We start from the raw sequence: 57,671 nt of genomic DNA, 5'->3' as shown, positions 1-57,671 counted from the left end.
AATCAGTATAGATAATCATAAAATCCGTCTGGATAATGCTAAGGTGATTGTTATAAAGCCTCGCTGCATAAGTAGTATAGACATTAACAGAAAAGCAAAGGGGAAAATAATTTGTTTCACAGAAGATTTTTTTTCGCTGCGCTACAACAACAATATTTTAGATCAATTTTCATTTCTTCATGATACTGCCGATTATGGGATTGAAAATTTACAGACAAAAAGTTGCTTATCAAAATGGTATCTATTGGTAATGCTTTGGTATCTGGTTTCGCTCGTTTAAGTTTTAATTTTGTCTGATAGAAATTTTTAAATTTAAAGTAAAATGAATACCGCATTATTGTTAATTGATATACAGAAAGAATATTTTGAAAATGGGGCGCTAGAACTTGTAAATCCTATTGCTGCAAGTGAAAACGCCAAGAAACTATTGAAAAATTTTAGAAAAGAAAATGGAACCATAATTCACATTCAGCATATATCCCCAGAAGGTGTTCCCTTTTTTGTTCCAGGTACAAAAGGTGTAGAAATTCATGAAAATGTAAAACCGCTGGCAGGAGAGAAGGTGATCATCAAACAATTTCCTAATAGTTTTAGAGGAACTGATTTATTGGAATATCTTCAGTCAAACGATATAACGCATTTAGTAATCGCGGGAATGATGACGCACATGTGCATTGATGCAGGGATCAGGGCTGCTTTTGACTTTGGATTTGAATGTACAGTAATTGGTGATGCCTGCGCCACAATGAATCTTCAAATAAATGGTCAGGATGTCAAGGCTGCAGATGTTCATAATGCATTTTTGGCTGCATTGGAATTCTTTTACGCAAAAATTACAACAACAGAAGCGTATTTGCTATCATAAGATAAAGAACAGTTAAAGAATTTCTTTTATAAATGAGCTGTAAATTATTACTGCTCATTTTTTTTGGTTTGAAGTAATTTGTAAATGAAGTTGTAAATTTGCCATAATTATAACATTCCATCACATCTTAAAGAAGTAAATGAAACGGACTTCAATACGCTAATGAATTAAAGAAAAATGAAAACAGTTAAATTTCATAAATCAGAATGTGGTGTTGAAGTACTTCTCAATGTATTACACGGTGGTATGCTGAGTGAGAAATATTTGGAACGTGATACGTACAATACTGATTTTTTTGAAATATTGCTTTTTAAGACTGCCAAAGGAACACTGATTTTAAATCAGCAGAAAATTAATATAACTGACAATACAATTATTTTTATTTCTCCTTTTCAAAAAAGGCAATGGGCTTTAGAGAAAGAGGGATTGGATTTTACTGTTCTGGTTTTTCAGGAAAATTTTCTTAATGACTTTTTCTCAGACAAATTCTTTACGTATCGCCTTCTTTATTTTTATCAGTTGAATTATCCTTTGCATATTGCTATCGAAAGGGAAGAACTTCAAAAAGCACTTGACCAGCTTATGGAGATCAAATACGAACTTGTTAATAGCAGAACAGATAGTATTCATATCATACGATCACTCACTTATTACCTGCTTTTGAAGTTTAACAGAATATATGCTGATGCAAATAATCTTTCAATTGAAAGGGCAGAAAACAACTTTGCCTACCAGTTTAAGCAGTTACTGGAAATACACATCAGGAAGAAGCAGCGGATTGACTACTATGCAGATCTGTTAAATGTGAGCAGGATTACAATTAACACTTGTGTGAAAAAGCAGTTTAATGTTACCGCGACAGAACTATTAAAACAGAGATTGCTTTTTGAGATAAAGAATGACCTGATACATTCCGGAAAGACCATTGCTGAGATTGCCTATGATCTTGATTTTTCAGAACCCGTACATTTGATGCGATTTTTTAAAACCCAGACAGGAATAACCAGCGGACAGTTCCTTTCAGACTACCAGAATGGTATATTTTCATAACATTTTAAAGGCTGTTACTTAATAAGATAAATTTACAAACAAAGGAATTACTATCCTTTAATTGAAAGTTTATGGAATTGCAGTTTCAAATCACTTAAATTTGCCTTACAGCAAACAATTTTTATATGATCAAAAAATACAAATCCAATAAGATATATTACCAAAGTACAGTAGCACTTGCAGGGCCTGTTGTAATCTCTCAGCTTGGGCATACAATGGTTCAGACTCTTGATACAGTTATCATAGGGCATTATGCAGGAACTATATCATTGGCAGCAGTCTCGCTTGTTCATTCTGTTTTCATGGTAGTTTTGGTCGTTGGATTGGGGGTTGCCTATGGATTAACACCTTTGATAGCACAAGAAAACGGAAAATCAAATTTTAAGGAATGCGCCGAGCTGCTGTCAAATAGCTTATGGCTTAATGTTGTAGCAGCAATTTTTCTTTTTTTAGTAGTATATTATGGTTCTATGTTTGCCATACAGCATGCAGATCAGGATCCTCTGGTAGTAGAAACATCAAAACCTTATTTACTTATTTTAAGCTTATCTATTCTGCCTTTAATGATATTTCAAACTTTTAAACAGTTTGCAGAAGGACTGGGTTTCACAAAACAAGCAATGTCTATAACAATATGGGGAAATGTGCTCAACGTAATTATAGCAGTGATTCTCGTAAAAGGAATGTTTGGAATTGAGCCAATGGGAGTTCGTGGAGTAGGAATTGCAACATTGATAGATCGGATTTTAATGATGCTGGTTATGATAGGGTATGTGCTTCGATCAGATAGTTTTGGATCTTACATACAGCATTTCTCTGTTAAATTTATTGATTTTTCAAAAATTATAAAAGTGGTAAAAATTGGATTGCCTGTGGCTATGCAGTATGTATTTGAAATTGGTGCGTTTGCAGCAGCTGCTTTAATGGCCGGTCATATTGGTGCAATGGAACAGGCAGCTCATCAGACAGCAATAACCCTTGCTGCAATGACTTACATGATGGCAGGAGGAATTGCATCAGCGGCAACTATTAAAGTTGGAAATAGTTTTGGAAATCAGAACTACAAAAGACTTAAGAGTTTTGCTTATGCATCCTATCATTTAGTTATCATTTTCATGCTTTTCTTTGCAGCAATTTTCACACTCTTTAATCAATATTTACCTTACTTAATAACAAATGATACAAGTGTTGTAGCGCTGGCTGCACAACTATTGATTATTGCAGCGCTTTTCCAGCTCTTTGATGGTACACAGGTGGTTGGACTAGGAACACTAAGAGGAATGGGTGATGTAAACATTCCCACTTTCATAACCTTTGTTGCTTATTGGCTTATTGGTCTGCCGGCAGCCTATGTTTTAGGAATTTATTTCAATGCAGGAGTACAGGGAATCTGGTATGGTCTGACCTTAGGGTTGTTAACATCTTCGGTCTTACTGTATTTAAGATTTCGATATGTAATGAATAAAGCCTTGAAAAATAATTAATAAAGAGGTATTCATATAAATACAGCTAATAATTTTAGAGTTTAAGGAAAATAAAAAAGCAGTAAAAATAATTTACCTTTTTTTACTGCTTTTTTTACAACTTAATTAATGAAAAATCCTTTATGTATTTTAACCCATTCTTCGATAGGTGTCATCTTTACAGGCAATTTTTCAAGAACCTCATGCAAGTTAGGATTAAATTTTGTTGGATATACCGGAAGACTGGCTAGCATTTCATAATACCCTTGCACACCTCTGGCGCTTTCTTCTCCAACAAGGATGCTTAATTTATCTCCAAATTCTTGTGGAGGCATTGCGTAGAAATCAATTTTTTCTCCCAAACCAGTAGAAAATTTTTGGGCAAGACCATTTCCTTTAAGATCATCCGGACCGCTCACAAGAAATGATTGTCCGGACAATTCTGGTTTATATAATGCTTCTACAACAAAGGCACTAACATCTCTTGATGCAATATAGCCAATAGGCATATTTTCCGGAGTTGGATACGCTACTTTTCTTTCGCTTTTTACATAATCAGTTGTGTAAGGAGCCAACAGATTTTCGGCATAAATAGACGGTTCAATAATTACATAAGGTATTCCGCAGCTTTTAAGATATTCCTTTGTGTCCAGCTTTACGTCTTCCATAGGAATTCCTAATTTTTGTGGTGCCAAAAATCCGCTGGTATTCCAAACGATCATTTTTACACTATTTTCCTTAGCTGCATCTATTACATTCCTGGCAAGTTGAAATCCATCTGCCGGATTAGGAAGGGAAACAGGAATCAATAATGAGATAGCGTCTATTCCTTTAGTGATTTCTTTCATTTTTGCTGCATCATACATATCAGCTAATACAGGAATTGCACCTGCGTCTTCCAGTTTTGAAAAGTTTTTTTCAGAACTTGTTACAGCATAAACTTCTGCACCTTTATTTTTTGCTTCTCCAATTACGTAAAATTGCTGTGAACCTGTGGCTCCAAATACTAATACTTTCATTTTATTTTTTATTTAGTTAATCAAAATTTCTGTAAAACTAAATAATAACTTACTTTTGTACAAGTACTTACGTTTTGGTTGGGTACTTACTAAATAGTTAGAAATATTGAAAATCAATGGAAAAAAATATAAAAATAATTAATGCCTGTGATGAAAACTGCCCGGTAAAAAAATCATTAGGCTTATTGGGAGGAAAGTGGACAATGATGATTCTGTATCAGCTCAATACAAGAACCATTAGATATGGGGAACTTAAAAGAGCTGTTGTGGGTATTAGTGAAAAAATGCTGATTCAGGAATTGAATGCTCTGGTAGAAAACAAACTGGTCAATAAAAAAGCTTATCCCGAAATCCCGCCAAGAGTCGAATATTCTTTAACAGAACTGGGTTTAAAGACTTTACCAATTATTGATCAAATAGCTGCTTTTGGATTAGAAAACTTGGTTTAGTTTAATTAGATATTAGTTTATTTATTCATAAATTAAGCATTTTAAGTGTAATTTATTCTTTGAATCTTCTTAGTCGTATTACAGACTCTTTTTTCTCATTTAATAATTGGTTAAAATACTCATTATTACCAAGTATTTTGTAAAACGATTTCTCCAACTGATTCGTTTTTATTTACAACTGTTTTTATGATGCTGTACCTCGTATAATTTACAACTGTAACTTCAATAAGATAAGTTTCTGAGTTAAGGTTTTTTATTAAAAATTCTCCATTATTATCTCTGACTTTAAAATTTTGGATTATTTTTTTTTGATTTGTAAAAGTATTAAGCTCAAAAACCTTAATCGAAAATGATTCAATAGGACTAAATTCATTATCTACAATCCTTCCCCAGACGGTAAAAGTTCCATTCAGTGATTGAGCAGCAAAAAGGAGAATAGAAAGCAACATAATTAGAAGTATTCTTTTCATAATAATAGTATACTTTGATTATTATTAATTCAATATTTATATTCAGTTTTTTTACAGAGGAAGACTCTATCGACAACGATTTAGTAGTGTTTTTATTTTTTATAATTTATCTTAATGATTTTAAAGTCTCCTCCACTGCTATCTCCTGTAAATAACCCTATCTTTCCAGATGTTCGATTGTTGAGTTTTTCGACTATAAGTGAAGGCAGGATTGTATCGTTTATGTACACTTTAATATTTGTGCTTTCAATTACTAATTTCATTGTGAACCAATCATTATGGTTTGGTGGATTGATGATTTCTTTCTCGAAAACCGAATTCCTTTCATTTCTCAATTTTCCCCACGTAAAATCAGGATGTGAAATGTATTGCACAGCATGAATTCTTCTAACAGAATCTTTAGCGAAAAAATTGAAAGGACGACAATAAACAGCATCATAATTAATATCATCAACACCGTGAAAGGCAATCCCAATAAAACTTCGTTGAAAAACGTCCTTTCCCCGCATTTCAATTTCTATTGTACCGTTTTTAAAGTCATTAACAGGCAGCCATATAATGCCTTCTTTTTTATTTTCCAATATTTTCAGATAAGCTCCACTATCACCAGAAACGATTTTGATCTCTCTGTTTACTAATTTGAGCTTTCCTTTTTTGTACAGATTAGCGAGATCAATGGCTTGTTGTCGTTGTCCGAATATAAAGCAGGGGAGCAATATCAAAGTAAACATATATGTAAATTTAGTTTGCTTTTTCATTTAAATTCTGTTTTAATCGATTGATAGTTAATTTATTGCTGCTTAGAGTAGATTACTTTTCTCTAGTGATTTCAATAAGGAATGCCTCTGTTTTTCGAAGAAAATATTCTCAAGTACAAAAATAGCATACATGTAAAAAGAATAATTACCAGTTAGATAACAGAACTACCATTTTGATAAGCGTTTCTGAATTCTTTTGGAGAAATCCCTGTTTGCGACTTGAAGAAACGCGTTAAATGATTCGCCTGGGAGAATTGTAATAGGTCCGAAATTTCATTTACATTAAGCTTAGTATAAGATAGCAGAGACTTTATTTCAAAGAGTATAAATTCATTTACCATTTCAGAAACGGTAACTCCGAACTGCTTTTTGATGCATTTATTTAATGTTACTCTGCTGATACCTAACTGTTGCGCGTAATAGTCGATGTTTCTTATTTTACAGACTTCATTTTGTAAAATCTCTTTAAACATATAGGCGATGTTATTATTTTCAGTTTCTGAAGACAGAAGGTAATGTTGTGCATAGGCTCGATTGAGTTTGATCAATATAAAGTACAAAAGTGCTCTTATAATATGTTCGCTATCTGATTTGAATGTTTTTATTTCACTGAGCAGCTCCTGAATTATATTCACCAACTGTGAAAAAAAGACGTCATCCACCTTTAAATAGAGCGGTTTGGTTTTGTTGTAAAAAAACTGTAGTCTGAAGGAAAATAATTTATCTGAGAAGAAGTTAGACAGAAAGCTGTCCTGGAAAAACAAGAAATAACATTCAACTTTAGTATTGTCCAAAAACCATCTTCGTTTTTGAAATGGAGAAATAAAAATGACTGTATTATCTGAAACTTCAATTCTTTGCTGATCAAGTTCTAAATAGCCATTTCCTTTAGAGAAAAATATAAGTTCGTAAAAATCTGTATGATGAAGCTCACTTTCAAAAAAATAATAGGGTATGTCTTTATAAGTGCCTATATCAATTAGTAGCTCAACATCATACTTGTTTTTTAAGAATTTAAATGTCTTCATTATTAACTGATTTTTCGCATTATTTAGATGCGGATATATAAAATCGAAGAAGATTAACCAAATCATTTTTGCAGGCGAACCATCAATACAAATCCAATAGAAGTTGGTAAAAATAGTTATTTAAAGCCAGATTATGCGTAAGAAATTGACATTAAGAAATTAATCAATAGATGATTGGATATGCAAACAAAAACGTGAGAAAAAGTTAAGATAGTATTCTCTTTTACTACAATAAGAATAGGTTAATTTTTATTTCCTAAACCTTTTCAAAAAGTTTTTGCCCTCATCTTTCTTAAAAAAGATGAGGGCCTTTTTATGTCTTCTATTTTTAGTTTAATTTCAAAACGATTATTTACATTTTAGAACGAATTCATGTTGTTAAACCAATTAATCCTTATTTAAAGCAGTCTCTTGAAACTTTATTAGGTTTGATATGATCATTAAGAATCAAGTTGTCGAAATCAAAAAGGAAATCATTTCATACTCTTTTTTCTGAAAGAGAATTCTATCTTTTTCTTTCTTACAGTTTAATAATAAAATGTTAATAAACGCCTTATTTCATGAGTATTTGGCCTAAAACATTTTCTTTTTTTGTATCTTAAAAATCTAACAAATAAAAGATGATGACAAAATTACGAATTTCACTAATCAATGTTCACGGACTTTTAAAAGGTTCTGGTCTGGAGATTGGTAGAGATGCCGATAATGGTGGACAAACAAAGTATGTGTATGAACTTGCAGAATTTTTATCAAAACATAAAGATGTAGAACATGTTCATTTATTTACAAGACTAATTGATGACTCAAATATTTCGCCTGAATATGCAGTGCCTATTGAAATTATCAATGATAAATTAGATATTAGGCGAATTCCTTTTTTAGGAAAAAAATACAAGGCAAAAGAACAATTGTGGAAAGGTTTAGACACTTTTGTAAACGGAATTGTACAGCATATTAAACTTCACAATATATTCCCAAACTGGATTCATTCCCATTATGGCGATGCAGGATATGTAGCAAGTGAATTATCGACAATGCTAAATGTTCCTTTTGCTCACACAGGACATTCATTAGGTTTTTACAAAAGGAAAAAGTTGCTCGAAAGTGGTTTGAGTGAAGAAGAAATTGAAAAAAAATTTAAGTTTAAACAAAGAATTAGTGCTGAAGAAAGAACTTTAGAATTGTCTGAATTTATTGTTACTTCTACAGAACAGGAGATTGAAACCTATAAACCTTATAAAAATTTTGATTTAGCAAAATACCACGCCATTTCTCCGGGAATTGACACTCGTAAATTTGTTCCTTACTATCATCGGGAACGGGATTCTGATAAGCAAATGGAAGAGGAACAAAGAAAATACTGGGTAGCAGAAACTATTTCCAAGTTTTTAATAAATCCTCATAAACCATTTATTTTGGCACTTTCCAGACCTGATCGTCATAAAAATTTACACACTCTTATTGAAGTTTACGGCAAAGATAAGGAACTGCAAAGTATAGCCAATCTGGTCATTTTTGCCGGAATCAGAAAAGATATTTTGCAAATGCCGGAATCAGAAAAAGACGTTTTGACCGATCTTTTGCTTTTAATGGATAAATACGATTTGTACGGAAAAATGGCAATCCCTAAAAAGCATGATGTAGAAAATGAAGTTTCGATTATTTACCGATATGCAGCCGAAAAAAGAGGTGTTTTTGTAAATTTAGCTTTGCATGAAAATTTCGGCTTAACCGTTATTGAATCTGCAAGTTCTGGTCTTCCAGTTGTGGTTACAAAAAATGGTGGTCCTTCTGAAATCATTCCGACTTGCCAAAACGGAGAATTGGTAAATCCATTAGATGAAAATGAAATCAAAAAGGCATTGCGAAAGATTTTAACAAATGAAAGTCAATGGAAATATTATTCAAATAATGGAGCAATTAATATTCAAAAACATTATAGCTGGCTGAGTCACGTTAATCAATATATTGATTATGTAAACGAAAATCTTTCCTTATCGTCTGGTTCAGGAATCAAAAAACAACATTACCCAAATATAAACATAGACCGATTAAAAAGGAAGGTAGAAAATTTACTGGTAACTGATATTGACGGAACTCTCATTGAGCCAAAGTTAAATAATCCCGGACTGAAAGAATTAAAAGAGCATTTGATTAATCGCAATGAAAAAATGGCATTTGCCCTGGCATCAGGAAGAAATTTAGACTTAGTGAAAAAAGTTATTGTTGAGGAAAACTTTCCGCAGCCAGATTTTATTATTTGCTCGGTGGGAACTGAAATTTATTACACCAATGGTAAAGATTATATTTTAGACAAAGGCTGGGCTACATTTTTGGCAGGACGATGGAAGAGGGAAGATATTGCCAATCGTTTAAAAAATATTCCCTGGATGCGATTGCAGGAAGCCGAAGCACAAAACCCCTTTAAAATTTCTTATTATTATGATCAGGAAAAATACAATCATGACGAGTTGATCACAGTTTTAGGAAGTGGATGGTACAAAGTAAATATTATTCCAAGCCATAATGAGTTTCTTGACTTTATCCCTAAAAGAGCATCAAAAGGAAACGCAATTAAATTTTTATGCCGTAAATGGAATATTCCTTTATCGAGTGTAATTGCGGCGGGCGATTCTGGAAATGATATCGATATGTTCAGAGGCGCCATCAAAGGAATCATAGTAGGAAATCGCAGTGTAGAACTTGCCAATTATGAAACGACAAAAACTATTTATGTAGCCAAAGACTCTGCTTCTTCCGGTATTTTAGAAGGATTAAAATATTATAAAATAATTAAATAGGTTAAATATGTATTCAGGTTCAGGTTTTAGTAATTGGGAAATTGGTGATGTTGATGTCTTTATAGACGAAAATGGAGTCCATCATTTATTTCATTTGATTATTCCCAATCACGATTACATTGCACATGCCATATCAAAAGACGGTCTTTCATGGAAAAGAGTAAAAAATGCTTTGTTTGTAGGGGATCCTGGGGAGTGGGATGATGACATGTTGTGGACGATGCATGTTAGTAAAAACTCTGATGGGCGAGGATATGAAATGTACTACACAGGTTTAAAACGGAAGGACAAAGGAATCATGCAAAAAATTGGTAGGGCAGTTTCTCCTGACTTAATTCAGTGGACAAAAGATAATCAATATGGTTTACCATTAAAAAGTAATGCTCCCTATTATGAAAGCAGAGATAACAACCCGCGAGAATGGCTTAGTTTTAGGGATCCTTTTAAATATCAGTTTGAAGGGAATGATTATTTACTGATATGTGCCCGCAGTGCAGTTGGACCTACGTATAGAAGAGGCTGTATTGGTGTGGCAAAAAGGGAAGAGAAGGGTTTTGTACTTCAAAAGCCATTGCATGTAGCTTATGTTTATGATGATATTGAATGTCCTTGCGTTGTAGAAATAAAAGGTATGCATTATTTATTGGGGTCCATTCGCGAAGATATAAAGGTTCGCTATTGGTTCTCACCCGATTTTAAAGGAGAATATCATGCTTTTCATAATAATGTGCTGCTTCCACAAGGTAATTATGCAGCAAGAATTGTAAAGGATGGAGACAATTATTTAATCTACAATTTTTATTTTGTGGGTGGAAATGTCAACACCCTTCGTGTAATTCCACCTCCAAAACGACTCGATGTTGATAGTAACGGAAGATTATTATTAAAAACGTATCATCATTGGAAAACGCTGTACCAAAGAACAATTCTTCAAAAAAACTTACATGTTCCGATTCCTGTTTTAGGAAATCCCTCGGCAAATTTTGAATTAGAAAATGAAAGTAAATGGCGATTTGGCTGCAGAAGTGGATACGAAGTTTTTTGTTTTGAAAAACCTTCTGAGAATTTTGTTTGGGAAGGAAAATTAGCTGTTGAAGGAATGGGGAAAACTGGTTTTGTTATTGAATGTGATGAAGAGGGGACAGCCTATTACATATCAATTGATTTTGTAAATGGTTTTGTTCAATTCAGGGCTTGGGGATTTAATGAAAAGGATGTAAAGAACAATTTTGTTTTTGAAAATATTCAAACCAATCAATTTGAAATAGTAGAAAGCAAAGAAATTTATTTTAAGATTATCCGTTACGGAAATTATTATGAGCTTTCTATAAATGAAGTTGTGAAATTAACGTTGTTGGACTTTAAATATAATGATGGCAAGATTGGGGTATATGTTTGTTCAGCTATAGTATCGCTGAGTGATTCAAAAATTCATGTAATTCCTGAGCCGGAAAATGAATATGCTACAGCAGATCCTAACAAAGCACTTGATGAATATAATAAAATAACGCAAGCATAACAATTATTTTTTTTTAAAATATCTGATTCTTTGAATTCCAATGCAATTTTTCCTGAATGTAATAGTTGCAGGGACAATTTTGAAAAGCTAAATTTGTATTTATGGCAAAACTTATAAATCTTAAAGTATTCTCTCATTTTTTTCGTTCATCTTCTTCAGGTGGAATCATATTATTAATCTTTGTAATAATATCACTCTTTATTGCTAATTCTGGGTGGTCAGATAGCTTTAAGGAAATTCTTAATTTGAACCTGGGCTTTAATACTGATAGTGTTCACCTTCGTTACCCTGTTTTATTATGGATAAACGATGGATTGATGGCTATTTTCTTTCTCCTTGTAGGATTGGAAATAAAAAGGGAAATAATTGAAGGTGAGTTGTCGTCATTTTCTCAGGCGGCTTTACCTGTACTTGCAGCAGTTGGAGGAGTAATCGTTCCTGCGCTGATTTATGCATTTTTTAACGGCGGGAATTCGATGACTGCAAAAGGCTGGGGAATTCCTATGGCCACTGATATTGCTTTTGCACTCGGAATTTTATCACTTTTGGGAAGTAAAGTTCCTCCAGGGCTTAAAATATTTCTGGCTGCGCTGGCTATAGTAGATGATCTTATTGCGATTTTAGTGATTGCGATATTTTATTCTTCAGAATTGAATTTTCTCTATTTAGGATATGCCGGAGCGTTATTTATAATGTTGATTATCTTTAATCGATTTGGTATTAAAAACCTGTTTTTTTATCTGATACCGGGTTTTGTTATCTGGTATTTTATCCATCACTCAGGGATCCATGCCACAATAGCCGGTGTACTGGTAGCCATGACAATTCCGACAAACGAAGATGATACAGAATCTACGCTTGAAAAATTGGAACATGCCCTGACTCGTCCGGTTAATTTTATAATCATGCCTATTTTTGCGCTTGTCAATACGAATATAACTTTTGAATCTACTATGATAGAAGGACTTTCCAGTAATCTGGGATTAGGTATAGTTCTTGGATTATTTCTAGGGAAACCCATTGGAATCTTTGTGATGTCATGGTTATCGGTAAAATTAAGAATTGCTGAACTTCCTGAATCAACTACATGGATGCATGTCTTAGGACTTGGATTATTGGGAGGAATTGGTTTTACAATGTCCATCTTTATTGCTTTATTATCTTTTGGTGATGTAATGCATCAGAATGAAGCCAAATTTGCGATACTAATCGCCTCTACAATAGCCGGTATTTCAGGATTTTGTATTTTGAGTTTGTACAATAAAAAGCAAAAAAAGACTTTTCAGGACCACTAAGGTTTCCTGAAAAGTTCTACATCTTTAACGGATAATCTTTCATTAAGCCATTTTTGTAATTTTTCATTTTCAGCTTTATTAAGATTTTTGGATGCATCATAGATAACAGCCGTTATGGTAGTGGTACTGTCCTTTTGATTGATTAAAGTACTCTTAGTGATGGAAAGTGAGCTAATTATTGGAAATAAAACTCTTGTCTCTTTTAAAATCTGACGGTTGTCAAATTTATTTTTAGTCAGTTCCTTCTCCAGTTGCATGATCTTAATATCTTTAACATTCATTTCGTTTTCACTACTTTTAATCTGATTAAGGATATCTCCTTTTAGTGCATTGTAACGATCAGTGCTGTCTTGTCGAATCTGCAGTTGTGTGTCGTTCAGGTATTTATTATGGTTTAACCTGTTGGTAAGATCTTTTATTTCTAATGAAGAAAAACGCCTTGATAGGAAAGCGAGTTCTAGTTTTTTGGTTTTAGCATTAAAGTTGGTCTTTTTGTACACAATGGTGTATCCTTTATCTACGAATTCATTTTCAATGAAAAGATCTATGTTTTTTTTAAACTGCTGTTCCCTGTAGAGCGAGTAAGCAAGATAACTGCTGGGTAAAAGCATTATGGTAATTAAAAAAGCTATGGTATATTTTACGCGTTTTTGATGTTTTTCATCAACCTGTTTAACTGCTGGATAATTAAGGTATTTAATAATTAAAAATGTTGCAATTCCTATAAATACGCAATTGATGCAATAGAGATAAAAGGCCCCTAAGAAGAACGTCCATTGCGCTGTAGCCAAGCCATACCCTGCAGTACATAATGGTGGCATAAGTGCAGTTGCAATAGCAACTCCTGGAATAGGATTTCCTTTTTCTGATCTTGTCACTGCAATAACCCCGACAACACCTCCAAAAAAAGCAATCAGAATATCATAAATATTAGGGGATGTTCTGGCTAGCAATTCAGACTGGACATCCTTGAAGGGACTGAGGTAAAAATATAAGGTTGACACTGCCAGACTTACCACAGTGGCGATAAGCAGGTTGTTAAGTGATTTTTTAAGTAATGAAAAATCATAAATGCCAAGTGCAAAACCAGCTCCTACAATTGGTCCCATAAGTGGGGATATCAGCATTGCTCCAATAATAACTGCAGTTGAGTTTACATTTAGCCCAACGGAGGCAACAATTATGGCGCAGGCCAAGATCCAAAGATTAGCACCTTTGAAGGTTATGTTCTTCTTTATGGCCTCTAATGTTTTCGCCCTGTCATCTTCTCCATCCCGAAGGTTTAGTAAATCTGTAACTTTTCTCATAATTTATAAAATTAGTTGCTATTTTTTGATGCCTTATTATAGCCTTGTATTGCTAAGATAAGACTAATTTTATTTAGTGTTAAGTGAAACCAGGTAAATGAAAATTTGAATTTAATTATTTGCTATAAAAATATTTTATTCAAAAATCATCGATTTCAGCCTATTCCTATAAGACTCCAACACATCTGACTTGGAGATAAAACCGTAATATTTCCCGTTTTTCAGCACTGGCAGGAAAACTTTATTACTTTTTTCAAACTTATTCATCACGGTTTCCATGCTCAAAAATCACTTCCCGAATATCATTGAAATATACCAGTCCTTCCAATTCATTATCATCACTGACAACACCAAAAATCACTTGGTCTGAGTGGGCTAAAAGTTCGGCTACATTCTCGAGATCCTGATTGGCTTCTACAGTGAGGTAATCTTTTTTTACAAGATCCTCAATTTCAAGTTTGCAGAGAATATTAGTGTCCTTGTTACTGGTAAAAACATTTCCTTTACGGGCCAGATTCTTGACATCAAGTGAGTGTTTTTCAAAACGTTTTGAAACAGCAAAACTAACAGAAGCAACAATCATTAATGGAATCATTAAATCATATCCTCCAGTTATTTCCGCAATAAGGAAAATAGCGGTCAGTGGAGCGTGAAATAATCCGCTTAGGATTCCGGCCATACCAACAAGTGTAAAATTGCTGACAGGCAGATCAGTAGTTGATGTCGCATCTGGGAATAACTTTTATCTTTAGAATTTTAAACCGATCAAAAGATGAATACTAAAGGTCATTGTTATCCAAAATACATAATTCTTCAGACAGTATATTTCAAGCTAAGATTTACACTTAGTTACCGGGATGTTTAAGAACTAATGAAGATTAGAGGAGTCATTGTGGATCATGCCACGATTCAGCGTTGGGTTTATAAGTTTGCAGCTTTGCTTGAGGCAGAGATGAGGCAGAGAAAAGGCAGAGTGGGGGCGAGTTGGAGATTGGATGAGACCTACATCAAAGTAAAAGGCATTTGGTGTTATTTATATCGAGCAGTAGATAAATTAGGCAATACGGTTGACTTTCTTTTGACCAGAAAAAGACAAAGAATGAGTGCTCAGTCATTTCTAATTAAAGCAATTGCTAATAATTACCGGCCAAGAGTAATAAACATTGATAAAAGCGGTTCTAATACCGCAGCGATCAAAGTATATAATAAACGTTCATTCTCAAAGATTAAAATCCGACAGTGTAAATATGGCAACAATATTATCGAACAGGACCATCGTTTCATCAAGTGGCACATAAAAAACGGATTAGGTTTTAAAAATTTTGAATCGGCCAAACGAACGTTAAGCGGAATTGAAGTTGTGCATATGCTGAGAAAGAATCAAATGGTTGGACCAGGGATCTCTATGTTTAAATCATTCTGTAAATTGGCGGGCTAACTTTAAGATTACTTAAATTCTTATATTTGATTCTGACAGATGCGACAGAACCAAATTTTGTTTTCTGTGTCCAATTTAAGGTGTTAAGTCCATTATTTTGCTGTTAAATTTAATACATCAATTTTATTTTTACATTTCTGAGTAACTTCTTTATAATGAGTGTTGTTGTTTGTGTTATCAAAATGACTTCATAACATCTCAGAGAGGAAATGTTAATACAATGTTTTATAAACGGACCTTTTTATTAATGTAACCGTAACCTTATCGACCTACCCTGATTTATAATTTTGAAGACATATTATAAAACAAACTATTGTAGTATATGTCATTTTTAAAAAGAAGAATACTTCGCAAAATAACGGTTTTGTTACCAACCCTTTTTGGGGCAAATAATATAAAAGCGAAGTATTATGCATAAAGGTTTTACAGATGAAGAACTTGTTGAATTATTGAAACAAGGAAAAGATAAAGCATTTGATGAACTGTATTTTAGGTACAGGGATTTACTCGTTCGCTTTGTTTATATCAGAATGAAATCAATTCCAATTTCTGAGGAAATCGTTCAGGAAGTATTTACCACCATTTGGGAACGCCGTAAAACCATTTTAATTCAAAAGAGTTTTGCTGCTTATATCTACACTTCCGTTCGCTACATGACATTAGATTATATAAAATCACATTCGGTTACAGACCAATATATACAAGAGGTTTTAGACCGAAATACGGTTGAATATACCAGTCATAACGCAACAGAAGATTCTATTTTTTATGATGAATTGCAGCAAGCCGTCGATAAAGCAACAGCATTACTTCCCAAGAAATCAAAAGAGGTTTTTATTCTGAGTCGGATTAAACATTACTCCAATAAAGAAATCGCAGAAGAACTTAATGTTTCAATCGAAACCGTGAAGTATCATATTACATACTCGCTAAAATTCATGCGAACTTATTTAGGAGAGTTTAATTAGAATATTTTCTAATTGATAAGCGCATCGTTTTTTCTTAACACAAGCGTAACCTAAACAACCTACCTGAAATTTCAATTTCAAAGACATACTATTAAAGAGATAAAGAAATTATAATGCCTGAAAAATTACAACAAGAAATAAAACATTTTTTAGATGGAGGATATTCTCCAAAAGGACAAGAAATGTGGAATAAGTGGTATGATGATACCAATGAAGTTTTTGAAAATATGCAAGAAGTTCAATCAGATCGTTCGACACTAAAAAAAGAATTAAGAAAAATAAAGAACACGAACAAAGTTATTTTTCTTCAATATAAAAACTGGGCTGTTGCAGCATCATTACTATTTGTGATGGGATTATCATGGTTTGTGTATCAAATAACGATACCTGTTATAGAAACAAAACAATATGCGACAAAAGCCGGCGAACATGCTAAAGTAATTTTAAGCGACGGAACACAAATTTGGTTAAACGCAGGAAGCCTTTTAAAATATCCAAAAGAATTTAAAGGAGATACAAGAGAAGTGTACTTAACCGGAGAAGCTTTTTTTGATGTACACAAAGACAAAAAACATCCTTTTATAATTCATACCGATAAAATGGACACAAAAGTTCTCGGAACCAGTTTTAATGTTCAGGCTTATCCCGATCAAACTACTCAGGAAGTTTCTGTTTTAACGGGAAGAGTAAATGTAAAATCGACCGTAACAGAAGAAAATGTGTATGTAACTCCAGGCCAGAAAGTGGTTTTTAAATCACATGATAATAAGCTTCAGGCCTTTAAGGATGTTCCTGTAAATTCTATTTCGTTATGGCGAAAAAATATCATTGTTTTTGAAGAAACGCCTTTAACAGAAGTTATCGCAACGATCAACCGCAATTATAATGTAGAGGTTGAAATCAAAAACAAGAATTTAAATAATCTGAAAATAAGCGCCTATTTCAAAGAACTTCCGGTGAGTCAGGTTGTTGCTTTGGTGTGTAATATAATTAATGCTGATTATAAACTGGAATCAGGAGTTTATAAGATTCAATAATTGTGAATTGTTAATTGTGAGAAGTTAAAAGTAAAAAGTGAGAAGTTAAAAATGAGACATCTAAAAATCTAAAAATCAACTATCCAAAAATCTAAAATCTAAAACCCTTCCCCCATGAATGAAAAACAAATGCGGTTTGTCGTAAAAAGTCAAAGCATTACAAAAGCCCTTCTGGCCAAAGTTGTTATGTTCATTGCCTTATTTTTTACAGGAATAACGGCAAATGCCGGAAATGTTGACCTGAATAACAGAGTCACTTTAAAAGTAGAAAATGAAAGCATCAAAAGTATTTTTCAAAAAATAGAAAAGCAAGTTGATGTACATTTTATGTATGAAAGCAATCAAATCAATGGCAATCAGAAAATTAGTTTAAAACTAAGTAATGTTCCGTTAGAACAAGCGCTGGATAAAATTTGCAGTAATTTTTCGCTTCGATATGAAATTGTAAGTAATAATATCGTCATTAAAAAAAATCAGAGAATTGGTGCTGTAGATCAGAACAAACTTATTATTTCAGGAACCGTTTTCGGCGGCGATGATAATATGCCTTTGCCTGGAGTTGGCATTAAAGACAAAACTTCGGATGCAGCATCGTCTACAGATTTTGACGGAACTTTTAAAATGGAAGTTACCGGAGCTGAAGCAACACTTGTATTTTCTTATGTTGGTTATGTTACGCAAGAAGTAAAAGTAACGCAATCTCAAAATATTACCGTAAAACTGGTTGCAGACATGAAACAACTTCAGGAAGTTGTGGTTATGGGATACGGAAGTGTAAAAAAGAATGAAGTTTTGGGAGCTGTAGGAGCAGTTTCTATGAAAGAATCTTCAAGCAGAACCTATAACAGTGCATCTGAATTATTGCAGGGAACTGTTGCAGGTGTTACCGTAATAAATAATGGTGGTGACCCAACGGCAGAACCAACTATCAACATTCGTGGTATTGGATCTTTGAATGCCGAAACGCCGTTAATTGTTTTAGACGGAATTATTTACAGCGGTTCACTAAATACTTTAAACCCAAATGATATTGCTTCGATAAGTGTTTTGAAAGATGCGGCTTCAGCAGCGATTTATGGTGCGAGAGCTTCTGGTGGAGTAATTTTAATTACTTCTAAAAAAGGCGTTTCGGATCGTATCAATGTAAATGTAAATTATCAGGGAGGATTTCAAAATGTAGCCAAAAAATTAGGCGTTCTAAATGCTGCCGAATATTCAGATGCTATGAATACAGCCAGAGATAACGCAGGATTACCAAGAATACCCGCTTTTGATCCTGCTTTTGAACCAACAGCAAGAACTACAAAAACAAACTGGATGGATGAAATTTTTCAAACAGGTGGAATTCAGGATTTATCGATTTCTATAAACGGAAAAACAGAAAAATCTAATTTCTTTTTGTCTGGAAGTTATAGAAAAAATGAAGGTATTTTATTGAATACATTCGGTGAGCGTTATACAGCAAGAGCGAATTCGTCTTTTAAACTGGCGCCAAATTTCACAATTGGAGAAAATCTATCGTATTCGTTAACGAACGGACAAAGTGCCAATACATCCAACGGTTATACCGGAGCAATTTTAGCAGCAATTTTATATCCGCCAAATGCAACAGTATATAGAGAAGACGGTTCAGGACAATTTGGCGGAGTTCCGGAAAAATACATTGGTTCTTACGGAGACGTTATAAATCCGGTTGCTTATTTAAAAAGATTAGATAACAGAAATCCTATTTCGACTGTTTTGATCAATCCGTATGCTGAATGGGAAATTATTCCAGGTTTGAAAGTAAAATCAAACTGGGGCTACACCAGAATTCAGGATAATGCAAAAGAATTTGCAGTGAAAATTACAGAGCCAGGAAAAATATTCGACTTTAACCGATTAACACAAAAGTCGATTACAACTACTGATTTATTGGGCGAACAAACGATTTCTTACGAAAAATCATTCGGAAAACACAATTTCAAAGCTTTGGCCGGATATACATATCAGGAAACAAAAAGAGAATTTTATACCGTTGAAGGAACTGGTTTTGATAACGAAGATGCATCACAACGTTATTTACTGAATGCAAAATTAATTCAGCAAACTGGCGCAGGATTATCTGATGAGGTTATTTCATCGTATGTTGGCAGATTAAATTACGATTTCAATCAAAAATATTTATTCTCAGGAATTGTTCGTCGTGACGGAACTTCAAAACTTTTATCAGCAAACCGTTGGAAAGTATATCCTTCTGTTTCTGCGGGTTGGTTAATTTCTGAAGAAGAATTCATGAAAGGTATAAGTCCAATTGTAAGCAATTTAAAACTGCGTGCAAGCTGGGGACAAATAGGGAATTTAGGGAATCTTGGACCATATCAATTTAGTGTGCCTTTAGTACAGACTTCAGCTTTGATTGGTTCAGTGCCAACAATCAATTACGGTTATGCCGAAAGTGAATTATCAAATCCGAACTTAAAATGGGAAAGCTCTGAGCAGACCAATATTGGTTTAGATTTCACTATGTTCAACAGCGCTTTAACAGTATCTGTAGATGCTTACGTGAAAAAGAATAAAGACATGTTGGTTCGTGATCAGCTTCCGGGCGTTTCAGGAACTCCAAAAGGTCGAATTGTAAACTCGGGAGATGTTGAAAATAAAGGTATTGAAGCTAGTTTGACCTACCAAAAAACACGCGGGGAATTTAAGTTTGATGTAACCGCAAACGCTGCATTTTTAAGCAACAAAATTGTTTCTATTAAAGATGATTTAACGTCTCTTGAACCTTTAAATATAAGCAGAGTTCGTAGTTTGCCTTTAGCGAATATTTATCAGGTTGGAAGCCCGGTTGGTGCTTATTACGGATATTCTACAGACGGATTATTTCAAAGTACTGCCGAAGCAAAAGCGTATGTAAATACTTCAGGCGTAGCGTATCAGCCGAATGCAGTTGCCGGAGATATGAAATTTAAAGATGTAAACGGAGATGGCGTAATCAATAATAGCGATAGAGTTGTACTTGGAAATCCGTTTCCTAAAACAACGTACAGCTTAAACATGAACTTTAGATATAAAGGTTTTGATATGAATGTGTTTTTCAACGCAGTATCTGGAAACAAGGTTTTTAATGCCGTAAAATATACAGGTCTAAACGCTTCTTTTCCAGGATATAACTTATTGGCAGATTCTAAAGATGCCTGGTCGCCAACGAATACTAACACAGATATTCCGGTACTTTCATCAACAGACAATAATAATAACTTCGGAAGAATCTCGGATTTTTATATTGAAGATGCTTCTTTCATCCGATTAAAAAACCTTTCGATTGGTTATACCGTTAAAGATAATTGGTTAAACGGAAAAGCAAAACTTAGATTCTTTATTTCAGGACAAAACTTGTTTACCATCACAAAATATTCAGGAATGGACCCTGAAGTTGGGCTTAGCAACTTTGGTCTTGACTTAGGTAAATATCCACTTTCTCGTATTTATATGACGGGTGTAAATGCTACTTTTTAAAAAAATATAAAACTAACAAAATGAAAAAATTAAGTCTTTTATTATTGAGTTTTGTGCTGTTAATAAGCACTTCAGCTTGCGAAAGCGAACTTGATGTTGTTCCGCAGGGAGCACCGTCAAGCGGAAATTTCTGGAAAACTCCGGCCGATGCAAAAGCAGGAGTAAATGCCATTTATGCTTTATATTCAGATGACAATATGTACGGTCGTGGCTTTTTCTGGCTTAATAATGCCAGCGACGATATCGGAACAAAACCAAGACAAAACGCAGAACGTATCAAAAATTTTATTGTAGACGGATCTGAATCTGATACTAAAGATATCTGGAGACTTCATTACGAAATCATGAAACGTTGTAATGACGTTATTCGTAATATTCCGAACATTCCTTTAGATGAAAAAACAAAAAATGCAATGTTAGGAGAAGCTTATTTCAATCATGCTGTAATGCATTTAGAATTAGCCTATCATTATGGAGATGATCGTGCCGGAATTCCGATTCAGGATAGAAACGACCCAACAAATGTGTATGTTCCAAGAACTAAAAATGTTGGAGAAAACTATGCTTATATCGCAGCAGATTTAATTAAAGCCGCCGATTTATTACCGTATTTTAATGAACTTACACCAGACAATTACGGACGTGCACACAAAACAGCAGCGTGGGGATATTTAGTTCGTACCTACTTGTATGCAAAAGATTGGGACAACGCCATAAAATATGCAAATCTTATTGTTGGAAGCGGAAAACACAAGTTGCTTGATAATTTTGAAGATGTTTTTAAAATTAAAAATAATTGGTCTTCAGAATACATTTGGTCTGTAACTTCAAGTTCAGAAAACACGGGATTGGGTTCTATTTTTCCGGGAGTGTGTCTGGAAGATAAAGGCTGGGGAGTTTACAACGGTTGGGGAAATTTTTATCCTACCAAAGAATTATTCGATACTTATGATCCAACAGATAAAAGACGCAGTGCTACAATTTTACAAAAAGGAGATACCTTTATGTATTTTGGTGAATTAGTAACTTTTAACGAGGGAAAACACATTGTAAGTTCCAGTAACAGAACGGGATATCAGTTCAAAAAGTATATGGAGCCGTTCGGTTATCCAAAAACAACTTCGGGTGGAATTGATATTCGTTATGTAAATGCAAACGGTGACAAGCCTTCAACAGCACTGAATGTACCTCTTTTACGTTATGCTGACGTGATTTTGATGTTGGCAGAAGCCAAATTGATGAAAGGTTTAAGTGCCGATACCGAAATTAACCTTATTAGAAACCGTGCCGGTTTAACGAGTATTTCAGGAGCAACATTAACAGATTTAAAAAGAGAAAGGCGCTGCGAATTAGCGGGAGAATGGACAGATCGCCATTTTGATTTAGTACGTTGGGGAGATGCTCAGGCTACCTATGCAAAACCTTTGCATCATTATAATGGAGCTGTTATTTATCCTGCCCGTAATTTTAATCCTGCCATCCATCACGTTTGGCCAATACCGCCAGATGAAATTGCGGTGAGTAAAGGTGTTCTTACTCAAAATAAAGGTTGGTAAGTTGTAGTTTCAGTTAGTTTGTTTTGTTTTTTTACGCTGCAAGCCTTTTGTGGTGCTTGCAGTTGTAAAAAAAAACGGCAAATGACTTTATATAAAATAAACCAGTCTTTTTTAGAAAAGGCTGGTTTGTATTTAATAATACAACCTTATTGCATTCATAAAAATAATGTAACCACAACAAGTTACTTTCGTTATAAAGTTACCTATGGTTTTAAAGATCTATAAAATCAATTTTCAATGAAAAAAATAATAACCGTTTTTTGCCTCCATTTCTTCCTGTTTGCACAAGCACAGCAATACAGTTCTGCCAATATTCATTCCCATAATGATTATGCAGGTAAACTACCTTTTTACGAAGCTTATTCTAATGAAGCCGGTGTTATCGAGGCTGATGTTTTTTTAGTAAACGACGACTTAGCAGTTGCCCATACTTCAAAAGAGATTACAGCTTATAATACACTTAGAAGTTTGTATTTGTATCCTTTATCAAATAAACTAAAAAATTTAGAAGGAAAGGCATATCAAAGTAGTAAGCCTTTAATTTTAATGATTGACATTAAAACAGAAGCAGAACCGACTTTAAAATTAATCGTTCAGCAGCTTAAGTTATATCCGGATTTGATTTCGAATAAAAATCTAAAAGTAGTTATTTCAGGTAACAGGCCTTCTCTTGCAAATTGGAAAGAGTATCCTGAATTTATTTATTTTGATGGAAGACTGAACGAAAATTATTCTCCGGAACAATTGTCACGTGTCGAAATGATTAGTGAAGATTTGAAGGAAATCACGATTTGGAATGGTAAAGGTGTAATGACACAGTCAGATGCTGAGAAAGTGCAAGCGATCATTAAGAAGGTGCACGATCAAAATAAAAAAATCAGGTTTTGGGGTACACAGGATAATGTGAATACCTGGATGACTTTGATGAATTTAAATGTCGATTATATTGCCACGGATAATGTTCCGACTTTGACACAATTCATTAAAAACATCAACACAACGTTTTATCAAAATAACGAGTTTCATCAGGCATATGTTCCTAAGAATGGAGTGGCATTTTCTAAAAAGAAGCCTAAGAATGTAATTCTATTAATTGGTGACGGAATGGGATTGACTCAGATTTATGCTGGTTACACGGCTAATAAAGGTCAATTAAGTTTGTTTAATATTCCAACTCAGGGACTTTCTATAACTAAATCTTCAGATAGTTATATCACAGATTCAGCTGCCGGAGCAACAGCAATGGCAACTGGGCATAAGACCAATAACAGATTTATTAGTGTTGATGAAAGCGGAAAACCTCTGGAATTAATCTCGCAACAATTGGCTAAGAAAAACTATAAAACGGCTATTATTTCTGCAGGAAATATTACAGATGCTACACCGGCTGCTTTTTATGCTCATCAACCTGAAAGAAGTTATAGTGAACCTATAGCTCACGATTTTTTATCCAATCCTTCAGATATTTTAATTGGAGGAGGACCAAAAGAATTTAATTCCAGAAAAGATGGCAAAGATTTATCTAAGGTATTAATGGAAAAAGGATATACTTTTTCAGATAAATTCAGCAGTCTGGATACTATCAAAAGCAACCGATTTATAATTTTAGACGATGCTTCAGTAGTTTCTATGAAAGCGGGGAGAGGTGCGTTTTTAACCAATTCTTTGGCTAAAGCAACAAATACCTTTTTACAGTCAAAGAATCCGTTTTTCATAATGGCTGAAGGAGCACAAATCGATTACGGTGGCCATCAGAATAATGTCGAATATGTGGTGCGCGAAATGCTGGATTTTGATAAATTGGTTGGACTGGCAATGGAATTTGTAGATAAGAATCCGGAAACACTTTTGATTGTTACAGCTGACCACGAAACAGGAGGACTTTCTTTAATTGATGGAAATATAGAAAAAGGATATGTACATGGAAGTTTTAGTACAAACGATCACACTGCAGTTCCGGTTCCGGTTTTTGCTTACGGTCCAGGGGCTCAAAATTTCATAGGTGTTTATCAAAATACGGAGATTTATACTAAGATAATGAAACTCCTTTTTACAAAGTAATTATTAGGTAAGATCGAAAAAAAAAAACGGTTCTGTCACATCTTTTAATAGCTTTTATCTTTAGAATTTTAAACCGATCAAAAAGATGAATACTAAAGGTCATTGTTATCCAAAATACATAATTCTTCAGGCAGTATATTTCAAGCTAAGATTTACACTTAGTTACCGGGATGTTTAGGAATTAATGAAGATTAGAGGAGTCATTGTGGATCATTGCTACGATTCAGCGTTGGGTTTATAAGTTTGCACCTTTGCTTGAGGCAGAGATGAGGCAGAGAAAAGGCAGAGTGGGGGCGAGTTGGAGATTGTATGAGACCTACATCAAAGTAAAAGGCATTTGGTGTTATTTATATCGAGCAGTAGATAAATTAGGCAATACGGTTGACTTTCTTTTGACCAGAAAAAGACAAAGAATGAGTGCTCAGTCATTTCTAATTAAAGCAATTGCTAATAATTACCGGCCAAGAGTAATAAACATTGATAAAAGCGGTTCTAATACCGCAGCGATCAAAGTATATAATAAACGTTCATTCTCAAAGATTAAAATCCGGCAGTGTAAATATCTCAACAATATTGTAGAACAGGATCATCGTTTTATAAAGTGGCGTATACAAAACGGATTAGGTTTTTAAAAGTTTTGAATCGGCCAGACGAACATTGAGCGGAATTGAAGTTGTGGATATGCTGAGAAAGAATCAAATGGTTAGACCAGGGATAACTATGTTTAAATCATTTTGTAAATTGGCAGTTTAACTTTTAAATCATTTAAAAACTTATATTTTATTCTGACAGATGCGACAGAACCTATTTCAGGGTTAAAAGTTTTTTAAACTAACAAAATTTTAATCTTAAAACGTTGTGTTAAAAAAACAACTTATACTTCTTTATTTAGATAAGAGCATTTTATATTTAAATTACGTTTTTAAGTACTTTTTAATGTCAAAACTTAATTGCATTTTTAAATACCCATTTGTAGGTATTTTTTTTCTTTCATAAATGCATAGATTTGATTATTATTAACTTATAAAAATTTAATTATGGAAAACTATGACTTAAAAGGATTTGTTGTGGAAAAATCAAAAGCAATTATCGCTGTAGCTTTGCCAGAGCCATCTAATGACAACATTTATAAAATATTCGATATTTATAATATCTCAGAGCCTGACGATAATAAGATTGTAATTCATTTTAAAGATACAAAAGGCAATGCTTTAAAATGCGAGGCTAATTTTGAACTATTCAAAATTGATTTGAGTAATAGTAAATTTAATTCAATTGATTTTACTAAAGAGATAAGAGTCGCTTTTCATCACGAAAATGATGAATTAGAAGATACTCCTGTAGAAATATTTAATGCCGTATATCATCCACATCCAATAGTCACTCCTGATAAAACAGGCAAAGGAACCATTCGTGATTAAAAAAACATTACATACCACCACTCTTATTTTGCTCACTTTACTTTGTATGGTGAGCATTTGTTTTGGACAGAACAAAGTTCTCAATTCTATTGAAAAGGATATTGATAAAGGCAAATCAAAAGATGCTTTAAAACAGCTTTTTAAAATAAATTCCACTACTTTTTCGCGTGAAGATTTGGGATACTATTTTTTTCTGATCGCAAAAAGTTATAGTAAGGAAAACAATGATGTAAAAGCTATTGAAAATTATTTAATAGCTAAAAAACAATACTTAAAGGCGAATGTACTAGGTAAAGCAATGGATATCAATCTCAATATCGCATCATTATTAGTTAGCTACAAAGACAATACTCAAAAACACCAATTTTATCTCAAAGAATATATGAATTATGCCATGGCCACCAAAAAGGATTCTATAATTCTTAAAGGATATGTTCAAATGGCATCTTTAAAGATAAATGAAAAAGAAGCCCAGGAAAGTTTATCTCATTTTAGAAAGGCAATAGTTTTAAATAAAAAGGTGAAGAGTAAAAAACTTGAAAGTAAAATCTATAATAATCTTGCAGTTCTTTTTAGTGACGTGTTATATAAACCTGATTCCAGTTTGTACTATTTAAACAAAGACAATTTGCTTTTACATCAGCAAAAAAGCCCAAACCCAAATTATATCTGTTACAATTTGATGAACCAGGCTTCCAATTATTCACAGCTACATCAATACAAAAAAGCAATTAGCCTATTACATCAGGCTGATAAAATAAAATTAATCGAATACGAGAAAGTTAATAAAGAAAACATAAATAACTTTCTTTATCTTAATTATAAAGATGCCAAAAACCTTGACAAAGCACTATTTCATTTGGAAATTGCAAATAAATATCATGATTCTTTAAATACCGAACAGCAAAATATTGCCATAAACAACTTTGACACTAAATATAAAACCAAGGAAAAAGAACTTGAAAATCTGCAATTAAAAACAAATATCAAAATAAACAATGCTGTTTTATATTTAATGATAAGTATTTTGTGCATTGTCTTAATAATAGGCATTCTAGGATATAAAAACATTATTAAAAAGAAAAAAATTGCCGAACAGGAAAAACTTATTGGAATCCAGAAAATCGAAAAGATACTCAAAGACCAGGAACTAAATGATATTGACTTAATGCTTGAAAGCCAGGAAAAAGAGCGCCAAAATATTGCCAATGAATTGCATGACAATTTGGGCAGTATGCTCGCTACATTAAAATTGAACTTTCAAAATTTAAAACGTCAAAACGAAAGTGTCAGCCAACGCGAAAACAACCTTTACCAAAAAACCGATGACCTACTAGAGGAAGCCTACCAAAAAGTACGGAATATTGCCCATCTTAAAAATCTAGGAGTTATTGGCAATCAAGGTTTGTTAGTCGCTGTTAATAAAATGGCCGAAAAAATGAGTGTTTTAGAACGTTTAAAAATTAATGTCATTCCGTTTGGACTAACAGAAAGGTTAGAAAATACTATTGAAGTTACTTTATTCAGGATGATTCAGGAATTGTGTACAAACATTATAAAACACTCTAAGGCAACAGAAGTAAATATATACTTAACTCAGGGAACACCAACGGAGATTAATATTATTATAGAAGATAACGGTAAAGGCTTTGATCCAAAAAAATTAGTCAGTAAATCTGGAATTGGACTAAAAAATATGGAGAAAAAAGTAGAACAGATGGGCGGTACATTTACAATAGATTCAATTTTAACAAAAGGGACTTCAATCATTATAGACTTACCATTATGATTTCAATAATTATAGCCGAAGATCATCAGTCACTTATAGACGGAATTAAACTCTCTTTGGAATTTGAAGATGATATAGCCGTCGTAGGTGAAGCTAACGATGGAGAAGAATTGATACAACTCGTTGGCAAAAAAAAACTCAAATTGTTATAACGGATATTAGAATGCCAAAGTGCGATGGGATTTCCGCAACCAAAATAATTAAGGATAGATTTCCCGAGATTAAGGTAATTGCTTTTAGTATGTTTGACCAGTCTGATGCTATTGAACAAATGAAAAGAGCCGGGGCATCAGGTTATATCATGAAAAACTCTCCGCTTAAAAAGTTAATTCTGGCTATTAGAGAAGTTGCAGTTAACAAAACTTTTTTTGACGATGCAATTATTGTAAAAGATGAATTAACTAAAACAAACATACTGCTAAGTAATAGGGAAAAAGAAATCCTGAAGCTCATCGGAGAAGGAAAGACATCTAATGATATTGCAGATGTTCTTTTTATAAGTAAAAGCACAGTCGATACTCACCGCAAAAATATTCTTAAAAAAATAAATTTATATGGCAAGACCGATTTAATTCGTTTTGCTGTTGAACGAAAATACGATTTTTAAATTTCTTCCTTTAGCCCCCTCTCTAATAGCAAATTAGAATAAGATCTTTTCCAAAAAAAATCCCCATTTGTAGGGATTTTTTTGTGCGCTAGAATTTTGAATTTTGAATAAATAATAAGCCAGTTAGCCGAAAAGGGCATTTTAGAGTAGGCAACGCAAAATATAGAAATCATGAAAAAAATTATTTTAATCGGATGTGTAATTCTATCTAGCTTACAGCTGTCAGCTCAAAAACTGGTGAATTATGACAAAAATGGTGAGCAGCTAAAAACTGTTACGGATTATCTTGAAATAAGCGCGACGGGAGCATCAGCAGAAAAATCTAATGAAGGATTGATAGCAGCACCGGCAGTTGCCATCCCAGCATTACTTTTAGGTCCTGTATTTAATATAGCGTCAACTGCTATAAAAAATGGATTAGAAAAAAAACAAAAAAGTTATACAGCTTCATATTCTAATAGCGGTGAATTTTCTACTAATGAAATTAAAACGAAATCATTATTAATTAAAAGATATGCTATTGATAAACTAACTGATATTGATGAAGAACACTTAATGGCAAAATATGTACTGACATTAAAATCTGACGGAAACAGTACTTTAATAAAATTAGATAGTATTCTCTTAAAAAAATCGAAAGCACGCTATAAAAAAAACGATAACTTATCTCTTTCCATCAATATTAAAGCTGTTTCATCCCATTTAAACGAAGAAAATAAAACTGAACTGATAAGTTCTGAAGGTACTATAATAATCCCTATTTTTAAAGTAGATGGCACTGAACAATATTTGGGAGACAAAAATATTATAAATCCAGTGAGACTTAACGGAATTAGTTTAGATACTTCCAATACCATAAAATTTGCTGTAAACATATCGGAAACCAATATTACAAGGATAGATCCTTCTAAAATCCAAACCCTTATATCGAATAATAGTGATGATATACAATCTATATTAAAAATTATATTTAATGTAGAGAATTAAGGAAAACTCATTATGAATTTAACGACTTCTTCGTTTTACTGGGATTTAATCCTTACAAAGACATCTTAATTAAACAAGTTATAGCATCAAAAAAAGTAACAAATCTAAACAATGATAAATATGAAAAAAGTAATTACTTCAATCTTAGTTGCCTTTGTGACAAATTTGGGAATTGCACAAACGGACGAATGTCGCTGTAATGAGTTATTTGATAAAGACCTAAAAAGTCAATTTACTTCATTTAATTCTCAAAACTCAAAAGAAATATTGTATAAATATTTTTCTTCCGACCAATCAACACGTCAAGCAATGAAAGATGATTCTTCTCTTGAGGCTAGTGTTGGACTTGTAATTAAAGCAATACCGATTAATGTTGGATTCGGTAGTTCTTCAAGTTCCTCAAGTAGTAAGTTTTATTCAATGTATAAGGAAAGTATTGAGAACAAGTATATTTCTGATGAAATTCTTCAATCACTATATTCAACTTCGCTACCTGATAAGGCCTTTACTTCATATGAAAGCTGTTTGGATTTATGTAAAAATATTTATTATAGTGGAGGAATAAGATTAAGGAATGTCTCAGCGCAAGATGACCTTATTGTTTTAGAACTAAAATTTAAATCAGCACCGTCAGGAGGAAAGATTTCTATTAGGGATGCTACATATTCTAATGGTACTGTTGCTGGCGGAAAGAAATTTGAAAAAGGCATTGAGATATTAGACGGGCAAGTTCTTTATGAGCATATTAAGCTAAATCCAGAAGATAATATAACTGTAACGATAGCTTTTAATGAAGGTGTTAACCCTGCATCACTTTCATTACAAGCTAAAAATAAAATACGTAAAAGTTCTGATACACCTTTGGGAACAATGATTGCTTCGTTATTGAATTATAATGATTTTCTCAGGTTAAATGGCTTGGTATATGAAAGTGATATAAATAAAGTTATTTGGGTTCCTTGTGATGGCCGGGATATTGGTACGGCAATAAATACTTATGGAGCATATACTGGAGGAAAAGCTCCTGATTTAAGAGGTCTTTTTTTACGATCTGTTAATGATATGGGGTTGCACAATACAACTGTACCACCTCCAATCATTAGTAACCTAAATCCAGAAAATAAGTTAAGCGGACAGACGCAAGTTGATGAAATTAAATCACATAGTCATAAACAGACCTATACAGGTGGAAACCACGATAGGGGAAGATGGACAACATCAGGAGTACACGGTAAGTTAGATGAACACCTTGGTAACACTGACACTTCAGCCACAGGTGGACAAGAGACCCGCCCAAAAAACATTTCGGTGTATTATTATATCAAAATCAGATAAATTTATGCCACTCATGATGTGTGCTGAATAAATTTTGTGCGAACGTCTTTGACTTCGCACTTTTTATTTTTAATGAATTGTAAGTATAATAAAACCCTCTTATTTCAAGTCGTTTTAGAACAATACAAAAAGCCCTCCAGAAAATCTCTGAAGGGCTTGATAATAAATGTGTCTATTGTTAAATTGCTTAAAGTCAGATTCATGAAAAATGTTTGTAATCCATTTCAAGCAATAAGAAAATTTGAGGTCAATTTAACCGTTTATTCTTCTATATTTTTTTAGGTGATATTATATTTTTTATTATTTTTCAAACTAATTTTTCAAACTACCAACCCCAATGGCAGCAATAAAAAATGACCTGACACGCTTTTTAGAAGCACAAAACAAACTATATCTAACAGCTCTTTCTGAGCTCAAAAAAGGCAAAAAAGAAACGCATTGGATGTGGTTTATATTTCCTCAATTAAAAGGGCTCGGAAGAAGTGAAATGTCGGAGTTATATGCTATAGAAAATTTACAACAAAGCGAAGAATTCCTGGCACATCCAATATTAGGCAAGCATATTATTGAAAGCGCAGAAGCATTGCTAAGTTTTAAAATGAAATCAGTAGAATCTATTTTTGGAGATCTCGATGCACGTAAATTGCAATCCTCAATGACACTTTTTAGTTTAACAGATAATACCAATCCTGTGTTTCAGAACGTATTAGATGCTTTTTTTTCAGGGCAATTTGATCCTCTTACTTTATCAATTCTAAATGAGATGATGCATCCGGCACTGCGTTAAATTAGGAAAATATATTTCTTAATAACCTTACTGAATTATGGTAATACTATAAAATTAAAAAGCCCTTAGGAAAGACCCAAAGGTTCTGTCGCATCTGGGAATAACTTTTATCTTTAGAATTTTAAACCGATCAAAAGATGAATACTAAAGGTCATTGTTATCCAAAATACATAATTCTTCAGACAGTATATTTCAAGCTAAGATTTACACTTAGTTACCGGGATGTTTAAGAACTAATGAAGATTAGAGGAGTCATTGTGGATCATGCCACGATTCAGCGTTGGGTTTATAAGTTTGCAGCTTTGCTTGAGGCAGAGATGAGGAAGAGAAAAGGCAGAGTGGGGGCGAGTTGGAGATTGGATGAGACCTACATCAAAGTAAAAGGCATTTGGTGTTATTTATATCGAGCAGTAGATAAATTAGGCAATACGGTTGACTTTCTTTTGACCAGAAAAAGACAAAGAATGAGTGCTCAGTCATTTCTAATTAAAGCAATTGCTAATAATTACCGGCCAAGAGTAATAAACATTGATAAAAGCGGTTCTAATACCGCAGCGATCAAAGTATATAATAAACGTTCATTCTCAAAGATTAAAATCCGGCAGTGTAAATATCTCAACAATATTGTAGAACAGGATCATCGTTTTATAAAGTGGCGTATACAAAACGGATTAGGTTTTAAAAGTTTTGAATCGGCCAGACGAACATTGAGCGGAATTGAAGTTGTGGATATGCTGAGAAAGAATCAAATGGTTAGACCAGGGATAACTATGTTTAAATCATTTTGTAAATTGGCAGTTTAACTTTTAAATCATTTAAAAACTTATATTTTATTCTGACAGATGCGACAGAACCAAAATTCTACAGTGTAAATCTTTCAATACTATTGTAGAAAGGGATCGTCATTTTATTAATCGCCCACCAAAACGGATTATGATTTAAAAGCTTTGAATCGGCCTGACGAAAATTTATTGGCAGTTTAACCTTTAAATCATTTAAAAACTTCATTTCATTCTGACAGATGCGACGAACCCATTAATCTTTTAACCATAAATTTCTAAAGATTTTATTTTTATCATAATCTGCTGATTGTTTTTCAATATTGAAATAACGACTGCCTCTGGGGTCATTGCCTACACCTGCTAAATAAGCCCAATTGCCCCAGTTGCTGCAGACATCATAATCTATGAGCTGCTGCTCGAAGTAAGCAGCACCATAGCGCCAGTCTAGTGCAAGATCATTAAACAGATAGCTTGCTGCGTTCTGGCGGCCGCGATTGCTCATAAAACCAGTTAGTCTGAGTTCGATCATGTTGGCATCAATAAAATCTACACCTGTTTTTCCTTCAATCCAGTTTTGGAGCTTCTGAAAATCTATTTTTTCAACTTTTGAATTGGTATTTTTAATTCCGTTTTTCTGAAAAAAACTATTGTGATATTTTTTCATCATAAATCTAAAATAATCCCGCCAAAGCAATTCAAATACCAGCCAATAAGTTGATTCATTAGCGGTATAAAGGGACTCGTATCTTTTAAGTTCCTGGTAAATAAACCTTGGAGAAATACATCCCAAGGCAAGCCAGGGAGAAAACTTGGAAGAATAATCAGGACCTGTCATTCCGTTGCGGGTTTTCTTGTATGTTAAAATGGCATGTGATTCAAAAAAATAATGATTCAGTCTTTTTAAGGCCTGCGATTCTCCTCCAATGAAGCCAAAAGCAGCTCTTGGGTCCATATGTATTTTATTTAAGCCAAGCTGCATGAGATTTGGTAGTTCAAGTTTAGGAATTTCAGGTGAATTTATGTTTGCCGGTTTTTCAAACGCCATTCGTATTGTAGCATCTTTCTCCGTTTTTTTTCTGAAATCAGTAAATACATCCGGTATATTTTTTATTGAAAAAGGCAGGTCCTCTGCATGATACAAAGTGCTGGTGCTAAAGGTTAAAAATTCACATTGAAGCTTCCAAAGCTCAGACTGAACTAAATTTTCAGTACACTTTTCTTCAAAAGCAACTTCCCGTTTGGCATACACTTTAAAGGCTTTGTAGTGTTTTACTATTTTTGGAATTTCAATTTCAGGCTTTCCTTTCAAAATAAGCAATCCTGATCCTAGTGCTCTTAAATTAGTATCCAGATCAATTAAGGATTCCATAAGAAATTGAGCCCTGAAATTTCCTGTTTTTTTAAATCCATAGGCTGTTACTGCAAAATGTGAATCGTCAAAACAATAAACAGGAATAACAGAGTCATTTTGTAAAACTGCTTTTAATAATGCTTCATTATCGGTTATTCGTAAATCTGTTTTAAACCAAACTACTGCTGTTTTCATAAGTTATTTATATTTTTTAAATAATAATCAGCCTGTTTCAATATTGCAGCTTTATCTTCAGACTTCATTTTATGCCATACTTTATACATCATTCCAATTCTTGGATTTTGTAACAGCTTCTCTTCGTGCCTATCATAAAAATTCCAATACAGGCTGTTAAAAGGACATGCTTTATCTCCTGTTTTTTTTGATTTATTATAGAAACAGGTACTGCAGTAATGGCTCATTTTATCAATATAAGAAGCCGAACTGACATAAGGTTTGGTGCCGACAATTCCTCCATCTGCAAACTGGCTCATGCCGCGTGTATTGGTTATTTCAACCCAATGCAGAGCATCGATGTATATGCCAAGATACCAGTTGTCGACTTCATCAGGATCTGTTCCGGCCAAAAGGGCAAAATTTCCGCTGATCATCAAACGCTGGATATGATGAGCATAAGCAAATGTAAGTGACTGCGTTATGGCGTCTTTAAGACAGTTCATTTTCGTTTTGCCTGTCCAGAACCATTCAGGCAATTTTTCCTTATGACCGAAAAAATTTAATGTAGCATATTCCGGCATCTTGAGCCAGTAAATGCCCCGCATGTATTCCCGCCATCCAATAATCTGACGTACAAAACCTTCCAATTGATTGTACGCAATAATTTCAGGATGTTTCTCCCATTTTACAATTGCAGTTTGTATGACTTCAGCCGGAGAAATCATTTTTGTGTTTAATGAAAATGATAATCTGGAGTGGTATAAGGACCACTCATTAGGCACCATAGCATCCTGGTAAGAACCGAATAAAGGCAGGCATTCAGCTGTAAAATAATCAAGGAGTTCAAGAGACTGTTTCCTGTTTACAGGCCAGATAAAATTTGTTTTGTCAATAGATCCGATCGTTTTAATATCGTTCTGTAAAATGGCATCCACTATATGGGAAACATCATTATTAAAGACTAAAGGCGGAGCGGGTTTATGATTTTTAGGCAGTTTCTTTCTATTCTCCTGATCATAATTCCATTGTCCTGTCAGTGGACTGTCTCCTGACATTAGTATATGATGTTTCTTTCGCATGGCACGATAAAAACTTTCCATCAAAAAAGTTTTTTTGCCTTCAAAGAATTTTCCGAGTTCATTACGGTTACTGAAAAAATGCTCGGTATCGTAAACTTTAGAAGTAATAGCAAGCTGGGATGTAAATTTTTGTAATACTGCATCAACACGATACTCATCGGGCAGCAGGTATTCGAATCTTGTGTAATGATCTCTCTCTATAATAAAGGATAGATTGGTCTCAAGGGACTGTAAATTGTCTTTATCGTTTATTTCCAGATAAATACAATGATGCTTTTTGGATTTTAGGAAATTGGAAAACTGGCGCATTGCTGCAAAGAATCCTGTTATTTTTTGTATGTGGTGTACGGCATAGTCGGTTTCTGTCCGGATTTCTATCATCACATAGGTTATTGAATTGTCTATCGTTTCAAACCAGGAATGATTGCTATTTAACTGATCTCCAAGAATGAGCCTTAAAGTTTTGGTTTCCATATTATTTGCTACTTCTGCATTTATCACTGCAATATTTCACTTCGTCCCAGATTTTTTCCCATTTTTTTCTCCATGCAAATTGCCTTTGACAGGCCGCGCAGATTTTAGTAGGCAGGTTTTGTTTCTTAACTCCTCGCATTTTTTTGTTTATTTCTAAAATCCCAAACAATATCACTCGCATATTTTCGAGTTTTTTCTATGTCAACGATGGGCTCTGGATAATCTGTACCTATTTCGCATTTGTAAAATTGCTGCTCAATAAGATTTAATTTCCAGGGTTCATGAATGAATTGAGATGGAATTTCAGTCAGTTCAGGCAGCCATTTTTTTATAAAAATGCCTTCTGAATCGTGCTGCTGTGAGTTTTTTATGGGATTATAAATTCTAATGGTATTGCCTGTTGTTGTACCGGCCTGCATCTGAATCTGCGGATAATGAATTCCGGGTTCGTAATCTAAAAACTGTCTTGCCAAAAAATGAAGGTCCCGCCAGTCCTGCCACAAATTGAATGTAAAAAAGGAAACTACCATGGCACGCATTCTAAAGTTGATATAACCTGTCTGGACTAAACATCTCATACAGGCGTCGACAATAGGGACCCCCGTTTTTCCTTTCTGCCAGGCTTTTATATAGATTTCGTTTTTTGGTTTGACCAAGGAATCGTAATCTTTGTTTATATTTTCAAATTCAATTTGACAATCGTTTTCAAATTTTTGAATAAAATGGCAATGCCAGTGCAGTCTGGAAACAAAATTAAGCATGGCTCTTTTGTTTGGCGATCCTTCATAAAACTGATTGGTATATTGATACACCATTCGCATGCTGATGTTTCCGTAGGTTAAATAAGGCGATAAACGGCTACAACCTTTTCGGCTTAAACCGGGTTTGGAAATATGTCTGCTGTAATTGACATGTCTCTCTTTTGCAAAACTTTCCAAATACCGCCAGGCCCAATATTCGCCGCCCTGTTGAAAATTTTTATTTCGGTTTGTAATTTCATTCGAAAGTACTCTTCCTTTTAGTTTTTGATAAAAATCAGGATCTAAATTTTCAAATTTAAAAGCATTCAGATCAATCATTTTAGGCAATGCGCGCATTGTTTTTTCCCAGCGCTTATCCCAATCCTCTCTTGATCGCAGCTTTCTGATTACGCCATGGAGCTGAGATTGTTTCCAAAGAATATGATGATCATCAAAAAAAGACTGCATGGCAATATCCCTGTCAAAAGTGACTTTGTTGCCAATTTCCTGATGCGAAAACACACTTTGAACATCATAAACACTGCATAGGTGCTCAAAAACAGTTTGGACTTCGTTATGAAAATAATAAATCTGCGCAGCAATTGACGTTAATTTAGACTGCATTTCCTGTAAGGATTCATAAACAAAACGCCAATGACGGACATCAGAATCCTCACAAGCCATTGTCGAGGGCTCAAAAAAATAAACCAAAAGAAGGGGGATATTTTCCTGCTGCACCATAAAAAGAGGTTCGTGATCTGTAAAACGCAGATCACGTTTGAACCACATAATATTTATCTTTTCTTTGTTCAACTTTTAAGTAATGATGTAATTTCTTTATCAGGCTTTGCATAGCTTAATCTGTCTAATTGCAAGGTTTTATGATAGCTGTCCAGACCCGAACACGTAAGGGTACCTGCTTTTTCCAAATTAACAAAACCATCTTCAGACAAGCAGTCTTCGGGAATAAAAATCTGGACTATTTCCCCAATAATCATAGTGGTATTATTGATCGAAATATCTGTTTTTTCTTTAAATTCAATGCCTAACTGTATGTTGCTTTCGAGCACAAAAGGAGCTGGAAAGTTATTTTTATATTCCGCACTGAGTCCTGCAGCATCAAATTCTGAAATTTCCTTATTATATCTTGCTGATGTCTGATGTGCCTTCTTGTAGATCTGTTCGTTGATATGATTAATGGTATAGAATCCTGTATCTATAATATTTCTCATAGTGTCACGCTCCGGTGGACTTGGGCGAAAGATCATGCCTATCAATGGCGGATTGGCACCAATATGAAAAAAAGAACTAAAAATGGATAAATTAGTATTTCCCTGCATATCGGAAGTTCCAACCAAAGCCACACTTTTAAAACCGCCTAAACTATTTATTAAATGCACGGCAGTTTGTTTCTCCATTTTTTCCAGATTACTGGTTTTAAAATTTATTTTGTTTTTCATTAGTAGAAATTTTACTAAAAAATGGGGCTTTTCAAATCAATGAGTATCCATTTTTTATCACTGTTAAGTCTAAAAGTAGCAACATGTTCCTTATTCCATTCTTTGGGTCCAATTAGTGAGAGAAAATTAGAACCGTCTGGATCTTTGTATAAGTGGTATATTTCACCAACAATGGGTTCAAAAGAAAATCTGGCATTGTATACCAATTCATTCCACTGGAATTCCTGGATTAAATCCTGATATTGCATTTTTAGTTCATTGAATTTACTTTCAAATTCTTTGTTTACCTTATTTATGCCCATGTTTTTCCAGCCTGCTAAATCATCAGCTTTTATTGTTGGTGCACCTAAACTTGTAGCATAAGGCAATACTTTTGCATTATAACCATGCTCTTTAGAAAATACTACATTATCCGGTTTATCTTTTTTAATCATCGTCGAATATTTTTATTAACGCTTAGAGATTTTATTATTTGATATTGCTCTTTGCCTGGTGCATTTAAATCGATCAATTTCTTGATTTCTCTTTCCAATGTGTTTTGTTTTGCAGTTTTCAACCCTTTCACGCCATAATTTATAACTGCTGAATTTTAGCTCTTTTTTCATTAAAGCTTTCACATCGGCTTCTGAAAGATGAAATTGAAATTTTATTGCATCGAAAGGTGTTCGGTCTTCCCATGCCATTTCTATAATTCTATCGATCTGAACTTCATTCAATACACCATTATCGATTTTTACAATTATTGGCTTTGTCATATATTTTGTTTAACACTTATCAAATAACATTAAACAAAAGTAGTGCTTTTACATTTATGAGAGAATTAAAATTGATAATACATTTAAAATTAAAACAATAGACGTAATCTAATATTGATAAAAAAAAACACAATGTAATTTTAAAAGACGCTCAACGTCAACTTTTATTAATTGGTTTTGAGGATATTAACCGTCAAGGTAGTTCAGACGAAGATTTTAATGATGGAATTTTTTATTCAACTATTTCTCCCTACACTGCTGCTAATACTGATAAAATTAAACCAATAGATACACCAAAAGACGCTGGTAGCGATGGTGTAGGTGATTCACTAGATGAGTGTCTGACATATCCTACAAAAGCGTTTAACAATTATTATCCATCCAAAAATAGTGTTGGATCAGTTGCCTACGAAGATTTGTGGCCAAACAAAGGTGATTATGATTTTAACGATTTGGTAGTTGATTATAATTTTAATCAAGTAACAAATGCTGATAATAAGGTAGTAGAAGTAAAAGCTGTATTAACCGTTAGAGCAAATAGTGCTGCAATGAAAAATGAGTTTTCATTACAATTTAACACAACTTCAAGTAATGTAAAATCGGTTACAGGACAAAATTTAAGTAATGATGTTTTTGCTTTAAATTCAAAAGGAACAGAAGTAAATCAATCAAAAGCAGTTGTTCCTATTTTTGATGATCCTTTTAAAGGACTTAATTCTAGTGGTTCCAACGGCGCTCCTAAAACAATGAAGGTGAAAATAGAATTTATAACGCCGGTGTCAGTAAGCAATTTTGGAACTGCACCTTACAATCCATTTCTTGTAATAGGTGGTGTTCGTGGAAAAGAAATACATTTAGCAGGGAGCGCACCAACTGATTTGGCTGACAAATCTAAATTTGGTACTGCAGATGATGACAGCAATTTAGCTGCTCAAAAATATTACATATCTGATGAAAATTTACCTTGGGCAATTAATATTCCTTTACAATTTGCTTATCCCTTAGAAAAACAAGATATTACAAAAGCTTATTTAAAGTTTAATCAATGGGCTGAAAGTCGGTGATCTGTCTATAAAGATTGGTATATGAATAATAACGGATATAGAGATAACACTAAATTATCTAAATTAATTTAAATCCTAAAAGACTTCAAAAACCTGTTAGGATTTAAATTTTAAAATAGCTCTAATTCAGATAAAATATATAATTGATACTGTAACCCTTTTAGTTTTTTAAAGCGGAAAGGGTTTTAAATTAAAAACACCCAACTATTAGTTTTCGGTTCTGTCGCATCTGGAAATAACTTTTATCTTTATAATTTTAAACCCATCAAAAAATGAATACTAAAGGTTATTATCCAAAATATATCATTCTTTAGGCAATGTATTTTAAATTAAGATTTACACTTAGTTACCGTGATGTTGAGGAAATAATAAAAATTAGAGGAGTGCTTGCGGATCATGCCACGATCCAACGCTGGGTTTATAAGTTTACACCTTAGCTTGAGTCGAAGATGAAAAATCGAAAGGTTAGAGTGGGGACAAGCTTGAGATTGGATGAAACCTATATCAAAGTAAAAGGTATTTGGTGTTATTTATATAGAGCAGTAGATAAATTAGGTAATACGGTTGACTTTCTTTTGACCAGAAAAACACAGAGAATGAGCGCTCAGTCTTTTCTAATTAAAGCAATTAATTAGTAATACAAACTCAATGCAATTAGTTTTTTACAGCGATCCTGTACTGAGTACGATCTGACCGCCGGGGTACTGAATATTGGGATCGTTTTCTGCTGTAATGAAAAAACCCGTTGGCTTAAAGCTGGATACAGTTTTAAGTGAACTTTTCAGAGCACTGGAAAACATTCCGCTTGCTGTTTTGAGTTGCCCAATATTTTTTCTTCCGTTCTGTTCGGTTTCCATCCAGACAATGTAGATTTCTTTTGCAGGATCCAGTCTTTTGGGGTCGGCTAAACGCTTTACATGCAAATTAATAATGTAGTTGCTGTTATTGTCTTTTTTAACCGTTACAGAGCCTTCCGCAGCCGGAACCACTGATGAGGTTGAAAATTTATACTTGGTAGTACACGATTGTAGTACCGTAAAAGCAAATAATAGGATCAAGACTGTAGATAGTTTTGCAAGTTGCCCTTTTGTTTTTTTAAGATTGATATTTTTCATTTTAATAATTTTTATGATTAATCAAAGGTTACTCGCTTTTATGCATTGATATTTACAGAGTTAAGCTAATAAGTTATATAATTAAACTATTGATTATCAATGTGTAATTTTTAGTTTATATAAGAAAGGCCTGAGGCGATTATCTCTGTTCTTAAACCTATTATATCTAGATCATGGTATTTAATTTTGCAGCTTAGTCTGAACATTGATGTCTACAAGCAAATTATAGGGTTCTTTTGCATTTGGGAATAACTTTATCTTTATAATTTTAAACCCATCAAAAAATGAATACTAAAGGTCATTTTTATACAAAATATATCATTCTTCAGGCAGTGTATTTTAAATTAAGATTTACACTTAGTTACCGTGACATTGAAGAAATAATGAAGATTAGGGGAGTTATTATGGATCATGCCACTATCCAACGCTGGGTTTATAAATTTACACTTTTGCTTGAGTCAGAGATGAAGAAGAAAAAGGGCAAAGTAGGGGCAAGATGGAGATTGGATGAAACCTATATCAAAGTAAAAGGTATTTGGTGTTATTTATATAGGGCGGTTGATAAATTAGGCAATACGGTTGACCTTCTTTTGACCAGAAAAAGACAAAGAATGAGCGCTCAGTCTTTTCTAATTAAAGCAATTAGTAATAACTACAAACCAAGAGTAATAAACATTGATAAAAGCGGTTCTAATACCGCAGCGATCAAAGTATATAATAAACGTTCATTCTCAAAGATTAAAATCCGGCAGTGTAAATATCTCAACAATATTGTGGAACAGGATCATCTTTTTATCAAGTGGCGAATACAAAATGGATTAGGTTTTAAAAGTTTTGAATCGGCCAGACGAACATTGAGCGGAATTGAAGTTGTGCATATGCTGAGAAAGAATCAAATGGTTAGACCAGTGATAACTATGTTTAAATCATTTTGTAAATTGGCAGTTTAACTTTTAAATCATTTAAAAACTTATATTTTATTCTGACAGATGCGACAGAACCAAATATAATATCGATATCTTTTTTAGCCACATAGTTAAATTTCCCTACAGCATATTTAACGATACTATGCCTTTGTATGAGCATGTATAGCGCTCCTGGGGAAATAGAAAATTTCTGCTGTATTTGCGTTATGGTATAGCATTGTTCTAATCCCGGAAATACCTGAACAGGACGTAGCATAGATTCCTGTAAAGGGATCGTAAAGAATCCATCCATATCAGATCTTCTGATTACTGTCCTTGTTCCAAATTTTGCTATATCAAGCTCTCCTCTGGAAATTATCCGGTAAATAGTCCTTCTGCTGATTCCGTGTTCTTGCTTTGTAGGCTCTGCTGCTGCATTTAAGAGAGCAATAAAGCGTTTTTGTGGTGCGGGCTGTAAATTCATTTTTACAGAATTCGCAGATTCTGTTAATCTTAATGTTTGAACTCATAGAATGTGACTTTAAGTGTCCCACTGTGACTATGTGTGTCTCTGCGTGCCATTATCTGGCCAAAAAAAAATATTTTTTGTACCTCGTGTTTTCGAGGTACAAAAACGGTACAAATTTAATCAAAACATCAACTAATATCAAAAAGAAAACGCTAATAAAAAAAGAGTTAAAATATTGTTTATCAATATGTTAACTCGTTTAATTGTCTTTATTTTGTGATGTTTTGTCTTTCTATTTTCCAATGCAGAAATTAGCGAAAATATTACCCAATAATTCGTCATTGCTGACCTGACCTGTGATAAGCCCGAACTGATAAAGAGCTTCTTTAATATCCAGTGCAATTAAGTCACTGGAAAGGTTCGTTTCAAGGCCAAATTTTACTTTTTGTATTTCGTCTAAAGCTTTAAGCAATGAATCATAATGTCTTGTATTTGTGATTATAGTTTCGTTATTTCTTAGTACACCGGTATTTACAAAAGAAAGTAATTCATTTTTTAAATCATCAACACCAATTTTTTGTTTGGCAGAAATTAAAAGAAGCTTAGCATTTAGATTCTCAAGTTGATTTGTAATGTTTAAGACTTCTTCGTGAGACAAAACATCCTTTTTATTAACAACAATTAATAAAGGTTTTAATGGGTATTTATTTTTGATTTGTTCAATCTCTGAAACAAATTCAGAACTTGAAAGCTGAAACTTTAAACCATCAAACAAATAAACAACAACTTGAGCCTGGTCGATTTTTTCGAAAGTCTTTTTTATTCCAATGCTTTCAACAACATCTTTTGTTTCACGAATTCCTGCTGTATCGATAAATCTAAACCCAATTCCGCCAATAACCAATTCATCTTCAATAGTATCGCGTGTTGTTCCGGCTATGTCAGAAACAATTGCCCGCTCTTCGTTTAATAAGGCATTTAACAAAGTTGATTTACCAACATTTGGTTCTCCGACGATAGCAACCGGGATTCCATTTTTAATGACGTTTCCAATAGCAAATGAGTCGATTAGACGTTTTAGGACAAATTCGATTCGGTTTAATAACTCATAAAATTGTGTTCGGTCTGCAAATTCAACATCTTCTTCTGCAAAATCCAATTCTAGTTCAATTAAAGATGCGAAGTTCAAAAGCTCTTCTCTTAACCGGGCAATTTCATTACTAAAACCGCCTCGCATTTGCTGCATGGCAATTTGGTGTGAAGCTTCATTGTCAGAAGAAATCAAATCGGCAACAGCTTCTGCCTGTGATAAATCCAATTTGCCGTTTAGGAAAGCTCTCAGGGTAAATTCTCCAGCATCAGCCATACGACAGCCTTTTCTCAATAATAACTGGATAATTTGTTGTTGGATATAAGTTGAACCATGACATGAAATTTCGATTGTATCTTCCCCGGTGTAAGAGTTAGGTCCTTTAAAAACAGATACTAAAACTTCATCCAGCGTTTTTTCGTTATCCACAATGTGGCCCAAATGTAAAGTATGGGTCTTTTGCTTTGTTAAGTCCTTATTTTTTATAGATTTAAAAACAGAGTTTCCAATGGAGATTGCTTCAGCACCTGAAATACGAATTATAGCAATAGCTCCTGCTCCGGATGGAGTAGCCAATGCCACTATAGAATCTTGATTTATCATCTTGCAAAGGTAAGAAAAAAGCAGAAATCTTACGAGCTATGAAAATGACAAATGATACATTAAAGAGTCTAAAATAGCACTATTAAGAAATTATTAACTGTTAAAATCCTGATAATTATCAGTTTGTTTTGTCTTTATAATGATTAAATTTGAGTAGAAACCAATTAATCAGATATAAAATGAAAAAGATATTATTTCCAACTGATTTTTCTGAAGCAGCTACAAATGCATTTGTCCATGCTTTAGAATTTGCTAAAGTTGTCAATGCCGAACTCATTTTACTGCATACTTTTGAAATTCCGGTATATGACAGTCAGTTTTTCCCCGAGAATTACGCAGCAATTTACAGTTCAATAGAATTGGCTAAATTTGACCTTTTTAAAGATGAAATCCCTAAATTAAGGGCTATTGCTGCTGAACGAAATTTAAATGAAATAGTAATAAAACACCGGTTAATGGATGGTGATTTGCTCTATAATTTAAAAAATGCTGTAAAAGAAGATCAAATTGATTTTGTAATTATGGGTACAAATGGAGTCTCAGACTGGACAACTTTCTTTTTGGGATCCAATACTAGTTCTGTGATTTCAGGGGTTGAGGTTCCGGTGTTATGTGTTCCGATAGATGCTAAATTTAAAAAGATAAAAGTAATTGGTTTTACTACCAGGTATCGGGAAAAAGATAAAAAAGAGTTGAGAAAAGTATTAAAAATAGCAAAGAAAACGGATGCAAAAGTTCGAAGTTTATATGTTAAAACTTCTGATTCGGATGTGTCCCAGCAAACCATCAAAGAATGGGAAGTCGAGTTTGCTGATGAAAATGTAGAATTTTTAGTGTTGCCAAGTGATGATGTCAAAGAAACAATACTTGATTTTATACTTTTTAAGGATATTGATGTTCTCACGACTATTACACATAAAAGATCCTTTTTTGAAGGGTTTTTTAGTTCTGGTTTTGCTAAAAAAATAACGAAAGAGGTTTCTATTCCTGTTTTAGTGATGCATGATAACTAATTTCTGATGTAAATAATCAGTGTTTTGTATTGGTAAAACCTATATTTGTGATTCATTAAATTAAAAAGATGGATTATTATCAAAACAAGGTTTCGCAATACACCGAATCATTACATACAACTAATAAAAAGTATAACAGTATAAGTATTTTAAGGCTCTTAAGTATTTTTAGTTTTTTGTTACTGATGTTTTATTATATTAAAACAAGCGAAATTTTATACTTAATTAGTGCTGTTGTATTTTTTATTTGTTTTATATTTTTAATGCGTATTCATTCGCGTTTGTCATTTCAAAAACAGTTTTTAATTGCACTTTTAAAAATAAATGAAAATGAAATCTCTTTTCTAAAAAGAGAAAAACTTCCTTTTGAAAACGGTATTGAATTTAATGATTTCCATCATCCTTATGCATATGATCTGGATATCTTTGGAGACCATTCCTTATTTCAGAATTTAAACAGAACAGCAACTTTTGTTGGAAAAAAAACATTAGCGAATCAATTATTAAAATTGAACTCCAATGAAAGTATTCTTGAAAATCAAGAAGCAGTTAAAGAGCTTAAATCAAAAATAAACTGGAGGCAGGAGTTTTTTGCTTTAGCAGTTGTCAGTCATGACAGTAAAGATTCATATGATTCGTTAATGCATTGGAAATCATTTAAAAATAATTATTTACCTAAAGTTTTAAATGTACTTTCAATTCTTTTACCTGTCTTGTTTTTTGGCTTTCTGGGGGCTTATTTTATTACCTCAAAAACTATTCTGTTATCGTACCTGACTTATGTTTTTATCGGAAATCTGATTGTTTTAGGAAGTGGAGTTAAACGTATTCGATCTGAAATTGCCAAAGCTGAAAATATTGATAAAATAATAAAGCAATATAGTTTGCTGGTTCAGAAAATTGAAAATGAAACTTTTGAATCTAAGAAACTGAATGATTTAAAACAGCAGTTGTTTTTTAAAAACGCAAAAGCCAGTTCCCATTTAAAACAGCTGTCAGAATTGTTTTCTAGAATGGATACAATTAATAATTTTGTTACTGCAACTGTTTTTAACGGAACTTTTTTATTTAATCTCCATGTTTTAAGAGCACTTTTGAATTGGAAAAATGAGTATGCAGATGAACTTGAAAAATGGATTGCTGTTATAGGGGAATTTGAAACCTTAAACAGCTTGGCAAATTTAGCGTATAACAATTCTGACTTTGTATTTCCTGAAATAAACAAGGAGCATAAAATTGAATTTACAAATCTAAGCCATCCACTATTGAACCCCGTAAGCAGAGTAGGGAATGATACTCATTTTTATCCGCAGTCTTTTATGATTTTAACGGGTTCTAATATGTCGGGAAAAAGCACTTTTTTAAGAAGTTTAGGGATCAATATGGTATTAGCTGGTATAGGGTCAGTTGTCTGTGCTTCAAATGCTAATATTCATCCATTGCCAGTTTTAGTTTCAATGAGATTATCTGACTCTTTAGCAGATAGTGAATCCTACTTTTTTGCTGAAATCAAGCGTTTAAAACAAATTATGGATGCCTTGGAAGATAAACCGGCTTTTGTTTTACTGGATGAAATTTTGAGAGGAACCAATTCTGATGACAAACGAAACGGAACAATTGAAGTAGTTAAAAAAGTCATTGCTAAAAATGCAATTGGTGCCATTGCGACACATGATATTGAAGTTTGTTTAACAACTAATGAATATCCTGAAACTTTGACCAACCAATGCTTTGAAGTCGAAATAAAAGACAATGATTTGCATTTTGATTATAAACTTCGCAACGGAATCTGTAAAAATAAAAGTGCTACTTTTTTAATGCAAAAGATGGGGGTTATTTAATTCTTTGATTCAAACAAATTTTTGTAAAAAAAACTTTTTCTGCCTCATAAAGAAGAGTCAGAAAAAGTTTTAAAAGAAAAAACGAAATGTGTGTTACAAGTTCGATTTAATTTTTTCTATAACAGCGTCATATTCTGAATCAGATAAATATGTTTTTTGAGGGTTCATTTCAAAAACACTTCCAAATCCGTAGCCATCTTTGTATTTCGGAACAATGTGCATGTGTAAGTGAGATAAAGTATCACTAAACGCTCCATAATTGATTTTATCAGGATTAAAAGCTTTTGCAATAGCTTTTGCTGTTGTAGCAGCATCTTCCATAAATAAATTGCGCTGTTCATCGCTTAATTCATAAAATTCAACTGCATGATCTTTGTAAACTACATTTAAGCGTCCCGTATAAGATTGCTCTTTAAAAAGGAAAAGTTGAGATACTTTTAAATCTGCAACTTTTATCATTAACTGGCTTAAGGTATCATTGTTTTGACAATACAGGCATTCTGAAACTGGACTAGGCATGTTTTGATTAAATAAAAGGTTTGTAATAATTGAAAGTACTTTCGGCAAAAATACTTTTTATTTTAAAAGGAAAAACTTTTTCTGCTTTTCAAAAATGAAAGAGGCAGAAAAAGTTTTTATTATTTTAGAAATCGAATTTTTTTACTATAATTTGTATTTTAAACTAACCATTACTTGACGAGGAGCAATTGGGTTTGTACTATAATTTTCGTGAACTGTATAGTTTAACTCATCTGTAATGTTTGATAATTTACATAAAAGAGACATTTTTTTCCATTCGTAACCTACAGACGCATCAATAGTTGCGTAACCTTCTAATGGAATGTCACGATCTCTGATAGTAACTATGTATTTTGGATCATTTGGGTTAGTAGGTGCTGGTTTAATTTCTGTCCATAAGTAATCATCATTCCAGCCTCCTGTGCGGTCGCCAACATAATTAGCAATTGCTCCAAATGAGAATCCTTTTAATAACCCGTAAGGCAATTTATAGAAAAAGCTCAAATTTGCTGTATGTTTAGGAGTTCTTGCTAAAATATCACCTACCACAAGACTTCCGCTTGTTCCCGAAGATTTTGAAACTTTAGTTTCATTAAAACTATATCCTGCCATTATGTTTAAACCTTCAACAGGTCTTGCGGTAACATCGATTTCAATACCTTTTCCTTTTGTAGCTCCAACTAATTCTTTTAAATTAGTGTTTACATTTTCAGAAACTCCATCTGCTTGAAATTGAGCAGTTTGAGCTAAATTGTTGTTTTCAATCATGTAAGCTGTTACATTTGTACTCAAATCTCCTTTCCAGAAATCTTTTTTGATACCTACTTCGTACTGATCAATGATAGATGGGTCTAATGGTTTAAAATCAACTGTAGTTCCGGTATTTGGTGTAAACGAGTTAGAATAGCTGGCAAATAGCGACATATCTTTGTTAGGCTGTATAACCAGTCCTGCTTTTGGAGAAAAAGCTCTGTTTAATGCTTTTGCCGCAGTTACAGGGACTGCATTTTCATATGGCGTTGTGATTATATTTTTATTAGTAGGCTGTCCGTTTACTATTTCTTTTTCTATTACTTCTTTTGTTGTAGTAACCTGACTTTCCTGCCATGACCAACGAATTCCTCCTAAAAACTTGATATGTTCTGTGATTGAAATTAAATCTTGTGCAAAAGCTCCAAAGCGTTTTGTATCTGTTGTAGCCAATTGGGTTATTCTGTTGCTGTAAGGCACATTAAGGCTTTGAGTGCTGTAATCGTAGTTTAAGATATTTATGGCTTTTGCCTCTGTTGTTACAAGATCAGCAGGTTTTGCAGGATCAAAGAAACCAAAAGTATAATTTGGAGCTGTAGAATATTCATAGTCAACCCCGGTAAATATTTGATGTTTGATTATTCCAGTATTAAAGATACCCTGAAGATTCAATTGGTCTCCAAATATATTTTCTCCGGCATCAGCTTTTGTTAATCCTCTTTTCCAGAGAACTTCTTTTTCACCTGTTGTGCTATTGGTTGAATAAGCTAAATTAGATAATTGTGCTGTTGTTGTTTGAGTTCTTCTGTAGGATTGAAAAGAAGAATTAAAACCTAACTTCCAATTATCATTAAAGTTATGATTAAGTATTAATGAAACACTTGAAGATTTTGTGTTCCCCGTTGACCAAAGTGCTCCAAAAAATTGATTGCGTGGTAAATCTAAAATTTCTTTTCCAACAATTCCGGTTCCAAAATCCGGTGTCCAGTCGGCACTTAGATAATCTCCTTGTAATGTAATATGAGTTTTTTCAGTAAGGTTAAATAATAACGAAGGATTAAAATAAATACGTTCATTTTTTACATAATCCCTAAAGCTTTCTGAATTTTCGTAAGAAGCATTAATACGATAGGCGATTGATTTGTTTAAAGGGCCGTAAAAATCGATCGATGGTTTGTAAAAAGCATAGCTTCCCATTTGCATGGATAATTCACCGCCTTCTGTGAATTTTGGGGTCTTGGTAACTAAATTTAGAATTCCTCCCGGGGTAACATTTCCAAATAATAATGCTGATCCCCCTTTTAAAAATTCTACCTTTTCTAAACCTGATACATCTGGAATAGATCCTGTATTATAGCGAAATCCATTTTTAAACATGTTATTTGTATCCATCGTATAGCCTCTTGACCAAAAAGATTCTTGTGCACCACCACGGGCTGAACCTACATAAACGCCATTAGCATTTTTTATAACGTCACTTAAACGAATAGCCTGCTGTTGTTCGATAACTTCACTTCCAACAATCTGAACACTTTGTGGTAAATCCATTACCTTAATTCCTGAGCGAGCTGCAGAAATTGGTTTTTTTGGTTTGTTGGCAGTAATTTTAACCTCATTAAGAACTTCACCTTTTTTGTTTTTTACAGTATCATTAATTGCTGATGCAGTATCGTTATTTGAATAATCCTGGCTGTAAGTAGCAAAACTTAGAAATGATAAACTGAAAAGTAAAATATATTTCATGGTGTTTATTTAGAATAATTTAAAATAATTTTTTTTGCAAATATAGCGGGTATGTTTATTATTTAAAAGTTTATTTAGATTAATTACTATTAATTTTACAACTATTTGTTTGTTAGTCGTTTATTATTATTTTTTTAAATATATCGCTTCAATAATATAAGAAAAATAAGATATTTTAAAATGATTTAAACAAAAAAAGCCTTTTTCTGAATTGAAAAAGGCTTAATTAAATCATAAAACTTAAATTTATTTTACGGCAATTAAATAAGTTGCCATTTTCCAAATTTCATCATATTTTTTACTGTTATGTTCTCCTGATACTTTTTCGGTATAAGCAAATTCTACCATGTAATTTCCTGGCCAGATTGGCGTAAAAGAGATTTCTCCTTTATCGTTTGTCCATAATTCTTTTTCCCACCCGTTTGGGGCAATTACTTTTACTTTTTGCTTTTTGGCAGAAGCGCCTTCGTACAAAGCAAATATGTCGATTTTGGCGTTTTTCTTAGCGATGTCTGCATTTTCACTAAAAACGCTAATTACATTATTATTTGCCGTTGCATAGTTTCCTGCAGTTTTGTTTCCTACTACAACTGTTGCACTTGAATTGTAATCTAAAACCATAGTTCCGTAAATATCTTTTACTTTGTGGTGCATTACAATGGTGTAAACTCCGTCTTCATCAGGTGTAAAAAATGCCTGATATTTATTTTCTAATGCTTTAGAAGTTAATTTGGTTTCTTTTTTTGAAGGAGAAACCAATACTAAAGTAAAGTCTTTTAAATCTGAAAACCATTTGTCGGCTTTGGTAATATCGTTATCTGCGAATTCTCCAAAATATATGGATATTTCCTGAGCCTTGCCTTTTGTACCAGTAGCTTTAGTTTCAATCCATAAGGCGTGGGCAAAAAGGGCAGGGCTTACAAGAAGCATTAAAATTGCAAAAGCCAGTTTTTTTAAGTTATTTGATTTCATAATAAGTACGTTTTTAATTATTGTTTGTGATAAAATCCCTTAAAAACTAATTTAAAGGATTCATTTTTATTTAGAATTTGTAACTAACCGACAAGCGAACGTTTGTTCCCGGTTCTGCTTGCCAGTAATAATACCCCGGATCGTATTTTCCACCAGAATATAAATATTCGTCTAAAATGTTATTTACAATTACGTTATAAGTCATTTTTCCTTTTTGGTATGTAATTCCACCATCTAAACGGAAATAATCAGGTAAAGCTGTTTCGTCGCTGTCAGAAACAAACCATGGAGATCTGTCGATTTGATATTGGTAACCAATCGAAAGCCCTAAACCATTTAATGCTCCTTGATCCATTTTATAGTTTAACCAGGTATTCTGAACATGTCTTGAAGTTCCTGCAACCTGAGTTCCTACTAATGACTGGTCTGTATCTTTAGTGACTTTTGCTTCTGTAAAAGCATAATTTATAACCACATCAAGATTCTTAACAATTTCTCCTCTAATATCAGCTTCAAAACCTTTTACTTTTTGTTCTCCACTTTGTCTCATATACTGAATGCCTCCTGTAGAGTGGTCCGGATCCGCAGTCAAAATGTTTTTATTTGTAATTTGATATACTGCAAAGGTCGAATTCCATTTTCCGTTCATCCAGTCTCTTTTGAAACCAAACTCAAGATTAGTACCCGTTTGTGGATCAAAACTTTTCCCTTGCCAGTCAGTTCCATAGTTTTCATTAAACGATTCATCTCTTACAAAATAAGCCGAAGTATTTTTGTCTAAAGAATAGCTTACACCCAATCGAGGCGTAAATTTACTGTCTTTATATGATCCTGAGTATGCATTTGAAGTTTTTAGTGTTGTATATCTGCCCGCAAGCGTTACACGAAGACTGTTATCAAAAAATCCTAACTCATCCTGTAGGTAAAAAGCGTTGTACCCATTGCGATATTGTACACCTCTTTCTCTGATATCTTTACTTCTGTCAAAAACAGGTAATTTATTAGCTGGAACATTACCATGAGTTGGGTTATAAATATCAAAAGGAACAATATTACCATTAAAATCATAGCCATTCAAAGCAAACGTCTGGCTCCAGTCATGATAATTTAATTTGTCACTCATATCAAGACCGCCTAAAATTTTGTGAGTAATAGAGCCGGTTTTTTCTTCACCATTTACGAAAAATTGACCTGTTTTGGCTATTCCTAAAACATCCCAGATAGATACTCCACGGTGTAAAATATTATCGTTTCCAGAATCAAATCCAGGGTATTGAGGCCACATTGACATTCCTTCTTGTTTGAAGTTAAAATAAGCAGCTTGTCCTGTAAATTTCCAATTATCACTTAATTTGTGCTCCAAAATTGCCAAAATACTTTGGTCATTCATATTGGTTGGATCAAAATTTGGCTCAGCATTAGTAAAACTTTTAGGCAAATCTGCGTATCCTTTGTTAGAAAAAAGATAGTTTGAACCTATTGCAAGAACCTGAGAAAATTGATAAGTATATTCTAATGTAAGTGAGGTTTGATCATCAATTAAATATTTTAATACAGGAGCGATAGAAAAACGATTGTTATAATCGAAGTCACGGTGACTGCCTTTCATTTGTCCCATAGCATTGATTCTGTACAATAACTTTCCATCTTTCGATAATTTTCCGTCAAAGTCTAAAGCACCTCTGTACATGTCAAAACTTCCTAATGCAAAATTAGCCTCACCTTTTGTACGTCCGCTTGGTTTTTTGGTTACAACATTATAAAAACCGCTTGGGTTACCATTTGCGAGCATAAAACCGGCTGGTCCTTTTACAAACTCGATACGCTCTACCATACTCATGTCTTCGGTCAATGGTCCCCATGTAGTGCTTACATTCATCCCATTTCTAAAAGCCGCAACCTGGCTGCCTCTCATAGTAATATTAGCATAATTATCCCAGTGTTCTACTCTGGTAGCGCCACTTACGTTACGGGTAACACCTTCAAGCATATCATATATTTGCTGATCCTGAATTAATTTTCCGGTAATTACCTGAATGTTTTGCGGGATTTCAATAATAGCCGACTGCAAACGAAGCGAGGATGAAATTCTGTTGGTTTTAAAAGCGCTTTTGTTACTTAAAACTACAACCTGATTCAGTTCTGTATTTGATAAAGTCAATTTTAAATCTGCAGTCGTTACTTCACCTGCAGTAACAGTTACTTCTTGATTAAGATCATCATATCCCACTAGTGTAACTACTAATGTATGTGTTCCTGCAGGCACATTTTTAAGTTCAAAAGATCCATTATTATCCGCAATCGTGTTTTTGTTTATTCCTTTTACAGAAACAGAAACTCCTTCTGCAGCTTTATCGTCGCTTGTTTGTATTGTTCCTTTTATTGTACCTTTTTGGGCAAATGAAGTAGTAAGTGATAGCAAAAAGATGCTGAAAAGTAATAAGAACTTTAAGTTATTCATATAAAAATAGATTTGTTATTATTTGGACTTAATAAAAATAATATACAAATATAAAATTTAATACTTGTTTAACAAATATTATTTAGATTAAATATGAATAATATTTGTTAATGTATTGGTTTTAGGGGAGTAAGGTTTCAAAAAAAAATGCCTTACTTGATAGTAAGGCATATAAATTGGTTTAAGTATTGTAAAATTTCTTAATAATACAAATTTATTATCTGGAATTGAATTAAACTTATTTTTTGATCTGCTTTTTGCTTTTTCTAAAGAATGTCGTATGTTTTGACCTTCCTATTTGTAACAGAAGAGTTAGGATATAAAAAAACATATCATTTTGAAGCAGCTTTCAAAAAAACGTTTGCTTACTTGCTAAGTAGACTAAAAATTAAAGAGTACTAATTTAAAAAATCAGTTCTTTTTTGGAATTATTATGTGTTTTTAAAATTTATAGCTAAAACTGACCAAAACATTTCTTGGTTTCTGAGGATTCACTGTGCCCCATCCGCCATTGAAATATTCCTTATTGGCAATGTTATTGATATTTAATGCTACTCTAAATTTGTTGGTACCGTAAAAAAGGGATCCATTTATAACAGTGTATGACGGCAGTACAAATTTCCCGAGTTTATCACTGTTGATAATTGCATTTTCACTGGCATAATTTCCTCCAAAGCCTAGTCCAAAATCTTTCAGCATTCCATATTGAAATTTATAAGTTGCCCAAATATTAGCTAAATTTTCAGGTCCTGACCACATTGGTCTTTTGCCTTTTTCTAAAAACACATTTTTAATATCTCCTTTTGTTACTTTACTCTCATTATAGCTGTAGCCCGCAATAATATTTAAGCCTTTTGCAGGAGATGTATTCAGATCAAATTCAAAGCCTTTGCTTCTTGATTCACCTCCCTGAATACTATTTAAAGGATTTTTTGGATCAATTGTTACCAAATTGACTACTTTGATATCATAATAATTTAGAGTTGCATTTAATTTTTCGTCAAGAACATTTGCTTTAACACCAAATTCCAATTGATTGGCATGTTCCGGATCAAAGGCTTCAGAACCGACAGAATTTCCATTAGTATCATATGATTTTTTTGGCGAAACGTTTTTAAAACCATTCATGTAATTAGCGAATATAGAAAGCTTGTCAATAATAGGCTGATACAATAAACCGAATTTTGGGGATAAGGATGTTTGATTATAATCGTCATTATCAGTTTTTATATCTGCTTCATTATCAAAATGATCAACACGTAAACTGGCCATTGCTATTAAACTTGGAAAAATATTGATAACATTTGATGCATATACACTGTATGTTGCATCTTTGCTATTATAATTTGTCGTGCCGGATTTTGCAAGAACAGCATCTACAGAACTGCGGGTTGGGTATGTTGGAGCATCCTCAGTTCCGGTATAGGGATTAAGATAATTAACTTCTCCTTGTGGAGTAATATTATAAAGCCAGGCATAACCGGAACCGCCAAATTTTAATTCTTGTGAAAAGTAATCAAATCCGGCAACAATCCTATTGCGCATATTTCCGATTTTAAAATCACCGATAAAATTTTGTTGAATATCAGTAGTTACTGTTTGCGATTGCTCTTTGGTAATATTTACAGCAAATTCGCCTAACCCATTTTCATTATCAGGCATATATGAATAATAGCCATCCGATTTAGTAGAACCTCTTGATAATGCTGTTTGCGAAGTCCATTGTTCAGAAATATTGTAATTCATCTGAGCCTGTAAATTGAACTTGGGGTTTTTTATGGACAAATCATTACTATAAAAAGAAAGTTTAGTGTTGTAGTTTAATTCATCAAGATTGTCAAATTGCAATGGTGAGGATCTTCCTAAAAATAACATCGGAGGTGTTGTTTTTTCTTCTTGCATAAATTCAGTATTAATCAGGAAAGATAATTTTTCATTAACCTTGTAGGATAGAACAGGTGATACAAAAAAAGAAGTACGGAAACCTGCATCCTGAAAACTATTTTCTGTCTGATATGCAGCATTAATTCTTACAGCAACATTATCTGACTCATCTATAGAGGTATTTATATCAGCAGTAACTCTGTTAAGTCCAAAACTTCCGGTAAGATAAGACACTTCTGTGCCAAAACCTGAATAAGGTTTTTTAGTTACTGTATTAATGAGTCCTCCGTAACTAATCAGGCTGCTTCCAAACAAAGTTCCGGATGGGCCTTTTATAACTTCGATCCTTTCAATGTTGGCAGGATCTAAACTACCATTTGTTAAACCGGGTAATCCGTTTACAATATTTGCCTGTACATCAAAGCCTCTCAATGTATAAAAGGATCCGCCATCTCCGCTACGACCTGTTGATTCCCATAATTTTTGAATACCGGGAACATTTTTCAAGGCATCATCAAAATTTGTTATCGCCTGTTCTTTTAATAAATCAGCAGTAACTACATTGTAAACTTGTGGATTTTCAATGTTTTTAAGGGGCATTTTTGAAACATAAGTGCTTTGTTTCGGAAAGAGTTTTGCTCTGTTATTATTATATATAGTTACTTCTTGTAGTTGTTTGTTTGAAACTTTTAACTGCAAATTAAGTTTTGTTGTTTCATTGCCTGTTACTTTTACCTCTTGTTCGAGTGTTTCGTAACCTGTTAAAGATATTTGTAAAATGTAGTTATTGGCTTTTATATGGTTCAATTCAAAATTTCCATTTTCATTAGTTATTGTGTTATATTTAGTGTTTTTGAGAATGATATTTACACTGGCAGCTGGTATTCCATCTGATGTAGTTATGATTCCACTTAGTTTTCCTTTGTCCTGAGCAAGGCAATTTGTGGCTGAAATTAAAAACATGCAAATTATAAAAATAAAATATTGCTTTGGTAGGTTAGGATAGTTCATAGTTGTGGTTTGTAAAAATGTATCTTAATAAGTAAATAGTGCAAATCTAAGTATTTAATGTAAAGAAATGCTTAAATATTTGTTTTATTCTTAGTTGTTCGTGTTTCTGTGTAAGAATTATTTTATTGATAAAAATACCTAAATATTTAATTTTTATTGAAATATTTTTAAAAATTCACTTACCAAACCTTATTTTTGTCGAAACTACTAAATAGTTGTTGTCTTTTTTTTATTGTTTCGTCCCAACCAAATCAAAAAACCTGTGATAGGTAAACTCGCTGATATCAAACTGGCAATAAAGGCGAGTATTTTACCTGCTAATCCTAAAATACTGCCTACGTGTAAATCGTAATTAATAAATCGTAATTTTTCTCCGTTATTTTTATCGTTATAAGTTGTTGTTTTTAGAATTTTTGCTGTGTATTGGTCAAACTGTATGGCTACATCATCAAAGCGGCTTTCATATTTGGTAAAAGTTCCAACTGTTGCCGTAGAATCATTTGCTTCTGGTAGAAAAACAAAATAGCATTTGGCTTCGGGATGTAATTTTTGAAGGGTATTATAAATTGTATCGACTGAACTTTTCCAGGTAAAATGTGTAGTATCAGATTCGATAATCTTTGATTCTTTTTTAATCGTTTTTCCACCATTAAAAACCCATTGCACTCCTTTATCATAACAATCAAATGCCCAGACTAATCCGGTGAGTGCAATAATTAAAGCAAAAATCATCATGTAATATCCTAATATATTATGTAGATCGTAATTTTTGCGTTTCCATTTAGTGGTCTTTTTCCATCGGAACCAAAATCGTTGTTTGGCAGCCTGTTTGTTTTTTGGCCACCAGAGTATCAATCCTGTAATTAGTGAAATGATGAATATAATGGTTGCACTTCCTACGATTGGATCACCTATTTTGCTGTTTAAACAAAGCGTTTGGTGTAACATTCTGACAAAAACAAAAAACTCAAAGTTGTATTCTTCCCGTTTTTTCACGCTCCCTGTATACGGATCTAAATAAATGTAGGTGCTTTGATAACGATTCCAATACCAAATAGCATCTTTATCAAGTTCCTCAAAAAACGAGATAATTACAGTATGTTCATTATCATTAATTACTTTGAAACTTGAAAGTGACTGTTTTGGGCTGTCTTTGTTCGCTTTTTTTGCAATTTCGATTAATTCACTAATAGGCAGTCTTTTGTTTTTTACAGCCTCTACATGATAATATTCATGTATTACAGGACGTAATTCTTCTTCAAAAACATATATACAACCTGTAATTCCAAGGATTACTACAATTAACCCCGAGCCTAATCCGAGCCAGAGATGGATTTTAAGTATGAGTTTTTTTAATGACATAAATGTGTTTTATTTATAAAAGACAAATACCTCTGGCCATAACAACAGAGGTATTTTTAATGAATTATTATGTTTAGAATTTTAATGTCAGGTTAACCAATACGTTTGTTGGTGCTTGCGAATTTCCATAAAAATCCCAATATTTTTCATTTGTTAGATTGTTTAACTTAACTCCAACTCTCCAGGTAGGCTGATCATAAAATACAGTTGTATTATAAACAGTATAAGATGGAATATAAAAAACATTATCCTCAGCCATATAATTTTTTCCAACAGAATTTACTCCAAAACCAGCTCCTAAGCCTTTTAATTTGTTTTGAAAAGTATAAGTTGTCCAGAAGTTAACTACATTTTCTGGAGCTTCTGAGGCTTTATTACCATCAATTACAGGATTTGATGTTTTTATATATGTATTATCATTGTAGGCATATCCGGCTAAAATATTTAAACCTGTAAAAGGATTAGCAATCAGTTCAAAATCAATCCCTTCACTTACTTGTACACCGTCTTGTGTGGTAAATCCTTCTGCATTGGTTCTTG

The 57,671-nt window shown here is 33.2% G+C and carries 47 protein-coding genes and 4 pseudogenes (2 of these 51 only partly in view); 28 read left to right on the top strand and 23 right to left on the bottom strand.

Going from position 1 to position 57,671, the window contains the following annotated elements:
* The 4 genes from BXU10_RS16085 to BXU10_RS16070 form a co-directional block, all read left to right on the top strand.
* Nucleotides 1-280: the 3' portion of a hypothetical protein gene (locus tag BXU10_RS16085; RefSeq protein ID WP_078228426.1), read on the top strand. The gene continues 167 nt to the left of window position 1, outside the view; 280 of the gene's 447 nt are visible here — the last part of the coding sequence; its start codon lies off the left edge, out of view; the stop codon is at nucleotides 278-280.
* 42 nt (nucleotides 281-322) lie between these two features.
* Nucleotides 323-865: a cysteine hydrolase family protein gene (locus BXU10_RS16080; protein WP_078228424.1), complete on the top strand. Its 543-nt coding sequence runs from the start codon at nucleotides 323-325 to the stop codon at nucleotides 863-865.
* A 177-nt stretch (nucleotides 866-1,042) separates the two neighbouring features.
* On the top strand, nucleotides 1,043-1,915 hold the full coding sequence (locus BXU10_RS16075; protein WP_078228422.1) for an AraC family transcriptional regulator: 873 nt from the start codon (nucleotides 1,043-1,045) through the stop codon (nucleotides 1,913-1,915).
* Nucleotides 1,916-2,040: 125 nt separating this feature from the next.
* The gene (locus BXU10_RS16070; protein ID WP_078228419.1) at nucleotides 2,041-3,399 is read left to right on the top strand and encodes an MATE family efflux transporter; all 1,359 of its coding nucleotides are present in this window, start codon (nucleotides 2,041-2,043) and stop codon (nucleotides 3,397-3,399) included.
* Nucleotides 3,400-3,500: 101 nt separating this feature from the next.
* Here the strand turns inward: BXU10_RS16070 and BXU10_RS16065 are convergent, their stop codons facing one another.
* Entirely contained in the window at nucleotides 3,501-4,397 is an 897-nt protein-coding gene (locus BXU10_RS16065; protein ID WP_078228417.1) for an SDR family oxidoreductase, read from the bottom strand.
* A 116-nt stretch (nucleotides 4,398-4,513) separates the two neighbouring features.
* On the opposite strand from BXU10_RS16065, the gene BXU10_RS16060 reads away from it, so the two are divergent.
* Nucleotides 4,514-4,846: a helix-turn-helix domain-containing protein gene (locus BXU10_RS16060; protein WP_078228415.1), complete on the top strand. Its 333-nt coding sequence runs from the start codon at nucleotides 4,514-4,516 to the stop codon at nucleotides 4,844-4,846.
* A gap of 125 nt (nucleotides 4,847-4,971) precedes the next feature.
* Here BXU10_RS16060 and BXU10_RS16055 read toward each other — a convergent pair whose 3' ends face one another.
* The 3 genes from BXU10_RS16055 to BXU10_RS16045 all read right to left on the bottom strand — a co-directional run bounded on the left by BXU10_RS16055 (nucleotide 4,972) and on the right by BXU10_RS16045 (nucleotide 7,102).
* A complete protein-coding gene (locus tag BXU10_RS16055) occupies nucleotides 4,972-5,316 on the bottom strand; it encodes a hypothetical protein (protein ID WP_078228413.1) in 345 nt (114 codons plus the stop codon).
* A gap of 92 nt (nucleotides 5,317-5,408) precedes the next feature.
* Nucleotides 5,409-6,074, bottom strand: coding sequence for a family 16 glycoside hydrolase (locus BXU10_RS16050; protein ID WP_123922032.1), 666 nt, complete (start codon nucleotides 6,072-6,074; stop codon nucleotides 5,409-5,411).
* Between the two features lie 152 nt (nucleotides 6,075-6,226).
* Nucleotides 6,227-7,102, bottom strand: a complete 876-nt coding sequence (locus BXU10_RS16045; protein ID WP_180909930.1) for an AraC family transcriptional regulator — start codon at nucleotides 7,100-7,102, stop codon at nucleotides 6,227-6,229.
* A gap of 620 nt (nucleotides 7,103-7,722) precedes the next feature.
* Between BXU10_RS16045 and BXU10_RS16040 the strand changes: the two genes are divergently transcribed.
* The 3 genes from BXU10_RS16040 to nhaA all read left to right on the top strand — a co-directional run bounded on the left by BXU10_RS16040 (nucleotide 7,723) and on the right by nhaA (nucleotide 12,717).
* On the top strand, nucleotides 7,723-9,903 hold the full coding sequence (locus BXU10_RS16040; protein WP_078228406.1) for an HAD-IIB family hydrolase: 2,181 nt from the start codon (nucleotides 7,723-7,725) through the stop codon (nucleotides 9,901-9,903).
* A gap of 7 nt (nucleotides 9,904-9,910) precedes the next feature.
* Entirely contained in the window at nucleotides 9,911-11,422 is a 1,512-nt protein-coding gene (locus BXU10_RS16035) for a glycosyl hydrolase family 32 (RefSeq protein WP_078228404.1), read from the top strand.
* A 101-nt stretch (nucleotides 11,423-11,523) separates the two neighbouring features.
* The gene (gene nhaA / locus BXU10_RS16030; RefSeq protein ID WP_078228401.1) at nucleotides 11,524-12,717 is read left to right on the top strand and encodes a Na+/H+ antiporter NhaA; all 1,194 of its coding nucleotides are present in this window, start codon (nucleotides 11,524-11,526) and stop codon (nucleotides 12,715-12,717) included.
* Here nhaA and BXU10_RS16025 read toward each other — a convergent pair.
* Nucleotides 12,714-14,024 carry a DUF389 domain-containing protein gene (locus BXU10_RS16025; RefSeq protein ID WP_078228399.1) on the bottom strand — a complete coding sequence of 437 codons (1,311 nt, stop codon included), beginning with the start codon at nucleotides 14,022-14,024 and terminating at the stop codon, nucleotides 12,714-12,716. The genes nhaA and BXU10_RS16025 overlap by 4 nt on opposite strands.
* Before the next feature lie 135 nt (nucleotides 14,025-14,159).
* Nucleotides 14,160-14,733 (bottom strand): annotated as a pseudogene (locus tag BXU10_RS16020) (CBS domain-containing protein); the annotation flags it as partial.
* Between the two features lie 63 nt (nucleotides 14,734-14,796).
* Here BXU10_RS16020 and BXU10_RS16015 point away from each other — a divergent pair.
* The 15 genes and pseudogenes from BXU10_RS16015 (at nucleotide 14,797) to BXU10_RS15950 (ending at nucleotide 32,314) form a co-directional block, all read left to right on the top strand.
* A pseudogene (locus tag BXU10_RS16015) lies at nucleotides 14,797-15,462 on the top strand (IS6 family transposase).
* A gap of 410 nt (nucleotides 15,463-15,872) precedes the next feature.
* Nucleotides 15,873-16,430: an RNA polymerase sigma-70 factor gene (locus tag BXU10_RS16010; protein ID WP_078228396.1), complete on the top strand. Its 558-nt coding sequence runs from the start codon at nucleotides 15,873-15,875 to the stop codon at nucleotides 16,428-16,430.
* Between the two features lie 113 nt (nucleotides 16,431-16,543).
* On the top strand, nucleotides 16,544-17,467 hold the full coding sequence (locus tag BXU10_RS16005) for a FecR family protein (RefSeq protein ID WP_078228394.1): 924 nt from the start codon (nucleotides 16,544-16,546) through the stop codon (nucleotides 17,465-17,467).
* A 114-nt stretch (nucleotides 17,468-17,581) separates the two neighbouring features.
* Nucleotides 17,582-20,968, top strand: coding sequence for a SusC/RagA family TonB-linked outer membrane protein (locus BXU10_RS16000; protein ID WP_078228391.1), 3,387 nt, complete (start codon nucleotides 17,582-17,584; stop codon nucleotides 20,966-20,968).
* Between the two features lie 20 nt (nucleotides 20,969-20,988).
* Entirely contained in the window at nucleotides 20,989-22,524 is a 1,536-nt protein-coding gene (locus BXU10_RS15995) for a RagB/SusD family nutrient uptake outer membrane protein (protein ID WP_078228388.1), read from the top strand.
* A 237-nt stretch (nucleotides 22,525-22,761) separates the two neighbouring features.
* A complete protein-coding gene (locus tag BXU10_RS15990) occupies nucleotides 22,762-24,585 on the top strand; it encodes an alkaline phosphatase (protein ID WP_078228386.1) in 1,824 nt (607 codons plus the stop codon).
* Between the two features lie 85 nt (nucleotides 24,586-24,670).
* Nucleotides 24,671-25,338 (top strand): annotated as a pseudogene (locus tag BXU10_RS15985) (IS6 family transposase).
* A 284-nt stretch (nucleotides 25,339-25,622) separates the two neighbouring features.
* The gene (locus tag BXU10_RS15980) at nucleotides 25,623-26,006 is read left to right on the top strand and encodes a hypothetical protein (RefSeq protein WP_078228384.1); all 384 of its coding nucleotides are present in this window, start codon (nucleotides 25,623-25,625) and stop codon (nucleotides 26,004-26,006) included.
* Between the two features lie 46 nt (nucleotides 26,007-26,052).
* Nucleotides 26,053-27,795 carry a sensor histidine kinase gene (locus BXU10_RS15975; protein WP_078228382.1) on the top strand — a complete coding sequence of 581 codons (1,743 nt, stop codon included), beginning with the start codon at nucleotides 26,053-26,055 and terminating at the stop codon, nucleotides 27,793-27,795.
* Entirely contained in the window at nucleotides 27,792-27,947 is a 156-nt protein-coding gene (locus BXU10_RS25770) for a hypothetical protein (protein WP_369803408.1), read from the top strand. Before BXU10_RS15975 ends, BXU10_RS25770 begins: the two co-directional genes overlap by 4 nt.
* A gap of 11 nt (nucleotides 27,948-27,958) precedes the next feature.
* On the top strand, nucleotides 27,959-28,402 hold the full coding sequence (locus BXU10_RS15970; protein ID WP_369803407.1) for a LuxR C-terminal-related transcriptional regulator: 444 nt from the start codon (nucleotides 27,959-27,961) through the stop codon (nucleotides 28,400-28,402).
* 171 nt (nucleotides 28,403-28,573) lie between these two features.
* On the top strand, nucleotides 28,574-29,389 hold the full coding sequence (locus BXU10_RS15965; protein WP_078228380.1) for a hypothetical protein: 816 nt from the start codon (nucleotides 28,574-28,576) through the stop codon (nucleotides 29,387-29,389).
* 120 nt (nucleotides 29,390-29,509) lie between these two features.
* Nucleotides 29,510-30,724, top strand: coding sequence for a hypothetical protein (locus tag BXU10_RS15960; protein ID WP_078228378.1), 1,215 nt, complete (start codon nucleotides 29,510-29,512; stop codon nucleotides 30,722-30,724).
* Between the two features lie 337 nt (nucleotides 30,725-31,061).
* A complete protein-coding gene (locus BXU10_RS15955) occupies nucleotides 31,062-31,511 on the top strand; it encodes a DUF1810 domain-containing protein (RefSeq protein WP_078228375.1) in 450 nt (149 codons plus the stop codon).
* Nucleotides 31,512-31,648: 137 nt separating this feature from the next.
* Nucleotides 31,649-32,314 (top strand): annotated as a pseudogene (locus BXU10_RS15950) (IS6 family transposase).
* A 232-nt stretch (nucleotides 32,315-32,546) separates the two neighbouring features.
* On the opposite strand, the gene BXU10_RS15945 reads toward BXU10_RS15950, so the two are convergent.
* The 7 genes from BXU10_RS15945 to BXU10_RS15915 are packed head-to-tail and all read right to left on the bottom strand — an operon-like array spanning nucleotide 32,547 to nucleotide 38,329.
* The gene (locus BXU10_RS15945) at nucleotides 32,547-33,839 is read right to left on the bottom strand and encodes a DASH family cryptochrome (RefSeq protein WP_078228373.1); all 1,293 of its coding nucleotides are present in this window, start codon (nucleotides 33,837-33,839) and stop codon (nucleotides 32,547-32,549) included.
* Nucleotides 33,836-35,374, bottom strand: coding sequence for a cryptochrome/photolyase family protein (locus BXU10_RS15940; protein WP_078228370.1), 1,539 nt, complete (start codon nucleotides 35,372-35,374; stop codon nucleotides 33,836-33,838). The genes BXU10_RS15945 and BXU10_RS15940 overlap by 4 nt, the downstream gene beginning before the upstream one ends.
* Before the next feature lies 1 nt (nucleotide 35,375).
* The gene (locus tag BXU10_RS15935; RefSeq protein WP_078228368.1) at nucleotides 35,376-35,513 is read right to left on the bottom strand and encodes a DUF2256 domain-containing protein; all 138 of its coding nucleotides are present in this window, start codon (nucleotides 35,511-35,513) and stop codon (nucleotides 35,376-35,378) included.
* Entirely contained in the window at nucleotides 35,500-36,903 is a 1,404-nt protein-coding gene (locus BXU10_RS15930; protein WP_223255478.1) for a cryptochrome/deoxyribodipyrimidine photo-lyase family protein, read from the bottom strand. The genes BXU10_RS15935 and BXU10_RS15930 overlap by 14 nt, the downstream gene beginning before the upstream one ends.
* Nucleotides 36,904-36,923: 20 nt before the next feature.
* Nucleotides 36,924-37,574 carry a flavin reductase family protein gene (locus BXU10_RS15925; RefSeq protein WP_123922030.1) on the bottom strand — a complete coding sequence of 217 codons (651 nt, stop codon included), beginning with the start codon at nucleotides 37,572-37,574 and terminating at the stop codon, nucleotides 36,924-36,926.
* Nucleotides 37,575-37,588: 14 nt separating this feature from the next.
* Nucleotides 37,589-38,008, bottom strand: coding sequence for a DUF2452 domain-containing protein (locus BXU10_RS15920; protein WP_369803406.1), 420 nt, complete (start codon nucleotides 38,006-38,008; stop codon nucleotides 37,589-37,591).
* Nucleotides 38,009-38,023: 15 nt separating this feature from the next.
* Entirely contained in the window at nucleotides 38,024-38,329 is a 306-nt protein-coding gene (locus tag BXU10_RS15915; RefSeq protein WP_078228363.1) for a TIGR03643 family protein, read from the bottom strand.
* A gap of 113 nt (nucleotides 38,330-38,442) precedes the next feature.
* Here BXU10_RS15915 and BXU10_RS15910 point away from each other — a divergent pair, with 113 nt between their 5' ends.
* Nucleotides 38,443-39,393, top strand: a complete 951-nt coding sequence (locus BXU10_RS15910; RefSeq protein WP_223255499.1) for an LruC domain-containing protein — start codon at nucleotides 38,443-38,445, stop codon at nucleotides 39,391-39,393.
* A gap of 449 nt (nucleotides 39,394-39,842) precedes the next feature.
* Nucleotides 39,843-40,028, top strand: a complete 186-nt coding sequence (locus BXU10_RS25765) for a DDE-type integrase/transposase/recombinase (RefSeq protein WP_078228359.1) — start codon at nucleotides 39,843-39,845, stop codon at nucleotides 40,026-40,028.
* A 27-nt stretch (nucleotides 40,029-40,055) separates the two neighbouring features.
* On the opposite strand, the gene BXU10_RS15900 is transcribed toward BXU10_RS25765, so the two are convergent.
* On the bottom strand, nucleotides 40,056-40,508 hold the full coding sequence (locus tag BXU10_RS15900; protein ID WP_223255477.1) for a hypothetical protein: 453 nt from the start codon (nucleotides 40,506-40,508) through the stop codon (nucleotides 40,056-40,058).
* Nucleotides 40,509-40,792: 284 nt separating this feature from the next.
* Between BXU10_RS15900 and BXU10_RS15895 the strand changes: the two genes are divergently transcribed.
* Entirely contained in the window at nucleotides 40,793-41,458 is a 666-nt protein-coding gene (locus BXU10_RS15895) for an IS6 family transposase (RefSeq protein ID WP_078228357.1), read from the top strand.
* Here BXU10_RS15895 and BXU10_RS15890 read toward each other — a convergent pair.
* Complete coding sequence (locus BXU10_RS15890; protein ID WP_223255476.1) at nucleotides 41,430-41,897, bottom strand: helix-turn-helix domain-containing protein; 468 nt, start codon at nucleotides 41,895-41,897, stop codon at nucleotides 41,430-41,432. The two genes, BXU10_RS15895 and BXU10_RS15890, sit on opposite strands and share 29 nt — an antisense overlap.
* Before the next feature lie 277 nt (nucleotides 41,898-42,174).
* Nucleotides 42,175-43,575 (bottom strand): tRNA uridine-5-carboxymethylaminomethyl(34) synthesis GTPase MnmE, encoded by a 1,401-nt coding sequence (mnmE, locus tag BXU10_RS15885; protein WP_078228354.1) that lies wholly within the window; start codon nucleotides 43,573-43,575, stop codon nucleotides 42,175-42,177.
* Nucleotides 43,576-43,754: 179 nt separating this feature from the next.
* On the opposite strand from mnmE, the gene BXU10_RS15880 reads away from it, so the two are divergent.
* Together BXU10_RS15880 and BXU10_RS15875 are read left to right on the top strand one after the other, a co-directional pair.
* On the top strand, nucleotides 43,755-44,588 hold the full coding sequence (locus BXU10_RS15880) for a universal stress protein (RefSeq protein ID WP_078228352.1): 834 nt from the start codon (nucleotides 43,755-43,757) through the stop codon (nucleotides 44,586-44,588).
* A gap of 68 nt (nucleotides 44,589-44,656) precedes the next feature.
* Nucleotides 44,657-46,429, top strand: a complete 1,773-nt coding sequence (locus BXU10_RS15875; RefSeq protein ID WP_078228350.1) for a DNA mismatch repair protein — start codon at nucleotides 44,657-44,659, stop codon at nucleotides 46,427-46,429.
* Nucleotides 46,430-46,522: 93 nt separating this feature from the next.
* On the opposite strand, the gene BXU10_RS15870 is transcribed toward BXU10_RS15875, so the two are convergent.
* From BXU10_RS15870 to BXU10_RS15840, 7 genes are all read right to left on the bottom strand, one after another.
* The gene (locus BXU10_RS15870) at nucleotides 46,523-46,948 is read right to left on the bottom strand and encodes an HIT family protein (RefSeq protein ID WP_078228857.1); all 426 of its coding nucleotides are present in this window, start codon (nucleotides 46,946-46,948) and stop codon (nucleotides 46,523-46,525) included.
* Between the two features lie 144 nt (nucleotides 46,949-47,092).
* Nucleotides 47,093-49,441 carry a TonB-dependent siderophore receptor gene (locus tag BXU10_RS15865; RefSeq protein WP_078228348.1) on the bottom strand — a complete coding sequence of 783 codons (2,349 nt, stop codon included), beginning with the start codon at nucleotides 49,439-49,441 and terminating at the stop codon, nucleotides 47,093-47,095.
* Nucleotides 49,442-49,687: 246 nt separating this feature from the next.
* A complete protein-coding gene (locus tag BXU10_RS15860; protein ID WP_078228346.1) occupies nucleotides 49,688-50,413 on the bottom strand; it encodes a hypothetical protein in 726 nt (241 codons plus the stop codon).
* A 70-nt stretch (nucleotides 50,414-50,483) separates the two neighbouring features.
* Nucleotides 50,484-52,874, bottom strand: a complete 2,391-nt coding sequence (locus BXU10_RS15855) for a TonB-dependent receptor (RefSeq protein ID WP_078228343.1) — start codon at nucleotides 52,872-52,874, stop codon at nucleotides 50,484-50,486.
* Nucleotides 52,875-53,315: 441 nt separating this feature from the next.
* Nucleotides 53,316-55,769, bottom strand: coding sequence for a TonB-dependent receptor (locus tag BXU10_RS15850; protein ID WP_078228341.1), 2,454 nt, complete (start codon nucleotides 55,767-55,769; stop codon nucleotides 53,316-53,318).
* 207 nt (nucleotides 55,770-55,976) lie between these two features.
* The gene (locus BXU10_RS15845) at nucleotides 55,977-57,131 is read right to left on the bottom strand and encodes a PepSY domain-containing protein (protein WP_078228338.1); all 1,155 of its coding nucleotides are present in this window, start codon (nucleotides 57,129-57,131) and stop codon (nucleotides 55,977-55,979) included.
* A 73-nt stretch (nucleotides 57,132-57,204) separates the two neighbouring features.
* Nucleotides 57,205-57,671 carry the 3' end of a TonB-dependent receptor gene (locus BXU10_RS15840; protein ID WP_078228335.1) on the bottom strand. Its footprint extends 1,873 nt past the window's final position, so the window shows 467 of its 2,340 coding nt (coding positions 1,874-2,340); its start codon lies off the right edge, out of view — the gene reads right to left on this strand; it ends in the stop codon at nucleotides 57,205-57,207.

The sequence above is a fragment of the Flavobacterium sp. LM4 genome, from assembly GCF_002017935.1.
GTDB lineage: Bacteria > Bacteroidota > Bacteroidia > Flavobacteriales > Flavobacteriaceae > Flavobacterium > Flavobacterium chungangense.
Note: the sequence above shows the minus strand (reverse complement) of the source record. Positions and strands in the feature narration are given on the sequence as shown.

Coding starts and splice junctions, on each gene's coding strand:
- BXU10_RS15995 (WP_078228388.1), top strand. CDS start 20,989: ATGAAAAAATTAAGTCTTTTATTATTGAGTTTTGTGCTGTTAATAAGC.
- BXU10_RS16050 (WP_123922032.1), bottom strand. CDS start 6,074: ATGAAAAAGCAAACTAAATTTACATATATGTTTACTTTGATATTGCTC.
- nhaA (WP_078228401.1), top strand. CDS start 11,524: ATGGCAAAACTTATAAATCTTAAAGTATTCTCTCATTTTTTTCGTTCA.
- BXU10_RS15925 (WP_123922030.1), bottom strand. CDS start 37,574: ATGAAAAACAAAATAAATTTTAAAACCAGTAATCTGGAAAAAATGGAG.
- BXU10_RS15930 (WP_223255478.1), bottom strand. CDS start 36,903: ATGTGGTTCAAACGTGATCTGCGTTTTACAGATCACGAACCTCTTTTT.
- BXU10_RS15850 (WP_078228341.1), bottom strand. CDS start 55,769: ATGAACTATCCTAACCTACCAAAGCAATATTTTATTTTTATAATTTGC.
- BXU10_RS15965 (WP_078228380.1), top strand. CDS start 28,574: ATGAAAAAAATTATTTTAATCGGATGTGTAATTCTATCTAGCTTACAG.
- BXU10_RS25765 (WP_078228359.1), top strand. CDS start 39,843: ATGAAAAATCGAAAGGTTAGAGTGGGGACAAGCTTGAGATTGGATGAA.
- BXU10_RS15855 (WP_078228343.1), bottom strand. CDS start 52,874: ATGAATAACTTAAAGTTCTTATTACTTTTCAGCATCTTTTTGCTATCA.
- BXU10_RS16010 (WP_078228396.1), top strand. CDS start 15,873: ATGCATAAAGGTTTTACAGATGAAGAACTTGTTGAATTATTGAAACAA.
- BXU10_RS15845 (WP_078228338.1), bottom strand. CDS start 57,131: ATGTCATTAAAAAAACTCATACTTAAAATCCATCTCTGGCTCGGATTA.
- BXU10_RS15920 (WP_369803406.1), bottom strand. CDS start 38,008: ATGATTAAAAAAGATAAACCGGATAATGTAGTATTTTCTAAAGAGCAT.
- BXU10_RS15975 (WP_078228382.1), top strand. CDS start 26,053: ATGGTGAGCATTTGTTTTGGACAGAACAAAGTTCTCAATTCTATTGAA.
- BXU10_RS15990 (WP_078228386.1), top strand. CDS start 22,762: ATGAAAAAAATAATAACCGTTTTTTGCCTCCATTTCTTCCTGTTTGCA.
- BXU10_RS15940 (WP_078228370.1), bottom strand. CDS start 35,374: ATGGAAACCAAAACTTTAAGGCTCATTCTTGGAGATCAGTTAAATAGC.
- BXU10_RS16025 (WP_078228399.1), bottom strand. CDS start 14,024: ATGAGAAAAGTTACAGATTTACTAAACCTTCGGGATGGAGAAGATGAC.
- BXU10_RS16065 (WP_078228417.1), bottom strand. CDS start 4,397: ATGAAAGTATTAGTATTTGGAGCCACAGGTTCACAGCAATTTTACGTA.
- BXU10_RS15860 (WP_078228346.1), bottom strand. CDS start 50,413: ATGAAATCAAATAACTTAAAAAAACTGGCTTTTGCAATTTTAATGCTT.
- BXU10_RS15980 (WP_078228384.1), top strand. CDS start 25,623: ATGGAAAACTATGACTTAAAAGGATTTGTTGTGGAAAAATCAAAAGCA.
- BXU10_RS16075 (WP_078228422.1), top strand. CDS start 1,043: ATGAAAACAGTTAAATTTCATAAATCAGAATGTGGTGTTGAAGTACTT.
- BXU10_RS15970 (WP_369803407.1), top strand. CDS start 27,959: ATGCCAAAGTGCGATGGGATTTCCGCAACCAAAATAATTAAGGATAGA.
- BXU10_RS16080 (WP_078228424.1), top strand. CDS start 323: ATGAATACCGCATTATTGTTAATTGATATACAGAAAGAATATTTTGAA.
- BXU10_RS16060 (WP_078228415.1), top strand. CDS start 4,514: ATGGAAAAAAATATAAAAATAATTAATGCCTGTGATGAAAACTGCCCG.
- BXU10_RS15880 (WP_078228352.1), top strand. CDS start 43,755: ATGAAAAAGATATTATTTCCAACTGATTTTTCTGAAGCAGCTACAAAT.
- BXU10_RS15935 (WP_078228368.1), bottom strand. CDS start 35,513: ATGCGAGGAGTTAAGAAACAAAACCTGCCTACTAAAATCTGCGCGGCC.
- BXU10_RS15945 (WP_078228373.1), bottom strand. CDS start 33,839: ATGAAAACAGCAGTAGTTTGGTTTAAAACAGATTTACGAATAACCGAT.
- BXU10_RS15960 (WP_078228378.1), top strand. CDS start 29,510: ATGAAAAAAGTAATTACTTCAATCTTAGTTGCCTTTGTGACAAATTTG.
- BXU10_RS15870 (WP_078228857.1), bottom strand. CDS start 46,948: ATGCCTAGTCCAGTTTCAGAATGCCTGTATTGTCAAAACAATGATACC.
- BXU10_RS16070 (WP_078228419.1), top strand. CDS start 2,041: ATGATCAAAAAATACAAATCCAATAAGATATATTACCAAAGTACAGTA.
- BXU10_RS16005 (WP_078228394.1), top strand. CDS start 16,544: ATGCCTGAAAAATTACAACAAGAAATAAAACATTTTTTAGATGGAGGA.
- BXU10_RS15900 (WP_223255477.1), bottom strand. CDS start 40,508: ATGAAAAATATCAATCTTAAAAAAACAAAAGGGCAACTTGCAAAACTA.
- BXU10_RS15955 (WP_078228375.1), top strand. CDS start 31,062: ATGGCAGCAATAAAAAATGACCTGACACGCTTTTTAGAAGCACAAAAC.
- BXU10_RS15865 (WP_078228348.1), bottom strand. CDS start 49,441: ATGAAATATATTTTACTTTTCAGTTTATCATTTCTAAGTTTTGCTACT.
- BXU10_RS16035 (WP_078228404.1), top strand. CDS start 9,911: ATGTATTCAGGTTCAGGTTTTAGTAATTGGGAAATTGGTGATGTTGAT.
- BXU10_RS16000 (WP_078228391.1), top strand. CDS start 17,582: ATGAATGAAAAACAAATGCGGTTTGTCGTAAAAAGTCAAAGCATTACA.
- BXU10_RS15875 (WP_078228350.1), top strand. CDS start 44,657: ATGGATTATTATCAAAACAAGGTTTCGCAATACACCGAATCATTACAT.
- mnmE (WP_078228354.1), bottom strand. CDS start 43,575: ATGATAAATCAAGATTCTATAGTGGCATTGGCTACTCCATCCGGAGCA.
- BXU10_RS15915 (WP_078228363.1), bottom strand. CDS start 38,329: ATGACAAAGCCAATAATTGTAAAAATCGATAATGGTGTATTGAATGAA.
- BXU10_RS25770 (WP_369803408.1), top strand. CDS start 27,792: ATGATTTCAATAATTATAGCCGAAGATCATCAGTCACTTATAGACGGA.
- BXU10_RS16040 (WP_078228406.1), top strand. CDS start 7,723: ATGATGACAAAATTACGAATTTCACTAATCAATGTTCACGGACTTTTA.
- BXU10_RS15890 (WP_223255476.1), bottom strand. CDS start 41,897: ATGAATTTACAGCCCGCACCACAAAAACGCTTTATTGCTCTCTTAAAT.
- BXU10_RS16055 (WP_078228413.1), bottom strand. CDS start 5,316: ATGAAAAGAATACTTCTAATTATGTTGCTTTCTATTCTCCTTTTTGCT.
- BXU10_RS15895 (WP_078228357.1), top strand. CDS start 40,793: ATGAATACTAAAGGTCATTTTTATACAAAATATATCATTCTTCAGGCA.
- BXU10_RS16045 (WP_180909930.1), bottom strand. CDS start 7,102: ATGAAGACATTTAAATTCTTAAAAAACAAGTATGATGTTGAGCTACTA.